The sequence below is a fragment of the Synechococcus sp. H55.7 genome (assembly GCF_047462395.1).
Taxonomy (GTDB): domain Bacteria; phylum Cyanobacteriota; class Cyanobacteriia; order Thermostichales; family Thermostichaceae; genus Thermostichus.
The window spans coordinates 1-55,735 of record NZ_JANSJD010000011.1 but is presented as its reverse complement, the minus strand read 5'-3'; the positions used below and the strand labels follow the sequence as shown (position 1 = coordinate 55,735).

55 protein-coding genes, 1 tRNA gene and 1 pseudogene are annotated in these 55,735 nt (G+C 58.3%); 24 read left to right on the top strand and 33 right to left on the bottom strand.

Annotated features, from left to right (window positions below; all coding sequences use genetic code 11):
* Positions 1-104 precede the first annotated feature (104 nt).
* Complete coding sequence (gene psb35 / locus NW851_RS07155) at positions 105-413, top strand: photosystem II assembly protein Psb35 (protein WP_414332621.1); 309 nt, start codon at positions 105-107, stop codon at positions 411-413.
* Positions 414-494: 81 nt separating this feature from the next.
* Here the strand turns inward: psb35 and NW851_RS07150 are convergent, their stop codons facing one another.
* Positions 495-1,169, bottom strand: coding sequence for a response regulator transcription factor (locus tag NW851_RS07150; RefSeq protein WP_414332619.1), 675 nt, complete (start codon positions 1,167-1,169; stop codon positions 495-497).
* Between the two features lie 193 nt (positions 1,170-1,362).
* On the opposite strand from NW851_RS07150, the gene NW851_RS07145 reads away from it, so the two are divergent.
* Together NW851_RS07145 and NW851_RS07140 are read left to right on the top strand one after the other, a co-directional pair.
* Positions 1,363-2,109 (top strand): rhomboid family intramembrane serine protease, encoded by a 747-nt coding sequence (locus NW851_RS07145; protein WP_414332617.1) that lies wholly within the window; start codon positions 1,363-1,365, stop codon positions 2,107-2,109.
* A 61-nt stretch (positions 2,110-2,170) separates the two neighbouring features.
* A complete protein-coding gene (locus tag NW851_RS07140) occupies positions 2,171-2,779 on the top strand; it encodes a Uma2 family endonuclease (protein WP_414332615.1) in 609 nt (202 codons plus the stop codon).
* 20 nt (positions 2,780-2,799) lie between these two features.
* On the opposite strand, the gene NW851_RS07135 is transcribed toward NW851_RS07140, so the two are convergent.
* Positions 2,800-4,413 carry an NAD(P)H-quinone oxidoreductase subunit 4 gene (locus NW851_RS07135; protein ID WP_414337490.1) on the bottom strand — a complete coding sequence of 538 codons (1,614 nt, stop codon included), beginning with the start codon at positions 4,411-4,413 and terminating at the stop codon, positions 2,800-2,802.
* A 229-nt stretch (positions 4,414-4,642) separates the two neighbouring features.
* Here NW851_RS07135 and NW851_RS07130 point away from each other — a divergent pair, with 229 nt between their 5' ends.
* From NW851_RS07130 to NW851_RS07120, 3 genes are all read left to right on the top strand, one after another.
* Positions 4,643-5,521: an isoaspartyl peptidase/L-asparaginase gene (locus NW851_RS07130; protein WP_414332613.1), complete on the top strand. Its 879-nt coding sequence runs from the start codon at positions 4,643-4,645 to the stop codon at positions 5,519-5,521.
* A gap of 122 nt (positions 5,522-5,643) precedes the next feature.
* A complete protein-coding gene (locus tag NW851_RS07125; RefSeq protein WP_414332611.1) occupies positions 5,644-6,678 on the top strand; it encodes an adenosine deaminase in 1,035 nt (344 codons plus the stop codon).
* Between the two features lie 276 nt (positions 6,679-6,954).
* Complete coding sequence (locus NW851_RS07120; protein ID WP_414332609.1) at positions 6,955-7,758, top strand: M55 family metallopeptidase; 804 nt, start codon at positions 6,955-6,957, stop codon at positions 7,756-7,758.
* Here the strand turns inward: NW851_RS07120 and mnmH are convergent.
* From mnmH to urtA, 6 genes are all read right to left on the bottom strand, one after another.
* Positions 7,755-8,804 carry a tRNA 2-selenouridine(34) synthase MnmH gene (gene mnmH, locus NW851_RS07115; protein WP_414332607.1) on the bottom strand — a complete coding sequence of 350 codons (1,050 nt, stop codon included), beginning with the start codon at positions 8,802-8,804 and terminating at the stop codon, positions 7,755-7,757. The two genes, NW851_RS07120 and mnmH, sit on opposite strands and share 4 nt — an antisense overlap.
* Before the next feature lie 129 nt (positions 8,805-8,933).
* Positions 8,934-9,686: an urea ABC transporter ATP-binding subunit UrtE gene (gene urtE / locus NW851_RS07110; protein WP_414337487.1), complete on the bottom strand. Its 753-nt coding sequence runs from the start codon at positions 9,684-9,686 to the stop codon at positions 8,934-8,936.
* 66 nt (positions 9,687-9,752) lie between these two features.
* On the bottom strand, positions 9,753-10,520 hold the full coding sequence (urtD, locus tag NW851_RS07105) for an urea ABC transporter ATP-binding protein UrtD (RefSeq protein ID WP_414337420.1): 768 nt from the start codon (positions 10,518-10,520) through the stop codon (positions 9,753-9,755).
* 148 nt (positions 10,521-10,668) lie between these two features.
* The gene (gene urtC, locus NW851_RS07100; protein ID WP_414332601.1) at positions 10,669-11,814 is read right to left on the bottom strand and encodes an urea ABC transporter permease subunit UrtC; all 1,146 of its coding nucleotides are present in this window, start codon (positions 11,812-11,814) and stop codon (positions 10,669-10,671) included.
* A gap of 56 nt (positions 11,815-11,870) precedes the next feature.
* Positions 11,871-13,028 carry an urea ABC transporter permease subunit UrtB gene (gene urtB, locus NW851_RS07095; RefSeq protein ID WP_414332599.1) on the bottom strand — a complete coding sequence of 386 codons (1,158 nt, stop codon included), beginning with the start codon at positions 13,026-13,028 and terminating at the stop codon, positions 11,871-11,873.
* 108 nt (positions 13,029-13,136) lie between these two features.
* Positions 13,137-14,411, bottom strand: coding sequence for an urea ABC transporter substrate-binding protein (urtA, locus tag NW851_RS07090; RefSeq protein ID WP_414332597.1), 1,275 nt, complete (start codon positions 14,409-14,411; stop codon positions 13,137-13,139).
* 359 nt (positions 14,412-14,770) lie between these two features.
* On the opposite strand from urtA, the gene NW851_RS07085 reads away from it, so the two are divergent.
* Entirely contained in the window at positions 14,771-16,696 is a 1,926-nt protein-coding gene (locus NW851_RS07085; protein WP_414337418.1) for a S9 family peptidase, read from the top strand.
* A gap of 25 nt (positions 16,697-16,721) precedes the next feature.
* On the opposite strand, the gene NW851_RS07080 is transcribed toward NW851_RS07085, so the two are convergent.
* Both NW851_RS07080 and NW851_RS07075 read right to left on the bottom strand, forming a co-directional pair.
* Positions 16,722-17,198, bottom strand: coding sequence for an urease accessory protein UreE (locus tag NW851_RS07080; protein ID WP_414337417.1), 477 nt, complete (start codon positions 17,196-17,198; stop codon positions 16,722-16,724).
* Complete coding sequence (locus tag NW851_RS07075) at positions 17,195-17,533, bottom strand: hypothetical protein (protein ID WP_414332591.1); 339 nt, start codon at positions 17,531-17,533, stop codon at positions 17,195-17,197. The genes NW851_RS07080 and NW851_RS07075 overlap by 4 nt, the downstream gene beginning before the upstream one ends.
* Before the next feature lie 41 nt (positions 17,534-17,574).
* On the opposite strand from NW851_RS07075, the gene NW851_RS07070 reads away from it, so the two are divergent.
* The 3 genes from NW851_RS07070 (at position 17,575) to NW851_RS07060 (ending at position 19,665) form a co-directional block, all read left to right on the top strand.
* On the top strand, positions 17,575-17,901 hold the full coding sequence (locus NW851_RS07070) for a phasin family protein (protein WP_414332589.1): 327 nt from the start codon (positions 17,575-17,577) through the stop codon (positions 17,899-17,901).
* A gap of 94 nt (positions 17,902-17,995) precedes the next feature.
* Positions 17,996-18,598, top strand: a complete 603-nt coding sequence (gene leuD, locus NW851_RS07065) for a 3-isopropylmalate dehydratase small subunit (protein WP_414332587.1) — start codon at positions 17,996-17,998, stop codon at positions 18,596-18,598.
* Positions 18,595-19,665: an SAM-dependent methyltransferase gene (locus NW851_RS07060; RefSeq protein WP_414337415.1), complete on the top strand. Its 1,071-nt coding sequence runs from the start codon at positions 18,595-18,597 to the stop codon at positions 19,663-19,665. The genes leuD and NW851_RS07060 overlap by 4 nt, the downstream gene beginning before the upstream one ends.
* On the opposite strand, the gene NW851_RS07055 is transcribed toward NW851_RS07060, so the two are convergent.
* Positions 19,641-19,835 carry a hypothetical protein gene (locus NW851_RS07055; RefSeq protein WP_414332583.1) on the bottom strand — a complete coding sequence of 65 codons (195 nt, stop codon included), beginning with the start codon at positions 19,833-19,835 and terminating at the stop codon, positions 19,641-19,643. The two genes, NW851_RS07060 and NW851_RS07055, sit on opposite strands and share 25 nt — an antisense overlap.
* A 139-nt stretch (positions 19,836-19,974) precedes the next feature.
* Between NW851_RS07055 and NW851_RS07050 the strand changes: the two genes are divergently transcribed.
* From NW851_RS07050 to argS, 4 genes are all read left to right on the top strand, one after another.
* Complete coding sequence (locus NW851_RS07050; RefSeq protein WP_414332581.1) at positions 19,975-20,214, top strand: hypothetical protein; 240 nt, start codon at positions 19,975-19,977, stop codon at positions 20,212-20,214.
* 89 nt (positions 20,215-20,303) lie between these two features.
* Positions 20,304-20,729, top strand: coding sequence for an NfeD family protein (locus tag NW851_RS07045; RefSeq protein WP_414337413.1), 426 nt, complete (start codon positions 20,304-20,306; stop codon positions 20,727-20,729).
* A gap of 96 nt (positions 20,730-20,825) precedes the next feature.
* Positions 20,826-20,899 (top strand) — tRNA-Pro (locus tag NW851_RS07040).
* A 197-nt stretch (positions 20,900-21,096) separates the two neighbouring features.
* The gene (gene argS, locus NW851_RS07035) at positions 21,097-22,887 is read left to right on the top strand and encodes an arginine--tRNA ligase (RefSeq protein WP_414337412.1); all 1,791 of its coding nucleotides are present in this window, start codon (positions 21,097-21,099) and stop codon (positions 22,885-22,887) included.
* 57 nt (positions 22,888-22,944) lie between these two features.
* Here argS and NW851_RS07030 read toward each other — a convergent pair whose 3' ends face one another.
* The 7 genes from NW851_RS07030 to NW851_RS07000 all read right to left on the bottom strand — a co-directional run bounded on the left by NW851_RS07030 (position 22,945) and on the right by NW851_RS07000 (position 29,323).
* Positions 22,945-23,310, bottom strand: a complete 366-nt coding sequence (locus tag NW851_RS07030; RefSeq protein ID WP_414337410.1) for a hypothetical protein — start codon at positions 23,308-23,310, stop codon at positions 22,945-22,947.
* A 38-nt stretch (positions 23,311-23,348) separates the two neighbouring features.
* Positions 23,349-25,028 (bottom strand): hypothetical protein, encoded by a 1,680-nt coding sequence (locus tag NW851_RS07025; RefSeq protein WP_414337408.1) that lies wholly within the window; start codon positions 25,026-25,028, stop codon positions 23,349-23,351.
* A gap of 148 nt (positions 25,029-25,176) precedes the next feature.
* Positions 25,177-26,067, bottom strand: a complete 891-nt coding sequence (locus tag NW851_RS07020) for a shikimate dehydrogenase (protein WP_414333666.1) — start codon at positions 26,065-26,067, stop codon at positions 25,177-25,179.
* A 36-nt stretch (positions 26,068-26,103) separates the two neighbouring features.
* Complete coding sequence (locus NW851_RS07015) at positions 26,104-26,598, bottom strand: hypothetical protein (protein WP_414333668.1); 495 nt, start codon at positions 26,596-26,598, stop codon at positions 26,104-26,106.
* Positions 26,599-26,669: 71 nt separating this feature from the next.
* On the bottom strand, positions 26,670-27,986 hold the full coding sequence (locus NW851_RS07010) for a response regulator (RefSeq protein WP_414337406.1): 1,317 nt from the start codon (positions 27,984-27,986) through the stop codon (positions 26,670-26,672).
* Positions 27,987-28,234: 248 nt separating this feature from the next.
* Positions 28,235-28,876: an SIMPL domain-containing protein gene (locus tag NW851_RS07005; RefSeq protein WP_414337404.1), complete on the bottom strand. Its 642-nt coding sequence runs from the start codon at positions 28,874-28,876 to the stop codon at positions 28,235-28,237.
* A gap of 135 nt (positions 28,877-29,011) precedes the next feature.
* The gene (locus NW851_RS07000; protein ID WP_414333673.1) at positions 29,012-29,323 is read right to left on the bottom strand and encodes a hypothetical protein; all 312 of its coding nucleotides are present in this window, start codon (positions 29,321-29,323) and stop codon (positions 29,012-29,014) included.
* Between the two features lie 187 nt (positions 29,324-29,510).
* Here NW851_RS07000 and NW851_RS06995 point away from each other — a divergent pair, with 187 nt between their 5' ends.
* The 3 genes from NW851_RS06995 to NW851_RS06985 all read left to right on the top strand — a co-directional run bounded on the left by NW851_RS06995 (position 29,511) and on the right by NW851_RS06985 (position 31,468).
* Positions 29,511-29,786: a DUF4404 family protein gene (locus NW851_RS06995; protein ID WP_414333675.1), complete on the top strand. Its 276-nt coding sequence runs from the start codon at positions 29,511-29,513 to the stop codon at positions 29,784-29,786.
* A 71-nt stretch (positions 29,787-29,857) separates the two neighbouring features.
* Positions 29,858-31,168, top strand: coding sequence for a glutamate-1-semialdehyde 2,1-aminomutase (gene hemL / locus NW851_RS06990; RefSeq protein ID WP_414333676.1), 1,311 nt, complete (start codon positions 29,858-29,860; stop codon positions 31,166-31,168).
* A gap of 63 nt (positions 31,169-31,231) precedes the next feature.
* The gene (locus NW851_RS06985; protein WP_414333678.1) at positions 31,232-31,468 is read left to right on the top strand and encodes a hypothetical protein; all 237 of its coding nucleotides are present in this window, start codon (positions 31,232-31,234) and stop codon (positions 31,466-31,468) included.
* Here the strand turns inward: NW851_RS06985 and NW851_RS06980 are convergent.
* From NW851_RS06980 to murQ, 5 genes are all read right to left on the bottom strand, one after another.
* Positions 31,465-32,865, bottom strand: a complete 1,401-nt coding sequence (locus NW851_RS06980) for a ferredoxin:protochlorophyllide reductase (ATP-dependent) subunit N (RefSeq protein WP_414333679.1) — start codon at positions 32,863-32,865, stop codon at positions 31,465-31,467. The two genes, NW851_RS06985 and NW851_RS06980, sit on opposite strands and share 4 nt — an antisense overlap.
* Positions 32,866-32,894: 29 nt before the next feature.
* Positions 32,895-33,866 carry a protochlorophyllide reductase gene (locus NW851_RS06975; RefSeq protein WP_414337484.1) on the bottom strand — a complete coding sequence of 324 codons (972 nt, stop codon included), beginning with the start codon at positions 33,864-33,866 and terminating at the stop codon, positions 32,895-32,897.
* A gap of 158 nt (positions 33,867-34,024) precedes the next feature.
* On the bottom strand, positions 34,025-34,861 hold the full coding sequence (gene bchL, locus NW851_RS06970; RefSeq protein WP_414333681.1) for a ferredoxin:protochlorophyllide reductase (ATP-dependent) iron-sulfur ATP-binding protein: 837 nt from the start codon (positions 34,859-34,861) through the stop codon (positions 34,025-34,027).
* Between the two features lie 367 nt (positions 34,862-35,228).
* On the bottom strand, positions 35,229-36,515 hold the full coding sequence (locus NW851_RS06965) for a recombinase family protein (RefSeq protein ID WP_414333683.1): 1,287 nt from the start codon (positions 36,513-36,515) through the stop codon (positions 35,229-35,231).
* 21 nt (positions 36,516-36,536) lie between these two features.
* Complete coding sequence (murQ, locus tag NW851_RS06960) at positions 36,537-37,466, bottom strand: N-acetylmuramic acid 6-phosphate etherase (RefSeq protein WP_414333685.1); 930 nt, start codon at positions 37,464-37,466, stop codon at positions 36,537-36,539.
* Positions 37,467-37,621: 155 nt separating this feature from the next.
* On the opposite strand from murQ, the gene NW851_RS06955 reads away from it, so the two are divergent.
* From NW851_RS06955 to NW851_RS06940, 4 genes are all read left to right on the top strand, one after another.
* Positions 37,622-38,257: a hypothetical protein gene (locus NW851_RS06955; protein WP_414333687.1), complete on the top strand. Its 636-nt coding sequence runs from the start codon at positions 37,622-37,624 to the stop codon at positions 38,255-38,257.
* Between the two features lie 52 nt (positions 38,258-38,309).
* Complete coding sequence (gene uvrB, locus NW851_RS06950) at positions 38,310-40,397, top strand: excinuclease ABC subunit UvrB (RefSeq protein WP_414333689.1); 2,088 nt, start codon at positions 38,310-38,312, stop codon at positions 40,395-40,397.
* 82 nt (positions 40,398-40,479) lie between these two features.
* Complete coding sequence (locus NW851_RS06945; RefSeq protein WP_414337400.1) at positions 40,480-42,336, top strand: mechanosensitive ion channel family protein; 1,857 nt, start codon at positions 40,480-40,482, stop codon at positions 42,334-42,336.
* Positions 42,337-42,354: 18 nt separating this feature from the next.
* A complete protein-coding gene (locus NW851_RS06940; protein WP_414337398.1) occupies positions 42,355-42,945 on the top strand; it encodes a DUF721 domain-containing protein in 591 nt (196 codons plus the stop codon).
* 230 nt (positions 42,946-43,175) lie between these two features.
* On the opposite strand, the gene pxcA is transcribed toward NW851_RS06940, so the two are convergent.
* The 9 genes from pxcA to NW851_RS06895 form a co-directional block, all read right to left on the bottom strand.
* Positions 43,176-44,561 carry a proton extrusion protein PcxA gene (gene pxcA / locus NW851_RS06935; RefSeq protein WP_414333693.1) on the bottom strand — a complete coding sequence of 462 codons (1,386 nt, stop codon included), beginning with the start codon at positions 44,559-44,561 and terminating at the stop codon, positions 43,176-43,178.
* 128 nt (positions 44,562-44,689) lie between these two features.
* Entirely contained in the window at positions 44,690-46,093 is a 1,404-nt protein-coding gene (locus NW851_RS06930; protein WP_414333694.1) for a glycosyltransferase, read from the bottom strand.
* Positions 46,094-46,175: 82 nt separating this feature from the next.
* Positions 46,176-46,292, bottom strand: a complete 117-nt coding sequence (locus tag NW851_RS06925; protein ID WP_414337396.1) for a photosystem II reaction center X protein — start codon at positions 46,290-46,292, stop codon at positions 46,176-46,178.
* 96 nt (positions 46,293-46,388) lie between these two features.
* On the bottom strand, positions 46,389-46,742 hold the full coding sequence (locus NW851_RS06920; protein WP_414333696.1) for a ferredoxin-thioredoxin reductase catalytic domain-containing protein: 354 nt from the start codon (positions 46,740-46,742) through the stop codon (positions 46,389-46,391).
* A gap of 283 nt (positions 46,743-47,025) precedes the next feature.
* Entirely contained in the window at positions 47,026-47,430 is a 405-nt protein-coding gene (locus tag NW851_RS06915; RefSeq protein WP_414333698.1) for a universal stress protein, read from the bottom strand.
* Positions 47,431-47,633: 203 nt separating this feature from the next.
* Positions 47,634-48,377 carry an alpha/beta fold hydrolase gene (locus NW851_RS06910; RefSeq protein ID WP_414337394.1) on the bottom strand — a complete coding sequence of 248 codons (744 nt, stop codon included), beginning with the start codon at positions 48,375-48,377 and terminating at the stop codon, positions 47,634-47,636.
* A 167-nt stretch (positions 48,378-48,544) separates the two neighbouring features.
* Complete coding sequence (locus NW851_RS06905) at positions 48,545-50,125, bottom strand: chlorophyll a/b binding light-harvesting protein (protein WP_414333701.1); 1,581 nt, start codon at positions 50,123-50,125, stop codon at positions 48,545-48,547.
* Between the two features lie 48 nt (positions 50,126-50,173).
* Positions 50,174-50,683: a flavodoxin FldA gene (gene fldA / locus NW851_RS06900; RefSeq protein ID WP_414333703.1), complete on the bottom strand. Its 510-nt coding sequence runs from the start codon at positions 50,681-50,683 to the stop codon at positions 50,174-50,176.
* 56 nt (positions 50,684-50,739) lie between these two features.
* A complete protein-coding gene (locus NW851_RS06895) occupies positions 50,740-51,774 on the bottom strand; it encodes a chlorophyll a/b binding light-harvesting protein (protein ID WP_414333705.1) in 1,035 nt (344 codons plus the stop codon).
* A gap of 385 nt (positions 51,775-52,159) precedes the next feature.
* Between NW851_RS06895 and NW851_RS06890 the strand changes: the two genes are divergently transcribed.
* Entirely contained in the window at positions 52,160-53,380 is a 1,221-nt protein-coding gene (locus tag NW851_RS06890) for an imelysin family protein (protein ID WP_414337392.1), read from the top strand.
* A gap of 42 nt (positions 53,381-53,422) precedes the next feature.
* Complete coding sequence (locus NW851_RS06885; protein ID WP_414337391.1) at positions 53,423-54,796, top strand: di-heme oxidoredictase family protein; 1,374 nt, start codon at positions 53,423-53,425, stop codon at positions 54,794-54,796.
* Here NW851_RS06885 and NW851_RS06880 read toward each other — a convergent pair.
* Entirely contained in the window at positions 54,793-55,467 is a 675-nt protein-coding gene (locus NW851_RS06880) for a Fe2+-dependent dioxygenase (RefSeq protein WP_414337390.1), read from the bottom strand. The genes NW851_RS06885 and NW851_RS06880 overlap by 4 nt on opposite strands.
* 155 nt (positions 55,468-55,622) lie before the next feature.
* Between NW851_RS06880 and NW851_RS06875 the strand changes: the two are divergent.
* Positions 55,623-55,735 (top strand): annotated as a pseudogene (locus NW851_RS06875) (IS630 family transposase); the annotation flags it as partial.

Genomic DNA, 55,735 nt, shown 5'->3' with positions numbered 1-55,735 from the left:
AGCCCCATCGGGCATCTCACAGACTTTACCCCTTAGCCTTGAGATGCTGCGGCTCTACCTTGGCTTGAGCTTTTTTACCCTTCGACTCCTATCTTGACAGGCTGATGATGCTTGAGAATCCCTTTTTCCCCTACATTGCCGTAATGGTGGCTGGGTTGGTAGCTGCTGTTGCGATGGGCTCGATGGCTTTCTTCAACTCCAAGCGCCCTGCCGGCTGGGAAGGCGCCGGTCGCCCGCGGTATGTGCCGCAGTATGGTCAAGACGGCGACACCCCGCCGGAGTGGGAAATTGGCTGGACTGAGAAGGCCGAGCGATGGAACGGACGGCTGGCCATGCTGGGGTTTGCCCTGAGTGTTGTGGTAGAGGCCATTGTGGGCCACAGCGTCTTCGCCTCTGTGTTGGGGATCCGCTGAGCCCGGTGGAAAACTGTCTCGGATAAAAGTTCCTACAGAGCAACAGCTATCCTCTGGCCTCTACCATTTAGTTACCTTTATTTACCATTGAATAATCTTCTTCTGAACGGCTGTCATACACATGGCAACGCGGGCGTTGATCTCATCCTCAGATCCGAAAATATCCAGCTTTTCTTTGAGCCGTTGGATGCAGTTTTGTACAGTCTTCTTGCTGGTGTGAATGCGATCGGCAATGGCCTGATCGGTGAGGGCCTCTTTGCAGAGTAAGTTCAAGACCTCAATTTCCCGTTCTGTCAGCTTCGTGAGACCACGCAACTCCCGCGGCATGCGCAATTCTCCATTCAGGGCGCTTTTGGCTCCCTCCAAAAACACAGTCCGCCGTTCCATTTTATTAACCGCGGCAAACCCGCCCTGGTGTTTGCTGATCAAGCCCACCAATGGAGTCAGCAGTAGCGGCTCACTAGAATAGGCCATCACGTTCAGGGTGGGGTAGTTCTCAAAGATGTGGCGCAGGAACTCTAGGCCAGGCTCGGCAGACTGTTCGCCGCTGGTTTGACCGTAGAGCAAGTCCGCCACGACCAAATCCGGCTGTTCCCGCTGCAGGCGCAGGATGGCGTCCATGGGATTGCTGACCGTGATGCACTGAGCATCGGCTGCAATCCGCTGCAGCCACTCGCAGTTGTTTTGGGCCACCTCGGGATGATCTTCGACGATCAAAAACTTGAGGGGGGTAGTTGGGCTTTCAACCTCGGACATCAGTCCACTCCTCTAAGTTCACCATCGGCCGTATGGGAACAGCCGGAACATTTCTACAGACAGGGGATCCCAACTGTAAGCATGGCTCCCAGCAGACCACTCCAGTGTAGCCTCAAGTGGGGTTTTAGAGGTGAGTCTGAGGGGTAGGAAGAGACAGGTTAAGCTAGAGGGTGATGTCAACTGGATCTCAACTGTGGTACCTCTGCAAGACCGCAACCCAACCACCCGCACGGCCTACGTCACCTATGCCCTGGTGCTCATCAACATCTTGGTTTTTGTGTATGAGCTTACCTTATCGCCGCGAGAGTTGGTGGCTTTTTTCCGAGAGTGGGCAGTGGTACCGGTAGAGTTGACGGCGAGTTTTCGAGGGGAGGTCACTTCTTCGCTGCGCCCCGAATGGATGACCCTATTCACCTCGCAATTTTTGCATGGGGGCTTTCTCCATATTGGTGGGAACATGCTCTTTTTGTGGGTTTTCGGCAACAATGTTGAGGATCGCTTGGGGCATGTGCGCTACCTCATTTTTTACCTGACTTGTGGAGCTTTGGCCGCCCTAACCCAGTGGTTTTTCGATATGGAATCCACCATTCCTTCGCTGGGGGCAAGTGGGGCCATTGCCGGGGTGTTGGGAGCCTATATCTTGCGTTTTCCACAAGCTGAGATCTTGACCCTGGTGCCTCTGGGCATTTTCATTACAACCATCTATGTTCCCGCCTGGGTGTTCCTGGGTTTTTGGTTTGTGCAACAGGCGTTTTACGGCATCGCCAGCCTGCAGACGCCCATCAACATCGGCATGCAGGGGGGAGGGATTGCCTACTGGGCCCACGCGGGCGGCTTTGTGTTTGGGGCCATCTTGGGGCCGTTGATGGGGTTATTTTCTGGCAAAAGCCCTTATGACCGCCAAATGACTTGGCAACAACGGGACAGGGATCTGTTTTGATCGGCTTTGATACTTTACTGAGCCTATTGTTAATCAAATAGCAGCGTGATAGGAGCAAGCTATGGTCAGTCTATCTGCCAAGCCTCTAACTCTGGAAGACTTTCTACAACAGCCGGAAACTCAGCCTGCCAGCGAGTTTATTGAAGGAGAAATTATCCAGAAGCCTATGCCACAGGGAAAGCATAGCCGTCTCCAACTAAAACTGGGCAGCTTCATTAACGAGATGTTGGAGCCTTCTCAACTGGGAATGGCATTTCCAGAGCTGCGCTGCACTTTTGCCGGATATGCGATTGTGCCCGATATTTCTGTGATCGCCTGGGAGCGGATCCCTGTGGATGAAGATGGCACCATTCAAAATTTCATCCCCTTTTGCCCAGATTGGATCATCGAGATTCTCTCTCCCGATCAAGATCAAATGAAGCTGGTCAAAAAGATCTTGATTGGCTTGGCCCACGGCTGCCAGATGGGGTGGATCGTGGCCCCCGAAGAAAGGGTCGTTTTCGCCTATCCTGCCGGACAGCAGCCAACAGTGCATGAGGATCCGCAAGAGGTTATCCCCGTTCCCGCTTTTGCTCAAGGGATCCAACTGACGATCGGGACATTGTTTGGCTGGATGCGAGTTCAAGGCGGCGAGAGCCGCAAGCCCATTGGAGAAAAAAGCCAAGGCTAGCTACACCGGCTTCCCTCTCCTCAATTTGGCTCAGTGTTGTAAAGGGCAGGGGCTTGGGCAACCGTCGCTCCGAGGGAGGAGAGTTCCTGGCGCAGCAAGGCCACCAGGGCATTGGTGGACTGGTCGTAGAGGCTAGTGACCAGCTTGGGATAAAACCCGATGCCGATGATGGGGATCAGCAGGCAGGCGATGATGAACACCTCGCGCGGCTCGGCATCCACCAATTCTTCATGTTCGGTCAGCTCTTTGTTTTCCGGGCCAAAGAAGATCTGCCGCAACATCGACAGCAGGTAGATAGGAGTCAAGATCACCCCAACCGCCGCCAGAAAGACCACCACCAGCCGGAAGGGGAGAGAGTAGGCATCGGTGGTGGCCATGCCGATGAACACCATCAGCTCGGCCACAAAGCCGCTCATCCCCGGCAGAGCCAGAGAGGCCAGCGAGCAAGTGGTGAACATCGAGAAAATCTTGGGCATCTTCAGGCCGACGCCGCCCATTTCCTCCAGCTCCAGCGTGTGGGTGCGGTCGTAGGTGGCCCCCACCAAGAAGAACAGGCTGGCCCCGATCAGCCCGTGGGAGATCATCTGCAACATGGCGCCGCTCATGCCGATTTCGGTCAGGGATCCGATGCCGATGAGGACAAAGCCCATGTGGCTGATGGAGGAGTAGGCGATCTTCCGCTTCAGGTTACGCTGGGCAAAGGAGGTGAGGGCAGCAAAGATGATGTTCACCACCCCCAGCACGATCAGCACCGGCGCAAGGTAGAGGTGGGCATCCGGCAGCATGCCCACATTCATGCGCATCAGGGCATAGCCCCCCATCTTGAGCAGGATCCCGGCCAGCAACATGTGAACCGGCGCCGTGGCTTCGCCGTGGGCATCGGGCAGCCAGGTGTGCAGGGGGAAGACGGGCAGCTTCACCCCATAAGCAATCAGGAAAGCCCCATACATCAGCAACTGGAAGCTCAGCGGATAGGCCTTGTGGGCCAGATCCGTCATGTCAAAGCTGATGGGATCCCCGTAGAAGGCCATAGCCAAGCCCGCCACCAGGATAAACAGCGAGCTGAGGGCGGTGTAGAGGATGAACTTGGTGGCCGCATAGAGGCGGTTGTATCCCCCCCAAATGGAGAGGAGCAAATAGACCGGGATCAGCTCCAGCTCCCACATCAGGAAAAACAGCAGCATATCCTGCACGGCAAACACCCCGATCTGGCCGCCGTACATGGCCAACATGAGAAAGTAAAACAGGCGCGGCTTGAGGGTGACCGGCCAGGCGGCCAAGATGGCAAGCGTGGTAATAAAAGCCGTGAGCAGAATGAGCGGCATGGAGAGGCCATCGGCCCCCACCGACCAGCTTAGCCCCACCTGCGGCACCCAGGTGTAGCGCTCCAGCAGTTGCAAGCCCGTCTGGGCGGGATCGTAGCCGACATAAAAGCCGGCCAGCAGAATCAGCAGATCGGTGACTGCGATGAACAAAGCAAACCAGCGGATCCGCTCGGCCAACTTTTGCGCGTAGGCGCGGGTACTGGGATCCCCAGCCGGCGCCGGGATCAACGGGATAAAGAGAGCGGCCAACACAGGGTACACAATGACCGTGGTCAGCCAGGGGAACTCGTTCAAGCTGGGCAGCGCCATCGATAGAACCTCGTTCATGCCATACGATCCAAGAGAACCACTGCCGGCCACAACCCGACAGCCCTCTTCCAGGATTGCCGTTGAGTATCTATGCTTAGCAAATCCACAGAATTATCTTAAGACTCTTCCTCCCTTTCCGCCGGCGTTCCTGGAAAGTGGTATCTGTGAAGGGTGAACCCAAAAAGCAAAGACCATCCCCCAGTAGCCTCACAAGGTATCCGAACCCATCATGCCTCAGCCCAAACTCATTATCCACGGCGGAGCCGGCAGTGCCCTAGAAGGAGAAGACAGCCTGGAAAAGGTGAGGAGATCCCTGCGGCAGGTGGTGGAAAGTACCTATGCGCTGCTGTTGGCAGGGCAAGCGGCAGAGGCGGCTGTCTTACATGCCTGCCAACTGCTGGAAGATGATCCCCTCTACAACGCCGGCACAGGATCGGTCTTGCAGTCGGATGGGCAGATCCGCATGAGCGCCGCCCTCATGAACGGGGCCACCCAGTCTTTTAGTGGGGTGATCAACGTCAGCCGGGTTCAGCATCCCATCCTCCTGGCCCAGGCTTTGCAATCCAGCCCGGATCGGGTGGTGGCCGAACAGGGGGCAGCAGAGCTGGCGCGGGAACTGAAGTTGCCGGTCTATGACCCGACCACTCTCAAGCGGCTGCAGGAGTGGGTGCAGTTGCGCCAGACCCATCCCCCGTCAAGGGTGCTCACCGCCCTGGCCATGGGCACGGTTGGAGCGGTGGCGCTGGATCAACAGGGGCGCATTTGTGTTGGCACCTCCACCGGCGGGCGGGGGTTTGAGCGGGTGGGGCGGGTGAGCGATTCGGCCACGCCCGCAGGAACCTACGCCAGTGCGGCAGCGGGAGTCAGTTGCACCGGTGTTGGGGAAGATATTTTGGATGAGAGCTTGGCGGCACGGATTGTCATTCGAGTGGAAGATGGCCTCAGCCTAAAAGCGGCCATGGCCAAGTCTTTTCAAGAGGCCCGCCAACGCCGCCGCTCCTTGGGGGCCATTGCTCTATCGCGCTTGGGCGAGATTGCCTGGGATACCACCACCGACCTGCTGTTGGCCGCCTACCACGATGGGCAGGGGATCGGTTTGACGATCTAAACTTCCAACCGAGCTTGCGCAATTCCGCCTGGACAAGCTCGAGGCAGTTGGATAAGAGTAAAGATAGTACTTAAACAAACCAAGTCTGCTCCTGCGCGGGCAGCGATGGGGAGCCCCGACCTATGGCACTTCATGCGGAGTTGCACCGCCACCTGGGCGGTTCTGTCGTCCCTCGGATTCTGTGGCGCTACTTGCATCGCCAGGGATCCCCTCTGGCGGAGCGCTTTCCCACCTATGCCGAGTTTGAAGAGTTCTACACCCGCCCGCGCAACACCCTTGAAGATTACTTGGAGCTGCACACGCTGGTGGAACAGGTGCAAACCCTGGAAAGCTTACCCTATTTCATCTACCGTCTGCTGCGGGGAGCCTATGTATTTGAGGATCTGGCCTACCTAGAAATTCGTTACACCCCCTACCTGCGCACGGATCCCAGCCTGGACGAGGCAGATCGCCTCAAGCAAATGCGCCAGGTAATCGAGACGGTGGGACAGGCCAGCCAGCAGCGGGAATACCCCATTGTTACCACTCAGATTGTGTGTTTGCACTCCCGCCTCCCCAGCCACATCAACCGGGCTATGGTTGAAGCTGCTGCCGAGTCGGAATATGTGAGTGCCATCGACCTGGCTGGGGGAGACAAGCCTTACGGCGAACGCATGGACGAGTGGATCGAGCTATTCAAGTATGCCTTGGCCCGCGGCCTCAAGACCACTGCCCACCTCTACGAGACGTTGGATGGCTGCTACCCAGAGCTGCTGCCCTATGTCTCGCGGATTGGCCACGGCATTCAAATTCCCCTTCACTATCCAGAGTTGCTGCCGGAGCTGGCGCGGCGAGGACAATGCCTGGAAGTTTGTCCCACCACCTATCTAAAAACGGGCACCTTGTCCAGTTTGGATCCCCTCAAGATTGTGTTTGATCGCTGCTTTGAGGCAGGGGTAGATATCGCCATCTGCACCGACAACGCCGGCTTGCACAATGTGCGCCTGCCGTTTGAGTACGAGAACCTGCTCACCCACGACATTATCGATTTCGAGCAGCTCAAACACTGTCAGGAAGCAGCTTTTCGCCACGCTTTTGCCTGGCCTTATAAGGGGCGCCCGGCCTCTCTGTTGTCGGAGTTACAGCAGGGGGTATCTGCTTCTTTGGTAGCCCTCTGATCGCGTCAGCGGGACGGAGTCCTTGTCCTTTATTCCGACTTCTCAAAAACGAGGGTAGAGATCCGCACCAAAGCCATGGAAATCTTGGGCTCCCACAAAACATATCCTCAGTTCCTTGAGCCAATCCCTAACTCCCCTCTCCCAAAGGGAGAGGGGCCGGGGGTGAGGGCTGGGAGTGTTGGGTGCCGCCAAAGGCGAACGCGCCGGCGGCGTGGAGCGCTTGGGGCTGTCTCAATCTAGTCTGACAATCTAGTCTGAAATGACTATCAGTCGAGCATGAAGGTCTATATCAGTGCTGATATCGAAGGGATCTCCGGCATCAGCCATTGGGATGAAGCCACCCTCGGCCAGCCGGGTTATGAGCCATTCCGCGAGCAGATGACCCAAGCGGTGATCGCCGCTTGTGAGGGATCCCTGGCTGCCGGAGCCACCCGGATCACTGTCAAAGACGCCCATGATTCCGGGCGCAACCTTCTCCCCGAGCGATTGCCGGCGCCGGTGCAACTCATCCGCGGCTGGAGCGGCCACCCCTACTGTATGGTGCAAGAGCTGGATCGCAGTTACAATGCCCTGATCTTAATCGGCTACCATGCCCGCGCCGGATCTGCTGCCAACCCCCTTGCCCACACCTACACCACCGAAGTTAGCCAAATCCGGCTGAACGGCCAGGCCATCGCCGAGTTTCACCTGGTCAGCCTCACCGCTGCCTATGAAGGGGTGCCGGTTGTATTTCTGGCCGGAGACGCAGAGGTGTGTGCGGAAGCGAAAGCCTATGACGCCCAGATCGAGACGGTGGTCACCCACAAAGGGATGGGCCACTCGGTCGTTGCTCCCCATCCGCAGCAGGTTCTGCAGGCCATCCGCCAAGGTGTAGAGGGATCCCTGAAACGGCTGTCGGCCTACCGGCCCCGCCCACTGCCGGATTGCTTTCACTTGGAGGTGGACTACAAGGATCCTGCCCGCGCCTACCGCAAGTCTTTTTACCCCGGCTGCCGGTGGGTTGCCGATGCAACCGTTCGGCTGGAGGTTTCCAATTGGTTTGAGGTGCTGCGGGCTCTGCAATTTATTGTGCTCACCTAGTCTGGACGGGTGCGCAGGCGAGCGGCAGCTTCTCTGAGGCTGGTCTCGGAAAGGTCGGGCAGCTCTATCCGGGCGTGGATGCGGTTGAAGTTCTGCTGCAACCCATGCCGATAGGTGGGATCGTAGTGCTGCTCCAGCAACTCCTGCACAAACTGCGGCCAGTCTTGGGCGTCGATGAGCTCAAACCAGCGCTGCAGGCGCGCCTGGCCATGGCGGGCTTTTAGGGGCAGCAATTTCTCCTTGAGTGCCTGGGGATGGGCTATCCAGTGGGGATAATGGGCAATCAGCCCCTTCACCCGCTCTTCCAAAGGCAATCGCACTTCCACGCAATCGGCTTGGGTGAGGGCCTGCCAAAGGGCAGGGGGCAGGTGGAGCTGGCCCACCTTGGCACTCTCGGCTTCCACCCAGACCGGCTTGGCTGGATCCCACTGGAGAAAAACCTGCACCAGTTGACTTTCAAAGCTCTTCTGGGTGGGCTGCGGCATCCCCCACTCCGCTCCCAGCACGGAGCCGCGGTGGCGGGCCAGCTTTTCCAGATCGAGGACTTGGGATCCCTGGCGCTGCAGGTGGTGGAGCAACTGGGTTTTGCCGCTCCCCGTCGGCCCGCAGAGGACGCGGTAGGTAAACTCCTGGGGCAAGCTCTGCAGTTGCCGGCGTACCCAGGCGCGGTAGGTTTTGTACCCCCCTTGCAACACTGTGACCTGCCAGCCCACCTGGGACAACACCAACGCCAAGCTGGCCGAGCGCTGCCCTCCCCGCCAGCAGTAGATGAGGGGGTGGTAGTCCCGATCCTTGTCGGCAAAGTGGGTCTGCAGATGGCGGGCGATGTTCTGGGCCACCAGGCTGGCTCCCCGCTTGCGGGCCGTAAAGGGATCCACCTGCTTGTAGAGGGTGCCCACCTCTGCCCGTTCTGCATCGTCAAGCACAGGCAAGTTGATGGCCCCCGGCCAATGATCCTCAGCAAACTCTGCCGGCGAGCGCACGTCAATGATCTCGCTGTAGGTGTGCAGCCAAGGTTCGGCAGTGACGTGAATGGGGGCAGCCACAGACGCAGCGAGGAGGGAGTGGACTGAGTTCTCTCTTGCTCGATCCTGGCAGATTTCTAGGGTTGTTGCCTGAGGGGATCCCTGGGCCTGACAAGAGTTGCACCGCTCGGCTCCTCCTCCAGGCTAACCTCAGAGGGAGAGATAGGATCGCACTTTTTCCTCATCCATTTGGTCAGTCGGCCCTTCCATAACGAGGGATCCATTTTCCATGAGGTAAAAGTAATCGGCCAAGCTTTGAGCAAACTCAAAGTACTGTTCTACCAGCAACACCGCAACGCCCCGCTCTTTTTGGATGCGGGCAATGGCTTCTTCGATCTCAATGATGATAGAGGGTTGGATCCCTTCTGTAGGTTCATCCAGGAGTAAAAGTTTAGGCTCTGCCACCAAAGCTCTGGCAATGGCCAATTGCTGCTGCTGACCACCGCTCAAATCTCCACCGGGACGCTTTAGAAAAGAACGCAAAATCGGGAATAAGTCATAGATAAACTCAGGTATAGCCCGTTCTTTGTCCGGTGCTGCTTCTAACCCCACCAGTAGATTTTCCTCAACCGTTAGGCGAGGAAAGATCTCTCGGCCTTGGGGCACATAGCCAATGCCAGCGCGAGCCCGCCAGTTGGGTGAGTAATGATTGATGGGTCGGCCCTCAAAGAGAACTTTACCTGTACAGTCTTTGAGAAGCCCCATTAGGGCTTTAAGCGTGGTAGTTTTGCCCATGCCGTTGCGACCCAGAAGGCAAACTGCTTGGCCGGGAAGGATCTTGAAAGAAAGATCTCTCACAATTAAACTTTGCCCATAATAAGCTCTCAGGTTACAGACTTCCAGCAAAGGCTGAGATCCACTTTGAGATAGATTTTGCGCTTTGGTGGCGTTTTCCGTATTCATAGGCTTGGATATAGAGTTGGTTAACTGGACGGTCAACACAGATCTCCCCTTCTCCCCTGTTTTCGTTTAGCCTCTGGCTTTGTGGGATCCAAGATAGACCTCGATAACTCGCGGGTCGTTCTTCACTTCCTCAAAGCTACCCTCGCACAACACCGCTCCTTGGTGTAAAACGGTAACTCTGCGGGCAATTTGCCGGACAAATACCATGTCATGCTCGATCACCAAAATGGTGTGATTTCGAGCTAAGGATTGAATTAACTCTCCCGTAGCCTCTGTTTCTTTATCCGTCATCCCGGCCACGCATTCATCAAGCAGCAGCAGATCCGGATCCTGGGCAATCACCATGCCGATCTCCAACCATTGCTTTTCTCCATGGGAGAGCAGCCCTGCCGGGATCCGATCCTTACGGCTCAGGCCGATGGTTTCCAGGAGAGCATCAGTCTTTTCTCGCAAGCGCTTTTTGCCAAATAAGGTGGAGAAAACACCCTTGTGAGGGTTGAGAGAGAGCTCTAAATTTTCTCGCACGCTCAGGTTTTGGTAGACCCGCGGCGTTTGGAACTTGCGACCAATACCCAAGGCAGCGATTTCGTGCTCCTTGAGCTTAGCCAGATCTTTTCCTTTAAACAGCACTCGCCCTCGAGTAGGCTTGACCTTGCCTGTCAACACATCGAGGAAGGTAGTTTTGCCCGCTCCATTGGGGCCGATCACCACCCTTAACTCCCCTTCTTCCAAAGAGAAGTTCAGCCCGTCCAAAGCCTTAAAGCCATCAAAGCTGACGGTGAGATCCTGAGTTTGTAAAATTTGCCGGGTAGTGGTGGGAGCTGCTGTAAGCATAGGGATCACGTCCAAGAACGGAAAGGCCAGAGGACGAGTAGGATTCTCAGCCCATCGAACAAGAGAGGACACTTGGCATCGTTATCTCACCCATTGGGATCCTCTTACTCTGAAGTTGCACCTTGCATAGGGGGATACTGGCACGGATTTAGGCTGGAGAAATATTGGCCAAACGCCGGCGCCAAAGCTGGAAGGTAACCCAAAGCTGCCTGCCCCGGGTGCGCACCCAGCCCACCAAACCATCCGGCAACACCAGTACCACCAGCAGGAACAATCCCCCCTGGAAAAACAGCCAAATTTCTGGGAAATTTTCACTCAGCAAACTCTTGGCAAAGTTTACCAACAAAGCCCCGACCACTGCCCCCACTAAACTGGCCCGACCACCCACCGCTGCCCAGATCACCATTTCAATGGAGAAGGGAACGGCCATGGCATTGGGAGAAATGATGCCAGTTTGTAAGGTAAACAAAGCCCCGGCGATCCCTGCCAGCGCAGCCGAGATGGCAAATACTAGCACCTTAAATCCGGTGGGATCGTAGCCAGAGAAACGAACCCGCGGCTCATCGTCTCGAATGGCTACCAGGATTCGACCAAACAAGCCACTGGTAAGCCAACGACAGAGAAGGTAAGCCAAAACAACGGTTAAAACCGTGGCCACATAGACAGCAAAGCGCATCTGGGAAGAGTTGACATCCAGGCCAAATAACGTCTGGAAATTGGTCAGGCCGTTGGTGCCGTTGATTAAGCGCTGTTGCCCGTTGAAGAAGTTGAAGAAAATGATTGTGGTGGCCTGAGTCAGAATAGAAAAATAAACTCCTCGGATGCGATTTCTCACCACCAAATACCCCAGAGCTGCTGCCACCACAGCCGGGATCAAGACAATAGCAATAGCCGTAAACGGAAACGAATAAAAAGGGTACCAAAACCAGGGCAATTCCGTTACCCCATAGAGGCTGAAAAACTCCGGTATCTGTCCCTCTGGCAGTTGCAACTTGAGGTGCATCCCCAAAGCATAGCCCCCCAAGGCAAAGAACACCCCATGCCCCAGACTCAGCATGCCGGTATAGCCCCAGATAAGGTCGATCCCCAGGGCAACAATGCTCAATGCCAGAAATCGCCCCAACAAGTTCAGCCGAAAACCCGACAACACAGTTGGGGCCACCAAGATCAAAGCCAGCGCCAGGCCAATGAGGATCCCAACTTCCCAGAGGAGCTTGCGGGCAGGACTGGGATCCCGACCGGTGGCAAGAATGGCCTCTTCACGATCAGCGGGGGGGAGATGAGCCAGTTTCATGGGCGGTGTGGGGGGATGGGGGATACGGCTAGAAAGATTCGCTCAAGAGGGCTGTCCTAGGCATCCACCATGCGACCTTTTTCGGGGAAAAGGCCGCGGGGGCGCACCTGCAAAAAGGCCACAATTAAGGCAAAGACCATCACCTTAGCCATGCTGGTGGTGGCAAAAAAGTTGAGGGTATCGGTCAGGATCGGCACGTTGGGAAAGATCAAAGCCAGCGTCCCGGAACCGATGACAAAGTTGGCAATTCCGATCCCCAGTGCCGCCACAATGCTGCCCAGGAGCTTGCCCACACCCCCCACGACAACCACCATGAAGGTATCCACGATGTAGTTCTGGCCGGTATTGGGCCCCACGGATCCCAGCAGGCTGACGGCCACGCCGGCTACTCCTGCCAGACCCGAACCCATGGCAAAGGTGAGAGCATCCACCGTTTGCGTAGGGATCCCGACACAAGCGCTCATGGCCCGATTTTGGGTGACGGCGCGGATGCGCAACCCCCAGCGGGTGCGTTGCAAGAAAAAGTACAGCCCCAGGATACAGACAACGGTGAGGGCGATGATGAACAGGCGAGTATTGGGCAAAAACAGGTTGCCCACCGGGATCCCACCCCGCAGCCAGCGAGGAGCGGTCACGTCTCTATTTTGGGCCCCAAACCAGGGCTGGGTGACGGCCAGGGCATAGGTTTGGGCCAGAACCCGCCCGCCTACTGCCACAATGGCCGTAGAAAGCACCAACAACAACGTCAGCACCCAGCCTTTGAGGCGCGGCCAATCGGCCCGTTTTGCCAAGAGCCACCAGCCGCCAAAAAAGAGCACCGCAAAGGCCCCCAAGCGGAAAGCCAACACCCAATTGACGCTGCGCACGAACTGCTGCAGGATCAGGCTCACGCCCCAGGTGGCCAAAAGGGTTTCCAGCGGCCGCCCATACAAAAAGCGAATCACCCCCCGCTCCAGAGCCAGACCCGCCAGGGCCGTGACGACAAAAGCGGCAACCAAGGCTGGAAAGATATACAGATCCCGCCAGGGATCCCCCAATTGTCGGAAGGCATTTTGCACCACAAAGGTGGTGTAGGCCCCCAACATCATCAGCTCCCCATGGGCCATATTGATCACCCCCATGAGGCCGAAGACAATCGCCAGGCCCAGAGCGGCTATCAGCAAAACGGTGCCAATACTGATGCCATTAAACAAGCTATCCAAAAGCAAGGTCATCGGCAGGGGATCCTCCTTCTTTACCAGTTGACGGGGGACGCGCTTCCAACTCCAGGACGGGATCCCCAACTCACCCGCAAGGGATCTCGCACCCAGCGCTCAACAGGGCTAGCTGACTTTGAAGCGACCGCCTTTGGCCGGATCCGACCAGTCGCAGGCAAAGCCCTTGGTTTCCGCCACAAACTGGTTCCAGGGCTGTGGCTCCACAGCGTCTGTAGAAAAGATGACATCAAACAGCCCATCAGAGCGCACCTGGCCGATCCGCACGTACTTGGTCAGGTGGTGGTTGGTGTTCATCGTCACCAGACCCTCTGGGGCATCAAAGGTTTGGCCGTAGGCTGCTTGGCGCACCGCGTCGATCTCCACGGTTCCCGCTTTTTCCACCGCCTGCTTCCAGATGTAAACCATGATATAGGCCGCTTCCATCGGGTCGTTGGTGACGCGGTTTTGGCCGTATTCTGCCTTGAAGGCTTCCACAAACTTCTTGTTGGCAGGCGTATCCACCGTCATGAAGTAGTTCCAGGCAGCGTAGTGGCCTTCTAGGAACTCGGAGCCAATCGCCTGCACCTCTTCTTCGGCAATGCTGACGGACATAGAGGGATAGCGATCCGGCTCCAGACCGGCTGCTTTCAGTTGCTTAAAGAAGGCCACATTGCTGTCGCCATTCAGGCTGTTGTAGATCACGCCGCCGTTGGGAAGAGCGGCACGGATTTTGCTGATAATAGGAGTCACTTCGGTGTTGCCCAGAGGCAGGTAATCTTCTCCCACAACCTTGCCGCCCAGGGCCTCTAACTGGGCCTTGATGATGGTGTTGGCCGTGCGGGGGAAGACATAGTCGGATCCCACCAGGAAAAACTCTTTGCCCTTGTTCTTGAGCAGCCATTCCACAGAAGGCTCGATCTGCTGGTTGGGGGCAGCGCCGGTGTAGAAGATGTTTTTGGAGCACTCTTGTCCTTCGTACTGTACGGGATACCAGAGCAGGTGTTGCTTGGATTCAAATACCGGCAAAACTGCCTTGCGGCTGGCCGAGGTCCAACAGCCGAATACTGTTGCCACCTTGTCCACATCGATCAATTTGGTGGCTTTCTCGGCAAAGGTTGGCCAATCGGAGGCGCCATCCTCGATGATGGGCTCGATCTGCTTGCCCAAAACCCCACCGGCGGCATTGATCTCTTTAATGGCTAGCTTTTCCGCATCCACCACACTGGTTTCCGAAATGGCCATCGTGCCGCTGAGGGAGTGCAAAATGCCAACGCGAATAGTCTCTCCCTGAGCATAGGCAGGCACAGACCGCTTCACCCAGATCTGCGGCCCTAAGGCAGCCCCGGCTCCGGCCAGCGCGCCCATTTTCAGCACTTGACGACGATTAAAAGATTGAGCCATCGGTAAACTCCGAAACGAGGTGAGTGCAAAGGATGTAGCGAAGTGTGGTTACAGCAGCCTGGCTAACAGGGGGAAGGACTCAGCTCATCACCTTGCCCATGGATCAGCTTGCCCAACTGCGCTCGGCTGAGGTTTTCACCAATGCCTTCCCAACATCAACAGGGGGAAAAGCCAGCTTTGCAGTCGAGAGAGCGTCGTGCGCCCCTGTTGCCTGGACGTGTTCTATCAAACCCATTCAGCCAGGAAGAAATTGTGTTGCGAGATACTTTTTTCCAGAATCTGAGCCTGTTCTCGCCAAGCTCCCAGGGATCCCTTGCTCTCGGCATAATGGAGATTTCGAGGTTGAAAATTGATGGCTTATGGTGCAACAGGCTGGCTATGGATCTTGGCGATCCCCAATTACCGCTGACCTGGTGGTGGCCGGATCCCTACGCCTAGGGCAACCGGCTTGGGACAAGGGGGATCTCTACTGGACGGAGGGCCGCCCGCAGGAGAAGGGGCGCAACGTGCTGATGCGGCGAGCTGCCGACGGGACGGTGCAGGAACTGACGCCAGCACCCTTCAACGTGCGCACGCGGGTGCATGAGTACGGCGGCGGCGCCTACTGGGTCTCCGAGGGGGTGGTGTATTTCTGCAACTTTGCCGATCAACGGCTCTACCGCCTGCTGCCGGCTTCGGATCCCCAGCCCCTCACCGAAGCTGGCCCCTACCGCTATGCCGACGGGGTGGTGGACAGGAGGCGCCGGCGCATCCTCTGCGTGCGCGAGGATCACAGCCGCCAGGGAGAGCCGGAAAATACCCTGGTTGCCATCGATCTAGAAAGCGGATCCCAGCAGGTTTTGGCCAGGGGCCACGATTTCTACGCCAGCCCGCAACTGAGCCCAGACGGTCAGATCCTGGTGTGGCTGGCCTGGGATCACCCCCAGATGCCCTGGGACGGCACGGAGCTGTGGCGGGCGGAAGTGGCTCCTGACGGCAGCTTGGGAGAACCCCAGAAACTCGTTGGTGGCCCGGCTGAGTCCATTTTCCAGCCCCAGTGGTCGCCGCAGGGGGAGCTTTACTTTGTTTCCGACCGCAGCGGCTGGTGGAACCTCTACTGCTGGGATCCCTCAGGGCCGATTCCTCTGTGCCCTATGGAAGCGGAGTTTGGCGAGCCCCAGTGGGTGTTTGGCCTGAGCACCTACGGCTTTTGTGGGGACGGGCGGATCCTGGCCATCTATCGGCAAGAAGGGCTGGGCCACCTGACGCTTTTGGATCCGCGTTCAGGACAGCGGCAGGAGATCCCCATACCCTACACCGAGCTCCACAACCTTCAAGTTAGCGGCGAAAAAGCTGCCTTCCTGGCCGGATCCCCCAGCGAAGCCATGGCCTTGGTCTGTCTGGACTTACCTTCTGGCCAATTGGAGGTGGTGGCCCGTTCTAGCAGCGTGGCAATAGATCTGGAGTATTTGTCAATCCCTGAGCCCATCACCTTTCCCACCTCGGGCGGAGCAGTGGCCTACGGCTTCTTCTATCCTCCCAAGAACCGCGACTTTGTGGCCCCTGCCGGCGAAAAGCCGCCCCTGCTGGTGAAAAGTCACGGCGGGCCCACGGGAGCAACAGCAGCCGTGCTCGACCTGGGGATCCAGTACTGGACCAGCCGCGGGATTGCCGTTTTGGATGTCAACTACCGCGGCAGCAGCGGCTATGGACGGGCCTACCGGGAGGCCCTCAAGGGCCAATGGGGCCTTGTGGACGTGGAAGATTGCATTGCTGGAGCCCGATTCTTGGCCCAACAGGGCCGGGTTGATGGCGAGCGATTGCTCATTCGCGGCGGCAGCGCCGGCGGCTACACCACGCTGGCGGCTTTGACCTTTCACACCGTCTTCAAGGCCGGTGCCAGCTACTACGGGGTGAGCGACCTGGAGGCCCTGGCACAGGACACCCACAAGTTCGAGTCCCGCTACTTGGACAGCTTAATTGGCCCCTACCCGCAACGACGAGATCTCTACCGGGAGCGCTCTCCCATCCACCACCTGGATGGCTTCAATTGTCCGGTTATTTTCTTTCAGGGCTTGGAAGACGCCATCGTGCCCCCCAATCAGGCAGAGAGGATGGTAGCCGCCCTGCGGGCCAAAGGGATCCCGGTGGCCTATGTGCCCTTCGAGGGAGAACAACACGGCTTTCGCCAGGCGGCCAACATCAAACGGGCCTTAGAGGCGGAGCTTTATTTTTATGCTCAGGTGCTGGGGTTTCCGCCGGCAGAAGCTCTTGAGCCCGTTCGGATCGAGAACTTAGACACCTGAGGATGACTGCTCAGCTAGACCCAGGCTAATGGCTGTGGGCCAACAGGTTGGGCTCGAAGACAGCCATCTCCAACTGAAACGGGATCCCCAGGTGGGCCAGCCAGTCCTGCAACGGCTCATCGGCCAGCGCCCGGATCTGCCCTTGGGGGGAAATGTGGGCCGGGCGGTGCCAATTGCCCAGTTGATGCATCACTTGGCCCATCTGGATCGGGTTTTCCGGTTGAATCAAGAGTACCGGTTCGGCTTGGGCTTTGACCCGGATGTGTCGCTGCGCATCCGCGTAGAGTAGATCCCCATCCTGAAGATGAGTGCCGCGAGGCAGCATCAACTGGATTACCGTGCCCTGATCGCTCACCAGCCGCTGCCGGGATCGCTGGCGGTCATGCCAAGTGAGGCAAACCACTTCCAAGTGGCCGGGGATCCCCTCTGGCGGCTCTTCCAGCAGTTGCATCACCGTAATAGCCACGGGATCCTCTGACGCAGTGTGCCGCCCTTCGCTCATGGCAGGGACTCCAGATACTGGCTGAGGTCTTCTCGCAGGCGAGAGAACTCCACTTCAGTGGAAAGGCGCAGCACCTTGGTTTTCAAAGTTACCAGCACCTTGGCTGCATGGGGGCCAGTCCAGATATTGGGGTTGCAGAACATCTCCAAGCTGAAATCCTCAGCAGGGTAACGAAATTCAACGGGATCCTGAGGCTGCTGGCGGGAGCTGCGCTTGAGTCGCTCCCAAAGAATCTGCAGAACCTCGTGCCATTGTTGTGCTGCCTCAGGGGGAAGGGAGAAGCTGGCCGAACCGGTTGCGAAGTTGAAGGCAAACTGAGGAAAATGGATGGTCATAGAAGCCCGTACCTTCGGCACGCGTTCTCTGGAGGGCAGCATTGGATAACAACAGTATCTTACGTCAGCTTTTGCTGATGGGCGTCGGCACCACCACCTTGCTGGCAGAGCAGTTGAAGAAGGCTGCCGACGATCTGGTGCAGAAGGGCCAGCTCAACCCAGAAGAGGCATCCAATCTCATCAACAACCTGCTCAACCAGGTAAAATCCGAGCAGAGCAACTTTGAATCCTACGTGCAGCGGCAGGTGCGCAACGTTCTACAGGATTTGGGCGTGCCCCGCCAATCGGAAATGGACGAGCTGCGCGGGCGGCTGGATCGGCTGGAACGGCAGGTGCGCAATCTGGAAAATCAGGTTTACCGCCGGTAGCCGAGGCCCAGTTGGCCGTCGAGCAGGGCATTGCCAAACGTCGCTACCCCGCAGCCAACCCCCAGATCCAGTCCCAAAGTTCATTCCAGTTTCCATGCCGAGCGAAGTTTTGACCGTTACAGGCCGAGGCATCCCCCTGCTGGGCAACGACATCGACACCGATCGGATCATCCCGGCCCGCTTTTTGAAGTGCGTCACCTTTGAGGGCTTGGGCCGGCACGTGTTTGCCGACGACCGCGCCCAAGCTTCCGGCCAGCATCCCTTTGACCTGCCCCAGTACCAGGGAGCCGAAATCCTCGTGGTCAACGCCAATTTTGGCTGTGGCTCCAGCCGCGAGCATGCGCCGCAAGCGCTGGCCAAGTGGGGGATCCGCGCCCTCATCGGCGAAAGCTTTGCCGAGATCTTCTTCGGCAACTGTTTGGCCCTGGGGATCCCTTGTGCGACGGCGCCGGCGAGCCTGATCCAAACCCTGCAAAAGGCGGTGGCCGAGGATCCACAGCTTCGGTTGACCCTGGATCTGCCCAACAAACAGGTGCGCTGGCAGAACCATGCCGCTGCTGTGGAGATCCCTCAGGGGGCCTGGCAAATGCTGGTGCAGGGCACCTGGGATGCCACAGGGCAATTGCTGGCGGCCACAGCCCAGATTCAACAAGTAGCCGCCTGTTTACCCTACCTGCGTTGGCAGCGAGCCCGTTGAGCAGTTCTCTTCCCCCCGATACCCATACCTGGCTGGGCAGCGCCGACCCGGATTTTTTGGATCTGGCCATCCGGGAGATAAAAGCTGCGGATCCGGAGGCCGCCGTACAGCGGCTGCGGGAGGCGCCCGGCTTGGTGTGGGTGTGCAGCCAACGCTCGTTTGTTGACCTGGTGGAGGCTTGGCAGGCTGACCCGCCCATTTTTTTGCGCCACATCTGCCCCATTCACCGAGAACAGCGGCTAGACGAGGGATCCCTGAGCAAATTGCACCTTGATGAGGAAATGTTGGCGGCCATCGACCCCATGCGCAGCTTTTCGGTGCAGACGCGCCTGTTTGGAGGGCCGAATCTCAAGCCCTTTCAGGTCAACGAAGCCCTGGCCGAACAGGTGATCGCGGCGGTGGGAGCCCCCCTGCAGGTCAAAGATCCCCAGCAGGTGATCTCGGTGGTGATCCTGGCCGAGATAGGAGGGATCCGGGCCTGGCTGGGCCTATCCCTGGCTGCACAGAACCTCTCCAACTGGGCTGGCGGGATCCACCGCTTCCGGCGGGATCCAAACCAGATCAGCCGCTCCGAGTTTAAGCTGCTGGAGGCCATCCAGGTGTTTCAGGTTCCTTGGGTAGCGGGCGGACAGGCTTTGGATCTGGGGGCAGCGCCGGGGGGATGGTCGCGCATTTTGCGCCTGTATGGCCAGCAGGTGACAGCAGTGGATCCGGCAGACTTGGACGAGCGCCTCAGCCAAGATCCGGGGATCTGCCACCATCGCCTCAGCGCCCAAGCCTACTTGGCCCGTAGCCCAGGCCGGTTTCACCTCATCCTCAACGACATGCGCATGGATGGCCCGGCCTCTGCCAACTTGATGGCGGCTTTCGCCCCCCATCTGGAGCCACAGGGAGCGGCCCTGATGACCCTGAAGTTGCCCCACCGGCAGCGCCTGCGGGTGCTGCGGCAAAGTCTGGAGATCTTGGGTCGTGCCTTCTCTGTGGTGAGGGCCCGTCACCTGTTCCACAACCGCAGCGAAGTCACCCTCTACTTGAGGGTCCCTCAATCTGCCGTTTCCACCACCTGAATTTCCCGGCGGAGCACCATCTGGCGAATGGACTCCAGCAAGTCCATCTCTTCGGGGGAGATTTTGCCGTCGGCCCGGATGGCGCCGACGATTTGGTCAACCTCGGTGCGGGTGAGCTTTTTGTCTTCTAAGGCTCGATTCACCAGCGCTTGCAATTGTGAAAACTCCATAAGGCTCCTCTTCGCTTGAACAGGTCTTGTCGCCTCATTTCCTCGTCTAGGCTATCCGCCCTCTCCAAAATCTCCTGCAAGCGCAAGATTCTCTTCAGGTATCCTAAAGAAAATATGAAACCCAAGAGAGGAAGACATCATGGCTGGCCCGGATCCCAAAAGCACCGCACACGATTGCGCTACCCTCTGTCGAGATGGCTGTGTCTTGGGAGAGGCCTGCCCCCACCGAGAGGCGGCTCGTCAAGCGGTGGCCTTTGTCATGAACACCGACTGGGAGACGCTGATGCAGATTGCCGAATCCAAAAACCTGCCCAAGAACCTGCCTCAAGGCGAGTTGGATCCCCTCCAGTTTTTGGAGAATTACCGCCTGGGTGGATAAGCCCCAACCCCATCTCTCCAAAGACAAGGGATCCCCCTGAACAATCACAGGTTTTAAGCCATACTGAATTTGTGGGATCCCTGGATTCTATGGTTTGGCCTTGGATTGTCTTTGGCTTGGTTCTCATCGCCTCTGAGCTGTTTTTGCCGGAGTTGGTAGCCGGCCCGGTAGGTGTAGCGGCCCTGGGGGCCGCCCTTTTGGCCTACTGGGGTTGGCCCATTTGGGCACAATTTTCGGCTTGGATCCTGCTCTCCATTGGATTGATCGTCCTCAGCCGACGCCTAGTCCCTTCCGGTTCGACTCAACTAGAAGATCTTCTCAAAGAATCGCGAGAGGCACGGGCAGTTACAGCGATCCCGCCTGGTCAGCGCGGTCGGGTCTCTTATCTCGGTTCCACCTGGAATGCCAAGTGCAGCATCCCCAACCTCGAAATCCAAGCCGGGCAGGAGCTCTACGTGGTGGAGCGGCAGGGAAACACCCTCATTGTCATGCCGGCCAAGATGCTGAAGTCCTGATCTGAGACGGATCTCTTTTGGTCCTGAGGGGGCTGCCGCAGCCTTGTTCAAGTGTGCATTAGCGGCGGGGATCTGTCATAATCGCAAAAGTTAAGCCGGGATGTAGCGCAGCTTGGTAGCGCATCTGCTTTGGGAGCAGAGGGCCGCAGGTTCAAATCCTGTCATCCCGATCCTGCTTGTACAACGAGTTGAGCTGTTCGCCTGCTTGTCGAGGGTCGGGGGCAACCATCAGCTCTTCGATGCTGGGAAATTCGCAGCTCAGGTGTGGGCAGCCTTTGGTCATAGCCAGTCTGTTGCCAGTATGATAGTGCTCCTGCTGCAGCAGGGATCCCTGTCAACCTCGCTCTCCACTCAGCTCCCTTTAGCCATGGCAACCCAATCCCCTTCCACCTCGCTGATTCGGTTCCTCGCCGCCGCCGTATCCGAGAGCATTCAACGGGCGGCAGGCCAACTGGGATCCCTAACACCTGAGCAGGCGGCAGGGGTTACTCCCGTGATCCAGATCCCCAGCGATCCCCGCTACGGCGACTACGCCTGTCCTACCCCCTTGGGGATGGCCAAGCTCTGCCGCATGGCGCCGGCCCAAATTGCCCAAACCCTGCAAAAACACCTGGATCTGGCGGACATAGAAACCGAGGTGGCAGGCGGTGGGTACCTCAACTTCCGGCTGGGGGATCCCTTTTTGGCCGAGCGATTGCAAGAGCTGTTGCGGTTAGGGGAAGATTTCGGCAAAACCGCTGCCCCCCATCCCGAGCGCATCCTGCTGGAGTATGTTTCCGCTAACCCAACGGGGCCGCTGCACGTGGGACATGGGCGCTGGGCTGCCGTCGGCTCGACCCTGGCCAACCTGCTGCGCTGGACGGGGCACCAGGTGGAGCGGGAGTTCTACATCAACGATGCTGGCAACCAGATGCGGCTCTTGGGCCAGTCGCTAGAAGTGCGGGTGCGACAACTGCAAGGCGAAGAGGTGGCTCTGCCGGAAGATGCCTACCACGGCAGCTATTTGGTCGATATCGCCCGGCGGCTGTTGGATCAGGTCAAGGCCGGGATCCGCCCTCTGCCCACCACCCCGGAAGAGTACACCGATTTTGCTTACCAGGAAATGCTGGCCTGGCAACAGCAGACCCTGCAACAACTGCGCACCGAGTTCGATCACTGGTTTAGCGAACGCCGCCTGCACACCCCCGATCCCCAGACAGGGCTGAGCGCCATCCAACAGGCTTTGCAGGAGCTGCAGGAGCGCGGCTTCCTCTACAGGGCTAAGGCGCCGCGGGGTGAGGATCCCAAGCCGGGGGCGGAAGAGGCCGTCTATTTTAAAACCCAAGAGTTTGGCGACGACAAGGATCGGGTGGTGCAAAAGGCCGATGGCTCCTTTACCTACCTGGCCGCCGATATTGCCTACCACCGCGACAAAGTGCGGCGGGGCTATCAGCGACTCATCAACATCCTCGGCTCGGATCACCACGGCTATATCGGTCGTTTAAGGGCGGCGGTGGGCGCCTTCAGCCCAGAGGTCAAGCTGGAGATCCTGATTGGACAATTTGTCAAATTGTTCAAAACCGACCCGGAAACCGGCGAGAAGACCGAAGTGCGCATGTCGAAGCGCACCGGCAATTTTGTCTCCTTAAACGATCTTATTGAGGATCCCGAAATTGGCGTGGGGGTCGATGCAGCCCGCTGGTTTTTGCTCAGCAGCAGCATGGACAGCCCCATCAACTTTGATTTGGATTTGGCCGTCAAGCAAACTTTCGACAACCCGGTGGTCTATGTCCACTACAGCCATGCCCGCTGCTGTACCCTGCTGCGGCGGTTACAGGAAGAGGAACAGGTGCAGCTAACCGCCACAGTTGCTTTGACGGAGCAGCAAAAACTGCCCTACAAAGAACCTGAAGAGCGATCCCTGCTGCTGCGCCTCTTGGCCCTGCCCGATGAGCTGATTGCCGCTGCCGAAGAGCGCGCCCCTCACAAGATCATTCGCTATGCCGAGGCGATTGCTGCCGATTTCAACAAGTTTTACGACAACTGCCGCATTTTGCCCCTCTTAAAAGAGGATCCTCTTTTGGCCCAAGCCCGCATCCAATTGGTGCAGGCCACGCGACAGGTTTTATTTAACGTGCTCACCGGCATTCTCGGCCTGAGCGCGCCAGAGTCGATGTAGATGTTAAGTAACACCGATCCCCATCCCAAGACGAGAGGGAACTTGGGGATCAACTGCCTAAGTTTCGACTCTGTGGGCGCGCAAGAGCACGTTGGTTCCCAATCCCTCTTGGGCCATCCAAAAAGCGCAAATCCACCATGAAACCTCGTCTTGGCGATAAATGCCACGGGTGAGGGGATAGGATTGCAAAAGGTCAGCCATCTGCGATAAAGCTGGCACCTCAGCCGCATAATTGGCCCACACTTCGGGATCCAGATCCTCGTAAACGTAATCGGACGGGAAATATAGGTGGCTTGCTTCTAGGCCGGGCCGATCGGTCAGGAGTAGCTGAGCGGGGTCAGAAGACTCACATCCCAAGCGATCCCCGATTTGAAACGTGAGTTGAAACAAGCGGTTAATCAGATCGAATTGTTCGGGGTTCATAATTTCAGAATTCCCAACTTGCGGGTGTGGGGTGAGCATCAGAATTGACAGGTGCGACGGCTGCGCTCCAGCTCCGGCTCGATCCAAGAGAGGGCAAAGTGGCTCACACAAGGCAACTGCGGAAAGCGGCGGGCCAGGGATCCCATCTGGATTTCCAAGCTGGGGCGTTTTCGATGCGCTTGTCCCCATAGGCCGGCGATGGCCGGGCAGACAAAGGTTTGGGGAGAGGCCACAGCCAGGATTTGCCCCACCTGCTGCACCACACAGGAGCCATCCTCGCACTTGGCATAGGCCATCGGGTGCCACTCCATGTTTGGATCAAAACGATCCCAAGGCTGGAGACGGGCGTCGAACCCTTCTCCCACCGCCTGGTTGCCCTCGGGGAAAAAGACGGCCCCGGTCGGGATCCCAAGGCTTTGGGCCGGTTGGGCAGCTTGCCGCAGGTAATCGAGGATCCCATAGCGGGCAAACTCAACGCTGAGCTGCCAGAGCTGCTCTTGCCAGTGCTCCTGTCGGAGAGCGGCGCTAGGGGTAGGGGTGGGATCCGGCGGCGCTGCTTTTGGACGGGGAGCCGCCAAATTCTCTAAATCCCTATTCCCTGAATCACCTTCTGAATCGGCATGGGTGGAATGCCAATTCTCGCCTGCTTTGCTTTGGGCCATCCCGTCCCCTAGTTCTGGAGAAAGCGGCCGCTCCCTGCTTGCGCTGGGCTTGGGATCCCCTGGCTGGCGCCAGCGGGGCTCTTCGGCATAGGTGGCATCCAGATGGAGAACATCTGCCACAGTAATATAGCCCTGGCTGAGGTAACGCTCCAGCAAGGCTCGGCCCGCCGGGTTTTCTGCCAAATCCAGGTAGGCTTGCCGGGCTGCCTCCCCGTGGATCCACAGATCCTGGACGGTGGCTGCCAGGCTGGATCCCCCAGAGCCGCGGGGATAGCGAATGTAGTCGAAGAGGATCCCATCCGGCTGCCGCTGCAGGATGCGGCGGATCAGCTCGGCAAAATCCCGTCGCGCCACGGGATGAAAGGGATCCACAAACACCTCATCCGGGCTGCCCAAATCTTCTGCAAGGGCTGTCGCTGGATCCAAGACGGTGGTGAGGCCACGGCCGTTGCGGGCCAAGACTGCCTGGCGATCTGGGAGAAGCCCGTAGCTGTAGCCGAAATTGAGGGAAAACACCCAGGCATAGGCCGATAACCCCCGCCGTCGCGCCGCCTTGAGAGCCAGATCCAACAAATCGGCATTGGGCTGCAGGCTGGGCCAGATCCCGCCCGCCCCATCGGGCAGAATGGAGCGGCCATCGTAAAACGTCTCGATAAAAACGCGGTTATAGCCCAGGTTCACCACCTGGTCAAACACCTGATCCAGTACGCCTGGATTGGCATCACAGGGATGCAAGCGCACCCAAATGGCCTGAATCTGCGGCCAACGGCGGCTGCGGCAGGCAATCAAGGCAGCGCGATGTTCGGCTAAAACTTGGGTGTATTCGGCCCAAGCGGCCTCTGATTGGGTGGCCCGCTGGCGCAGTTGAGCCTTGCGCGCCACTTCCTCAGGGGGTTGCCGGCAGAAGGCATCGAGCTGAAGAGCAGACAGGGATCCTGTCTGTTCCCCGCTGCCCTGAAACCTGGGATCGGAGTCAGGAAAAAGGGAATGGCCAAACCTCGGGAATTGGGCCTGGGCGGCAATTCCGGATCCCAGCCACATCAGTGCGCCGAGCACACCTGCAAGCCATTTCCGCTGCTGCCTTGGCAACCTCAACACCCTTAACCCCACCGAGGATTGCTGTAGCCCTATCTCCCCCTAGAGACCGGCAGGCCCGAGGCAATTGTTCCCGCCCCCAGCCAATTGCATTCAACTGAGAGGAGAGCTAGAGCTTGGGATCCCTTGCCCTATCCGCCTCAATCTGGGCCAACTGCTGCCGGGCCGCCTGCCGCATCACCTCCACCGGCACAGGCTTGCCCCCCAGCCAGAGGGAGAGGGCCTTGGCCCCCTGGTGGATCAGCATCTCCAGGCCACTGATGGGGGTGTGGCCTAACGCTGCGGCCATACGCAGCAGGGGAGTGGGATCCGGTACATAGATGAGATCGTAGACAACGGCGCCGGCGGGCAGAAGGCGCAGTTGCTCCCGGCTGAGGGGAGACAGCTCAGCAGGGGATCCCGGCTTGTACATGCCCACGGGGGTGGTGTTGACCACAAGGGAAGTCTTGGGCAAGTGGCGCTCCAGCTCGGCCCAGCTCAGCGTTTCCACCTGCGGCCAGGTCTGTTGCAAAGCCTGTAACTTCTCAGGGGATCGCCCGGCCACCCGTACTGGCCCCAACTCCAACTCCAAACAGCCCTGGATGGCCGCCCGCGCCGCCCCGCCACAGCCCAGGATTAGGGTGGGGATCCCTTTTTCCAAGCCCAGCAAAGGCTGAACAAAGCCGTCGATATCGGTGTTGGTGCCGCCCCAGCCTCCCTCCGGCAAGGCGTAGACCGTGTTTACTGCTCCCACCTTTGCCGCCCGCGCTTCCACCTGGCTGAGCAAAGGCAGAATCGCCTGCTTGTGGGGAATGGTGACGTTAAACCCCCGCACCCCGATGGCCGCCAGCCCGGCCACCGCCACTGCCAGGCGCTCTGCGGCCACCGGAAAGGGCACGTAGCAGTAGTCTTCTCCCATGGCCGCCAAGGCAGCGTTGTGCATCGCCGGGGATAGGCTGTGGGCCACCGGATCCCCGATCAGGCCCAGCAATTGCGTACTTCCCGAAATCCGCCTGTCCACCCCAGCTCCTAAGGGATCCCTGCCCTGTAGCTCCGACTAGTTAGACTCCGACTCCACCCGATCTAAAGTTTGCCGGTAGCGCTGCCGCCAACTGGCCAGGGATTCTTCCGAAATGTGGTCGATTAAATTGCTCATCTCGCCCAGGATCTGGTAGACGCGGTCAAAGCTTTGGCGGGTGCGCTCTTCTTGATCTGGCTGGCGCACCTGCACCAGGTACAGGCTCATCTTGATGGTTTGCAACCGGTTTTTGCCCAGATCCTCCAGCATTTCCCGAATTTGCCCGATCGCCTCCTGCCGCACCCGGCGTTGCCGCCGCCGCAACAGCCAGAACAGGATGCCGTGGATAACTCCCACCACGGTGGCGCTGATCGCCGTTGCCGTCGCCACGGAAAGAGCGCTGCGGCTGGCCACCCAGCCGCTGAGTAGGATTACGCCTATCCCCACCGCCGTCAGGATCAGCTCGATGTTGTTGAGAAACCACCTTCTTGCTGGCTTCCAGATGGCGGATTGGCTCCGACTAGAATTGAACATGGCTGTTCTTCCCACCTCCCACCTGCCTATTCTGCTGCGGCCAACCCACCGCCGGATTCTGGGGATCGGACTTACCGGCGCAGTCGCCATCCTCCGCAGCCCAGTTGACGCTTCAGACGCCGCCGCGGTTTCCGCCGGCGGATCCCCAAGGGCTGCTGAGAGCGGGATCCAGCTTCAAACCGCTCAGCCCTAGGCTCCCGCACCCCTTGGCTGAGATCCTGGTTGTGTTGCCGCAACTCCTCGAGCTGCCTGAGGCGAGTTTCCAGCTCTTGGCGTAGCTCGGCATTCTCTTTTTCTAGATGTTGCAAACGCTTCAGCAGCTCTGAGGACGCCGTCCCGCTACTGCAATCGGAAACCGGGATGGGATGGGGTGCAGTCACCACCGAAGTGTGGACATTTTTGCTGTCTCGCAGGGCTTGGGCAGCCCGTCGCACCAGGGCCACCCCCTTGGGATCGTCCTTATCTGTGAGGGTGGCCGCCCCAAATTGAAGCTGCACCGGCAGCGCTCGCCCATTCACCACAAAGGGATCCTGGATCAACCGCTGGCAGCAGCGCTCGGCGGCAATCTGGGCAGCAGCCAGAGTGCTCCCCGGCAGCACCACAATAAACTGCCCCTCGTCGTAGCAAAAGAGGTCATCCCCCTCTCGCAAGTTGTGGGCCAAGCGATCCGTAAACAGCTTGAGAAGAGCAGCCCGACCGCCGGCCTCTAGGCCTTGCCCCAGAGCACTGAGGTTGGCCAAGCGCAGCACAAACAAACTGAGGGGATCTGATTGGGCACGGGCTTGGGCCACCCGCAACGGCAAGCGAGTAACCAAATCCTGCCGATTGCCCAAAGCAACCGAGCCAGAAGGAGATGAGACTTGTTTTTGTCCAGTCTGGAGCAGATATTGCTGGCGGCGGCTCTCCACAATGCGCAGCCCTGCCCGCACCCGCGTCAGCAGCTCTGCCGCCTGAAAGGGCTTGGAGAGGAACTCATCGGCTCCGGCTTCTAACGCCCGCTCCATGCTGTCGTTGCCCTCGCGGGCGGTCATGAGGATGTAGTACACCCAAGCATATTCGGGCGATTGCCGTAGCTGCCGGCATAGATCCAGGCCATTTAGATTGGGCATGACCCAGTCGGCGATGATGAGATCTGGGATCCGGCGGCGGATTTGCTCCAGGGCAGACAAGCCATCCAAAGCATAAGAAATACTACAGCCCTGCTTACCCAAAAAGTTGGACAACATCTCTGCCACCATGTAACTGTCATCCACGATCAGCACATGGGCCCGCAAGCTGCTGGCTCCGCCTTTGCTAGCGCCCAAGCCCGCCTGAGGGCCTTCAGACGTACCAGTGGCAGCAGCGTTCTCCAAATTGGGATCCACGGGTAAGCCAAAGCCAGATGACAAGGAAATCCGGGAAAGCAAACTTTCCCGTGTTTTCCATCGTTATTCTAGACGTAGGGATTGGCAGCCACTACCTAACTTTGCCGGGTTATTTTTTTGAGATTTTTGAAGTTTCGCAGTCATTCTAAACGCGAGGAAGATGCTTCTGGGCGTTCCCCGCTACTGCTCCTCACGCCCCCAGGGGGAATCCTCCTCTGCCCCAGGGAGAGGGAAGGCAGGGTTCGCCGTGACTTCATGGCCACCCCAGGAACCTAGAAACGAATCTCGAGCGTGACTTGGGCGCGCACGGCTTGTTGTCCTCCTTCCACCGGTGTGGAAGCTGCTTCTAGGCGGGCATAGTCTGCTTGAGCAGCCAAAGGAACTGGCGGCGCTATGGAGCCCTCGCTGTGAATTTGGATGCCCTCCACAGAATGAATGCTCAGGTTCAAGGCCCTCAACACATCGCTGGCTTGACGTTGGGCATCTTCCACGGCCTGGGTCAGGGCACGGCTGCGCGCCTGCAGCAAGGTGGCCTCATCCGCTCGGAAGCTGACCGATTCCACCTGGGTAGCTCCGGCGGCCACGGCTTCATCCAGCACCTGTCCGGCTCGGGCTATGGGTACTTCAAATTGCAGGCTGTTTTGCCCCTGTACCCCGGTCAGGCGGGGTGGGCTCTGCTGGTAGTCGTATTGCGGATAGAGAGAAATGCCGGTGGTCTGCAGGGCGCTCACCTGCAGCTCTTTGAGGCGGTTCACCAGCCGCTCCGAGCGCTCGGCCACCTGCTGCTGGACCGCTTGGGCCGTCTCCCCTTGGAGCACCACCCCCAGCCGGATTACGGCAATGGAGGTTTCCACCGCAACAGACCCCTGGCCGGTTACCGTCAAAGTTCGGGATCCCTCACCGGGACTGGCCATTGCCCCGCCTCCAGCGATTGCGTTCCAACCCAACAGTGCCAGCGCCAGTACCACGCCCAGCCAGGCCACCCCCTTCAGCCTTTTCCACCCCTTGAGCCTGTCCATTGCTTCCCCCTTTCAGTCGTTAACCCCAGCCTACTCCCACCGTTCCTCTAGTTGATCTGACAAAAGCCCCAGCCACCAGTTCCCTAACCTCACCCAGCCGCTGCGTTCTTGCCCCCCCGGATTGCGTATCCGCACATAAAACACGCGTTGATACTTGGAAGTGCTGCCGGAAAAAGGCCCCAGCCGCCAATACCGCGCCTCCTGGCTCAGAATGGAGTAGCCATGCTTTGCCGCCCACCGCTGCAGCAGCTCCTGGCTGCGTCTTTGTTCCCAGACAAAAATTCCCAGGAACAGGGCAACGGCAACCACTGCCCCCAGCAGGGCCAATGCCAGCTCAGACATAGGGATAGACAGCAAGGCTATTGCCCATCGTATGGGAGTTGCTCCAAGGCTGGGATCCCCGGCTGCAAAAGTTAACCTTTGCCGCCTCAGCCGCTTCCAAAAGAGCGATCTCCGCTCCTGTATGATCGAGTCAGCGTGGTCAAAACTCGATTTGTTGATTGAGTAAATTGATAAGGTCTTTTTGAGAATGGCTGCATCGAAACTGCGACAACTGCTGCACGACCTGGATGTTGAGCTGCAAAAAACCCCTGGCTTGGATGAAAAGCAGCGACAGCACATCGCCACCATTCGCCAAGAGGTGGAAGCGGTGCTGGCCGAGCTGGGATCCCCGAGTGAGAGCAAGCAAAATCAAGGGCGTAGAGATCGCATTGGGGAGGCGCTGGGCCTGTTCGAGACCTCGCATCCCAACCTCACCCTGATCCTGGAGCAAGTGATCGACACGCTGGCAGGGATGGGTTTGTAGTTTATGAGGAGGGCTCACCAGCAAGCTCCTCTGCCTGCTAGCCTTGGTAATGCGTTGAATAGCTCCTGTTTATGACCGGCACTCTCCATCCCACCTCGTTTAACATCACCCGCTCCCAACAGATTTTTGCCCGAGCAAAAGGGCTCATGCCCGGCGGGGTCAGTTCCCCGGTGCGCGCCTTCAAGTCAGTGGGCGGGGATCCCGTCGTGTTTGACCGCGTCTCAGGAGCCTACGCCTGGGATGTGGACGGCAACCAGTACATCGACTACATCGGCAGTTGGGGGCCGGCGATTGTCGGCCACGCCCATCCCGAGGTGATCGAGGCTCTGCACCGAGCTTTGGAGAAAGGCACCAGCTTTGGCGCCCCTTGCGTTTTGGAAAACGAGCTGGCCGAGCGGGTGATCGAGGCGGTGCCCAGCGTGGAGATGGTGCGCTTTGTTAACTCCGGCACCGAAGCTTGCATGGCGGCGCTGCGCCTGATGCGGGCCTACACGGGGCGGGAAAAGGTGATCAAGTTCGAGGGCTGCTACCACGGCCATGCGGACATGTTTTTGGTCAAGGCCGGCTCAGGGGTGGCCACGCTGGGCCTGCCGGATTCGCCAGGGGTACCTAAGGCCGCTACCAGTGCCACGCTGACCGCCCCCTACAACGATCTAGAGGCAGTCAAGGCTCTGTTTGAGCAGCATCCCGACTCCATTGCGGGCGTGATCCTAGAGCCGGTGGTGGGCAATGCCGGCTTCATTCCGCCGCAGCCGGGCTTTTTGGAGGGTTTGCGGGAGCTGACGCAGAAGTATGGCGCCCTGCTGGTGTTTGACGAGGTGATGACCGGCTTTCGCATCAGCTACGGCGGTGTGCAGGCCAAGTTTGGTGTCATCCCCGATTTAACCACCCTGGGCAAGGTAATCGGCGGCGGCCTGCCGGTGGGGGCCTACGGCGGTCGGCGGGAGATTATGGAAATGGTGGCGCCGGCGGGGCCGATGTACCAGGCGGGCACCCTCTCCGGCAACCCGCTGGCCATGACGGCCGGGATCCACACCCTCGATATTTTGCGTCGCCCCGGTACCTATGAGTATCTGGAGCGGATTACCGAGAAGCTGGCGACGGGGCTGCTGCAGATTGCGCAAGAGACCGGGCACGAGATGTGTGGGGGCCATTTGCCCGGCATGTTCGGCTTCTTCTTCACGGCTGGCCCAGTGCGCAACTACGAGGAGGCCAAGCGCTCGGACTTGCAAAAGTTTGCCCGCTTCCACCGCGGCATGCTGGAGCGGGGGGTGTATCTGGCGCCCTCGCAATTCGAGGCCGGCTTCACTTCCTTGGCCCACACCGAAGCCGATGTGGAGAGAACCCTCGAGGCGGCGCGAGAGGTGCTGCGCACGCTCTAGGGTTTCTTCTCCCCTCTCCCCTTGGGAGAGGGGTTGGGGGTGAGGGTGATCTGCACTGGGATCATGGCCGAGCACATCCACCGCAACTGGCGCATCACCACCCAAACCACCGACAAGGGGTTCATTTTTTGCTGTCAGCGGCTACGTCAGGATGGCTCGGTGGAGTTTGCCGCCCCAGCCTACGGCTACTTCCACAATGAGGCCGAGGCAATTTTGGCCGGCATGGTCTGGATCGACCGGCAGCAACTGCCGGATCACCTGGATGGCCTGCTCTTCGACAACGAGGAGCCAGAAAGTTAGCTCAGGGCTTTTTCCCCCACCAACTGTTCCCAGCCCAAGCCTTTGAGGGCGGCGTTGCGCCGCAGTGGGCGGGTGACCAGCTCCAGCAGCGCCTGGGTGTTGCCGAAGCCGTGGATCTGGGCAAAGGTAAACTCCACCGACCACTTGGTGGTGACGCCGCGGGCTTCGAGGGGGTTGGCGTGGGCCATGCCCGTGATTACCAGATCCGGCTGCAGGGCTTTGATGCGCTGCAGTTGGTTGTAGTTATCCGGCTTCTCGACAATGGTGGGCTTGGGCACCCCCATCTCCTCGCAGGTGCGCTCCAGGAGGGCCAGCTCGGCGGCCTGGTAGCGCTTGTCGAGGTAAGGGATCCCGATTTCCTGCACCGTCATACCGCAGCGCACCAGGAAGCGGGCCAGGGAGATCTCCAGCAGGTTATCCCCCATGAAGAAGACGCTCTTGCCCCGCAGCAGGCCCAGGTACTCCTGAACCTGGGGGTGACGCCACACTTCCCCTTCCCGCTCTGCCAGGCCTTGAGTCGGGATCCCCAGCTCGCCGGCGATGGCCTCGATCCAGGCGCGGGTGCCATCCGGCCCGATGGGAAAAGGAGCGGTGATGAGCTTGGCCTTTTTGCGGCGCACCAGCGTGGTGGCGGTGCGGCTGAGGAAAGGATTTACCCCCACCACATAGGTGCCCGGCTCGATGGCCGGCAGCTCCTCGTAGCGCTTGGCCGGCAGCCAGCCGGAGACGCGGATCCCGTACTTTTTCAGCTCCAGGGTGAGTTGGGTTACCACCGGATCCGGCACGGAGCCGAAGATCACCAAGGGGGGATGTTTGGGGAAGCCTTCTTCCTCTTTCTTTTTGCCGGGGCGCAGCCCGTAGAAAAGAGCCTGCAGGCCACCCCGCGTCTCCCGCTCTTCTTCCTGCACCTGCTCCGGGCAGCGCTGGGCCATAGAGGCCAAAACCGTGTCTTCCCCCTGGGTAAAGGCGTAGTCGAGGCCATTGGCCCGCGCCACCACAATCGGGATCCCGATCTCCCCTTCCAGCTTCTGGGCTAGGCCCTCCAGATCCATCTTGATGATCTCGGTGGTGCAGGTGCCGATCCAGACGATGACGCTGGGATTGCGATCCCGCTGGATTTGCAGGCACAGCCGCTTCAGCTCCTCGTAGTCGTTGAGCTTGGCGCTGATGTCCCCCTCTTCCAGCTCGGCCATGGCATAGCGCGGCTCGGCAAAGATCATCACCCCCATGGCATTTTGCAAAAAGTAGCCACAGGTTTTGGTGCCGATCACCAAAAAGAAGCTGTCTTCAATTTTGGGGTAGAGCCAAGCCACGCAACTAATCGGGCAGAAGGTGTGGTAGTTGCCGGTCTCGCATTGAAAGTGGAGGGTATTGGAAGCATCCACAGCAGCAGTCATCGTCGGCTCCTAGAAAAGGGTTTGTCAAGCTAGGGGGCGACCAATTGGGGCACGCCCACCAATTTCTCGCTCAGATCCCAGAGCAGCTTGGCCTTGGCCGCATCCCCCGCCTCGTCCGAGACTTCTTGGTTAAAGGGCTTGGCATTTTTCCGTTGCCGGTTGCCCCAGCTCCAGTAGAATCCCGACTGGCGAAACTCCGGATCCGCCACCACCTGGGCCACCCGCTCGCCGGCCAGCTCTTGGGAGACGTAGCCGCCGGTGATGTTTTTCTGAAACCAGGGGAACAGCTTTTGGAAGAGGGGATAGTGATGGCGGAAGAGGGCCGTTTCCGCCACACAGCCCGGGTAGAGGGAGAGAAACGTGATGCCGGTGCTCTCGTGGAAGCGGCGGTGCAGCTCCCGCATGGTGAGGATGTTGCAAACTTTGCTGTCTTTGTAGGCTTTGACGGGATCGAACTTGCCGCCATCGGCCATGCTGATCGGTTCCTTAAAGCCCTGGGCAAAGCCCCGCAGATCCCCCAGGTGAGGTTGGGGTGGGATCTTGCCCCCCAGCTCCTTGGGGTTGTGGGTAACCGTGCCCAGGATCACCAGCCGCCGATCCGGATAGGTGGAGCGCTTCAGATCCTCCAGCATCAGGTGGCAGAGCAGGAAGTGCCCCAGATGGTTGGTGGCCATGGTCAGCTCATAGCCCTCCGGGCTGCGCAAGGGCTGCTTAAGCAAGGGCATGTAGATGGCGGCATTGCACACCAGGGCATCCAGAGAGCGGCCCGACTGGCGAAATTGTTCGACAAATTGCCGCACACTGGCCAAGCTGGCCAGATCGATCGGCATCAGGGTGTAGCTGGGGATCCCCACCTGCTGAGCCATCCGCTGGCCTTTGTCCAGATCCCGACAGGCCATCACCACGTGCCAGCCCCGCTTGGCCAAAGCCAAAGCTGCGTACAGGCCAACGCCCGAAGAGGCTCCAGTAATCACCACGGTGGGTTGCACTTGTGCTTGCATATCCAACTCCTCTGCCATGTCCTCAAGATGGATCTCCTGCACAATCCATCTTGGGGCGGAAAGCGGGCCAGACAACGAATTGATAAGGTTTGCGACGGTTTTCCGAAACAATTGCTTCACTTTTAGACACACCGGCAAGCTGGCAGGTTTGGGATCCCTTACACCAGCGCCGGCTCCCGTGCCGGGGCGTTGTAAAAGTCCGACAGCAGGGCAAACAGCTCCCGATCCTCAGCAGGCCGGGGCACGATCCCTTCCGGGCGGGCCAGCAGCTCGTCGGCGATGTTCAGGTAGTACTGGCAGACGGGCTCCAGGCTGGGATCCGTCTCTGCCATCTCGAAGAGGGTTTTGCCCTTGACCCGCGAAATGCGAATGTCCTCGACCAGTGGCAGCACCTCGAGCACAGGCATGGGCACTGCCGAGACGTATTGGTCGATGAGATCCCGCTTGCTGGTGCGGTTGCCGATTAGGCCGGCCAGGCGCAGCTTGCGGGTTTTGGCTTTTTCTCGCACCGAGGCGGCGATGCGATTGGCGGCAAACAGGGCGTCAAAGCCGTTGTCAGTAACGATCACACAGTAGTCGGCGTAGTTGAGGGGGGCAGCAAAGCCGCCGCACACCACGTCCCCCAGCACGTCGAAGAGGATGACGTCGTACTCGTCAAAGGCGTTCAGCTCCTTCAGGAGTTTGACGGTTTCTCCCACCACATAGCCGCCACAGCCGGCCCCTGCCGGCGGCCCTCCCGCCTCGACGCAATCTACGCCGCCGTAGCCGCGGTAGATCACATCCTCGGGGTAGATGTCTTCGTAGTGGTAGCCCTTGGCTTCCAGGGTATCGATGATCGTGGGGATGAGAAAACCAGTCAGGGTGAAGGTGCTGTCGTGCTTGGGGTCACAGCCAATTTGCAACACCTTCTTGCCCCGCCGGGCCAAGGCCACCGAGAGGTTGCAACTGGTGGTGGACTTGCCGATCCCACCCTTCCCGTAAACTGCCAACTTCACAGCACGTTCCTCCACAAGCCTGACAAGGGCCATTATCGGCAGCTAACCCACTCCCTGAGAAGTGTTGAGAAGAATTAAGGCAAGCCTAAAACAAGTTAAAGCAATTTCTTAAATCGCCAGACGGACAAATCCTCGCCCAAAAGATTCTTCGAGCCGATTTTTGGCTTTTTTCCAGCTTTTGTTTTTTGTTTTTTCGTAAAAGCAGATCAAAAACAAATCATTCATCTCTCCCTGGCTTTGACAAGCGCTGCTCCCATCAACTCGCTGGAGACTGCCGGCGGGATCCCTTTTCCCGCTTTGAGGGAGAGTCTCAAGAATGGTCTCAATGGCCAGAGGAGACGCGGAATCCCCAACTTCAAAAGGGATCTCAGGGATCGAAGGCAAAGGCAATCTGCACGGCCCCTGTAGAATCCACCTCAACCCTGCGCAGGAATTCCCGCAGGTAGGCGCGGCGCTCGCTCTCGCTGAGGTCTTGCCAGAAGGGCAGGATGGAGAGAGTTTGGGCGATCTGGAGGAAGTTGGCAGGAGGGAGCTGTTCCAGCTTTTGGGCCAAACGGGCCGTTTCCGCCCGCAGTTGGTAGCAGCGCTGGGCCAGGGAGGGCTCATCCATCAGTCCAGATTGCTGCAGCTCCTCCAGTTGCCGCAGCCGCTCGCTGTTGGCCTGGATCTGGGCTTGGAGCTGTTGGCGGGTTTGGTCCAGGGCCTGCCGATCCAGGTTTTGGGCACGGTGGGGGAGCTGCTCGCAGACCTGGCGGATCACCTCCTGCAGGACTTGGGCGTAGTGGAGGCTGTAGCGACAGGTTTGGCAACGCAGGTAGAGGTAGGAGGAGCCGTTCCTCTTGGCCTTGCCGGGGGTGGTTTGCACGATGCGCAGAAGGCTGCCACAGGTACGGCAATGTACTAGGCCGGCCAGGGCGCGGGGGGCGCTGGCGCTGCGGCGTGGGATCCTTTGGTTGCGTTTGAGCCAGCGATCGATCTGGGCCGCTTCCGTGCGGCTGAGGAGGGCGGGGTGGGTATCGCGCAGAACGGTGCCGTCGGCATAGGCCAGATCCCCGCGATAGACCGGGTTGAGCAGCCAGTTGCGCCCCGTGGCCACCGAAATGCGCTTGTGGTGTTTTTCTTCCAAAAAGCGCACCGCTTGGCGCAGGGATCCGTAGAGAAGAAAGTGCTGGAAAAAATCCTGAACAACAGGGGCCTGGCGGCGCTCCAGCACATAGCGCTCCCCCTCGCGGCGATAGCCAAAGGGAGCCGGGCCGGGGGGAGGTTTGCCCGCCAGACGGTTGCGGGCTTGGCTGTGGCAGAGGCGGCGGCTTTGCAATTGATGGGGGATCTCGGCCAGCAGCGGGATCCAGTCGGCAGCCTCGCTGGGGGTGTGCAAGCCGGATTGGGTCGCCAGGCTCAGTTGGATCCCCGCCTGTTGGATCTGCAACAGCCGTTGGTGGACTTCCTCCGCCCGCTCCCCCAGATCCGCCAGGCGCAGCAGCAGCACCTGCTGCACCGATCCGGCGGCGATGTCCTGCAACAGCTCCTCCAGATAAGTTCGGGATCCCCAATCGTGCAGGATGGGATCGGCTCCTTGTGCCTTCAGCCAGGCCAACTCCTGCTCCGGCAAGGGGGCGTGGGCAGGTGTGTAGAGGTAGCCGTAAACGCTCATGGACAAGCAACCAAGCTGTGGTCACCGCTGCCGCGCCCGAGCGGAATCGAGCACCTGGCGAATGCTGCCCTGGGCCTGCTGCAATTGCCGACGGGCCTCCTGAACAGAGCACCCCATCAAGGTCACAAGGATCGCCGTTTTGACTTCTCCATCACAAGTCTGCAGCACTTGGGCAGCCGTGGTGGGATCCAGATCGCAAGCCAGGGCTACAATTCGCTCCGCCCGCTGTTTGAGCTTGGCGTTGCCGGCCTGCAGATCTACCATTAGGTTGCCATAGGTCTTGCCCAGGCGGATCATCACTCCGGTGGAGAGGGTGTTCAACACCAGCTTTTGGGCTGTGCCGGCTTTCATGCGGGTGGATCCGAGGATCACCTCCGGCCCCACCAAAGGGGCGATGGCAATCTCCACCTGCTCGGTCAGGGGGGAAGGACGGTTGCAGGCCAGGCCAATCGTGAGCGCCCCAATGCTTCTGGCGGCTTGGATCCCACCCAGCACATAGGGGGTACGACCGCTGGCGGCAATTCCCACAACACTATCTTGAGCTTGGAGATGGAGACTCTCCAGAGCGCGGGCAGCGGCTTCGGCGTCGTCCTCTGCGCCCTCTACCGCCTGGGTCAGAGCCCTTTCCCCCCCGGCGATCAAAGCCACCACCTGTGTGGGGGCAGTGCCGAAGGTGGGCGGGCATTCAGCCGCATCCAATACTCCCAGGCGCCCCGAAGTTCCCGCCCCAATATAGATCAGCCGCCCGCCACGCCCCATCCGCTCGGCAATGGCATCGATGGCTTGGGCGATCGGCTCTGCTTGGTCAGCCACCGCTGCCGGCACCCGCCGATCTTCGGCGTTGATCCGTCTCACCAGTTCCAAGGTGCTGAGGCGGTCAATCTCGGCTGTGGCCAGGTTGGGGCTTTCGGTCAGGGATCCCGGATCCCAGGAGAAATAGGAGGAGGGCATAGCAGCGGCTGTTCAGGTGAGAGGGATCTGTCTTCGCCGGTTCTGGGTTTTGTCCTCTTGGATTCTATCGGTGGCGAGGCGCGGGGTTGAGCCTCTTTCCCTCAGCTCAATGCTAGAGTGAACCCAGCCGAGAAACTGCACGTTCCCGGATCCCTATGCCAAAAGTGCCTGTGCTGAAGCCGGATCAGGCTTACACCTTCAGCAGCTATTTTGATCTTCCCTTTGAACCGGAAGATGTGTTGGCCGAGTTTGGCTATACCTTTACACGACGAAAGATTACCTGGCCAACTCTGGAACGACTGCCCAATGGCGCAGACTTGAGACTCAGCCTAGAGCAGCTTTTACCCTACATTAGCTTAAAAAGTGAAGCAGCTCGTCGAGAAATCCTGATTGCCCCACTTTTACTGAAGGTAGTACAGTATACCCAAGCGCAAATGCGGATCGAATATGCAATTCAAGTCAGCGAGAAGCTTAAAGGTACCCTGGACTACTATCTCTATACAGACCGCTCTTTGCTGGTTGTCGAGGCCAAAAAAGCCGACCTTACTCAAGGCTTAACCCAATTATCTGTAGAGATGATTGCCCTGGATCAGTGGCTCGGCGACGGCCAAGCTGTCCTTACGGGAGCCATCACCTCTGGGGAGCTGTGGCAATTCGCCCTGCTGGATAGACCAAACAAAGGTATCTACCTGGATCCCTATACTTACCCCTATCCCGACGAAGTAGACCGGATCTTATCGATCTGTATAGCTGCGCTGAAATCTGCGGATTTGGAGCGCAGTATTCCCTAGATTTAGATTCGACTTGGAACTTTCGGCTCAGGATCATCAGAAAATTAAACTTATGTCAGCGTTTCAACTGGTTTCTCCTTATCAACCCATGGGGGATCAACCCAAGGCGATTGCCGGCTTGGTGAAGTCAATTTCAGAGGGCCATCGCTTTCAAACCCTGCTGGGGGCCACCGGAACCGGTAAAACGTTTACCGTTGCCCACACCATCCAGCAGGTCGGCAGGCCCACCTTGGTGATGGCCCATAACAAAACGCTGGCGGCGCAACTGTGCAACGAGCTCAGGGAGCTTTTTCCTTACAACGCCGTCGAATATTTTATTAGCTATTATGACTATTATCAACCGGAAGCCTATGTGCCCAGCACCGATACTTACATCGCCAAATCTTCTTCCATCAACGATGAGATCGACATGTTGCGGCACTCCGCCACCCGCTCTTTATTTGAACGGCGAGATGTTATTGTCGTCGCTTCTGTAAGCTGCATCTACGGCTTGGGCATGCCGGAGGAATACCTGAAGGCCTCCATCCCTCTCAAAGTCGGCCAGGAGATCAACCAACGGGAGATCTTGCGGGAGCTGGCCGGCATCCAGTACGAGCGCAACGATTTGGAGCTGGCACGGGGACGATTTCGCGTCAAAGGCGATGTGCTGGAAATTGTGCCGGCGTATGAAGATCGGGTGATCCGCATTGAATTTTTTGGCGATGAGATCGAGGCCATTCGCCTGATTGATCCGGTTACAGGTGAGATTTTGACCAGCCTCAGCGCCCTCAGAGTTTACCCGGCTCGCCACTTTGTGACACCAGAAGAACAATTGGAGCGGGCAATCCTCGACATTGAGCAGGAGCTGGAGAAGCAACTGGCCCTTTTCCGCAAAGAGGGCAAGCTATTGGAAGCCCAACGGCTAGAACAGCGCACCCGCTACGACCTGGAGATGCTGCGGGAGGTGGGCTATTGCAACGGCATCGAAAACTACTCCCGGCACTTGACGGGGCGCAAAGAAGGGGAGCCGCCTGCCTGTTTGGTGGATTATTTCAAGGCCAACGATTGGCTCTTGGTGGTGGACGAATCCCACGTCACGGTGCCGCAGATCCGTGGCATGTACAACGGCGACCGTGCCCGCAAACAGGTGCTGGTGGATCACGGCTTTCGCCTGCCCAGTGCCCTCGACAATCGCCCCCTCAAAGCCGAGGAGTTTTGGGCCAAAGTCCACCAGTGCATCTTCGTTTCCGCCACGCCCGGCAACTGGGAACTGGAGCAGAGCGGAGCCCAATTTCAAACCCTGGTGGAAGATGGCAAGGCCATAAAGTTTTATCTGCCGGGCAGCGGTCGGGTTGTGGAGCAAGTCATCCGGCCCACGGGGGTGGTGGATCCTGAAGTGCATGTGCGCCCCACGGCTGGGCAAGTGGACGATTTGCTGGCAGAAATTTATCTGCGATTGGAGCGCTCCCAGCGGGGGCCTGCCGAACGGGTGATCGTGACCACTCTCACCAAACGCATGGCCGAAGATCTCACCGAATACCTTCAGGAACGCGGGATCCGGGTTCGCTATTTGCATTCCGAGATTAGCTCAATTGAGCGAATTGAAATTTTGCAAGATTTTCGCGAAGGAGCCTTTGACGTACTGGTGGGGGTTAATCTGTTGCGGGAAGGGTTAGACTTGCCGGAAGTCTCCCTGGTGGCCATTTTGGATGCGGATAAAGAGGGATTTTTGCGGGCGGAGCGATCCCTGATTCAGATGATCGGGCGAGCAGCGCGCAATGTCCGTGGCACGGTGGTGATGTACGCCGATACCCTGACCGGCAGCATGGCCCGGGCCATCGCCGAAACCCAGCGCCGCCGCGAAATTCAACTGCAATACAACCGCCAACACAACATCACCCCTAAGCCCATTGTCAAGAAAAACAGCAACGCCATCTTGTCTTTTTTGGCCATCTCCCGCAAACTCAGCGACCAAGATCTGGAAAAAGCCTTTCAAGCTACAGACGAGATCCCTCTGTCGGAGATCCCGGAGCTGATCGGCCAACTGGAACTGAAGATGAAAGCAGCCGCCAAAAACCTGGAATTTGAAGAAGCTGCGCAACTGCGAGACCAAATTAAAAAGCTGCGCCAACGCCTTTTGGGCCACCATCAGAGCACTTAAAGTCCTCACTTGGGTTGGCCAAAATCGGGATTTGCTTGTGCCACCATAGGCTTACAGCAGCATCCTAGGGATCCCCGAGACAATGGGCGTTCGTGTCCAACGAGCCATTCGAGACTCTGTCCTGCTGAAGGGAGCGGCCCTGGCGATGGGGCTGATAGCTGGGATCGGCCTCTGGCTCCTGCCTGCTCCGGTCTCCAAGGCTGCTGGGATCCCGGTGGCTCAGGCCCTTGAATTTCGGGATCCCGGCTTTTTCCAGACCGGCCCCACCCCTGCCGAAGTGCCAACTCCTGAGGGATCCCCCTCCCCGACCCCTAGCCCAACTGGGATCCCCTTTACCGGCCAAGAGGGCACAGAAGTCTTGGTGGGGAACATCCCGGTGTTTCGCCTGCAGACGGCAGAGTACCCCAGCGATGTGCGGGCCGACAACGTGCGGGCGATCATTGAGCGCTTTCTGGCGGAGGGCCAGTTGCCGCAGCCGGAGGTGCGGGTGGACCAGGATGCCAACGGGCAATACATCTTACGTCTGGGAGAAAGGGGCCGCTTTGAGGCCACCCAGCGGTATCTGTTTACCGTCACCTATGCCGATGCCGCCGCCGAGCGCAGGGTGCCGCTGGGCCAGGTGGGCCTCAACGACGTGCGTCTGGTGGCCAACACTTGGGCGCGACGGCTGGAACAAGCCATTGCCGAGTACCGGCAGGATCGGCTGGATCTGCAGCGGGCGCAGGATCCGCGCGTGCTGGCTCTCACCATCCTGGCCGGTCTGGCCACATTGGCGCTGGGGTTCTTTCTCTGGCGGCTGTTCGACCGCAGCCTAGTTCGCCTGCAGAGGTGGCTGGAGCTCCAGGCCGGCCCGGCCTGGGGAACCTGGATCGACATTGGGGGAGTGCTCCTGCGAGGCGTGGGGGCAATTCTCATTGCCGGCATCTCCCTGGATCGCGGCATCAGCTTCATACCCGCCCTGCGACCGTTTCAGCGCGCTTTTTACCTGGGCTTGGGGCGGGTGGTGGCCACGGCGTTGGGCGTCCTCACCCAACCGCTGCCCAATTCCAGCGTCTCCATTGCCAGCTTACTGGTCTTCTTTGTGCTGGCCGTTTTGGTCTTCACCGTTGCCCACTACGTCAGCGTTGGCTTTAAGCAGCGGTTTCTGAGCCGGCTGGGACTGGATCTGGGCACCCAGGAGTCTACAACGGCCATCTTCAAGTACATCCTCACCCTGTTCGGGATCCTCTTGGTCTTGCCCTTCAGCGGCCTGAATCTGGGATCCCTGGCGGTGATTGCCGGGGCGGTGGGTTTGGGGATCGGCTTTGGCCTGCAAAACCTCTCCAACAACTACATCAGCTACATCGCTATTTTGCTGGAGCGCCCCATCCAAATCGGGGATCTGGTGGAAGTGGACAACCTGCTCGGCACCGTGGAGCGCATCGGCCCGCGGGCCACCGTCCTGCGCACTTTGGATCGCATCTTTGTGATTGTGCCCAACTCCCGCTTCACCGAGTCAAAGGTGGTGAACTGGAGCTACCGGGATCCCCGCTGTCGCATTCACATTCCCGTCGGTGTGGCCTATGGCTCCGATACTGCCCTGGTTACCGAAGCTCTGCTCAGCGCCGCCAAAGAAAATGCTCGGGTGTTGAGCAGCCCCGCCCCCCAAGTCTGGCTCAAGTCTTTTGGCCCCTCTTCCCTCAACTTTGAGCTGCTGGTGTGGATCAACCGTCCCCAGGATCAATTTGTCTTGATCAGCGAGCTGAACTTCGCCATCGAGGCCGAGTTTCGGCGGCGTGGGATCCGCATTCCTTTCCCGCAGCAGGATATTCACATTCGCAGCCTGGAGGGACTTGTCAGCCTCAATGGCGGCTCCCGTTCCCTGCCCGATGCCGCTTCCATCCAGTCCGCCCTCAGCGAAGCGGCAAAATCGCTGGAAGACCAAAACGGCGTTTCCTGAGCTATCCCTATCGACACCATGCTGCGACGGTTAGATGAGGCACTGGGTAGCTTTGGCAGCCATCCGTGTTGGGCTGAACTGAAGCAAATGCAGCTCCTAAGGCAGCTTTGGCCGGAAGTGGTGGGAGAGGCGGTAGCAGCGCAAACCCATCCCCTCAACGTGCGCCGCCAGGTGCTGCAGGTAGCCACCTCTACCCCGTCCTGGGCGCAAAACTTAACCTTACAACGCCAACTCATTCTCAGAAAACTCAACAGCCGCCTGCATCCCCCCCTCAGCGACATTCGCTTTAGCCCCGGCGCTTGGCACGAGGGATCCAACCCGGTCGCTCCCCACCCTGATGCGGAGTTGACCAGCAAGTTTTATGGCCCCCCCCGCCTCGCTGCCCAAGATGGACAACGCCCTCGATCTTGCCGCAACGCTCCCCCCAAACAGCCCATCTCGGATCCGAAAGTGGCTTTCGAGCGCTGGGCGAGAGTGGTCAAACAACGGCAGACCCAGCAAAACCTACTCCCTTGCCCCACCTGTGGCTGCCCTACCCCTGCCGCCGAACTGGAGCGTTGGTTTGTCTGCGGGTTTTGCCATCGTCAGTCCTTGCGCCTGCGCAGCTAACTCAGAGAACTCAAATTAGGGCTGTTTCCAACGGCAACGAAACGACTCGTTAGGCCGATCCCCAGCTCCCCTCTCCCTCTGGGAGAGGGGCTGGGGGTGAGGGCAACTCCCTCTGGGAGAGGGGCCGGGGGTGGTCGCGTGAGCGGCGCGGAGCGCTTGGGCACCTCTGGGAGAGGGGCTGGGGGTGAGGGCAGCGGCCCAGATTCTCCAATGAAGGCAACTGCGAACCCTCAATCGTTCATGGCATGGTAGGTGGCCACCGCCGACGGCGATACGCGGTTCAAGTAACGGAAGATCCAGTACTTAAAGAGCGTATCCAGAAAAACGGGAAAAGTGGCAATAAAGCCGTAGATGAAATTGCGGTTTTCGGGCAGGCCCAGGTGGGCAGCTAAGCTACCCAGAAGCACCTCCCAACCGTGGGGTGAGTGATAACCCACAAAGACATCGGTAAAAAGAATAATAATGAAAGCCTTAGCACTGTCACTGAGGCCATAGATCAGGCGATCCAAAAAAGACTTAAGAACCTCAATTTCTTCGCGCCCGATAAAGATCAGCCAACCAAATACCGCCAGCGATAGCAAGTCGGCAAAGACGTTCTTCAGGCCTTCCAAATTCTTGCGACCGTATTTTTGCAGCAACTCCTCGGCCTTCCTGGACAGTTGGTCTTCTGATTCTAGGTTGGGCTCTGAAGATTGGTGGTGTAAAGCCTGCTCAAACTCTATTTTTTCCTTGAAAAACTCAAACTCGGAGAGAGCTTTCTCTTGAAATTCGTAGCTTAGGGCTACGAGGGTGGGTTCCTGCGGCTGCAGGCGATCCACCAACGGTCCGAACAGGAATTGTTTCGAGAAAATCTGGACAAGCAGCGGCAAAATGGCCAACAACAACAAAAACCGAACTGAGACCAGCGTGCGCGTGCGAGACTCACGGTACTCCTCGATCAGCTCCTCTTCTGCTTGCGAACTCAGCTCACGGCGGATCTGGTTGGCCGTGCGCAGAATAGAGCGGGGCAAGATGGCGGCTTTAGAGGCAGCCGGAGCAGCGCTGCTGTCGGCGTTGGTCTTAACAGGACTCGGCTTGGCAGGCTCTTCAGAAGCAGGGGGACGGGTTGAGATCAGTGGTTCAGGCTGGTGGGGAAGCTTGGGTGGGGCGGCAGGGCGCTTGTATCGCGAGGTCACCTGATCGATAAACTCCAGCTTTTCCAAAATCGAGGGATCCGGACTTTGCCGGCCATTTGCAGCATCTTGGTCCTTGTTCTCGGAAGAGCCGACCTCGGCAGCGGGATCTTTTTGAGCGCTTGGATCTTTGCCGGGATCTTTATCGGCAGAGAAGCGAGGGCCACTGCCATTTTGCGCGGGATCCGGCAGGCGAGAAAAGACGCTGCTGGCCCTGAACTCCGCTAAACTAAGATCGATCTGGCGCAATTCCTGGCGCAATTGGATCTGAAAGTAGCGGCTGGTGTTTTGGCCGTGGGTTCCGTTGTTGCCGATGGGCTCTCCCTGAAAGTAGCGGTCTTCGATGGCTTTAATGCGCAGGGCAGCATCATAAGCTCGATCAAGGGAACGTAGGGGAGTATTCGAGATCCAGTGCCCAATTCTGCTCAATATGGATTCCCCCATTGCTTCTTTCCTGCGGTGCTTCTTTGTGGGGCCGATCCACCCAGTTCATTGATAGCCAACTATTGTAACAATCTCCAGGGGGGCGGGGTGACCCACCTTCTGGGAACTTGAGGGCCATTGGCGTTGCCTCAGGATCCCTTGAAGCGCTTGAGGGCAAAAGCGCAGATCTGCAGCAGCCGCAGCCCATCCCGCACGTGTTGGATGTTGGAGCGGCCATAGGTTCTGGGAAAATAGCGCACGGGGATGTCCAGGATCTTGAGGGTGCGCTTGGCCGCCCCCAGCAACAGGTCGAAATCCCCAAACGGGTCAAAATCCCCCCACTCTTGCCGCAGCTTGACAATCTGCCAATAGTCCTCTCGCCACAGGGCCTTGGTGCCGCAGAGGGAATCTTTGATGCGGATGCCGAGAATGTGGGAGAGGAGAGCGGCAAAAAAACGATTGGCCCACTGGTTAAGGCGCGGCATTGCTTCTGGTTTCAGGGGATAGACCAGGCGGCAGCCGTTGGCAAAGTCGCACCGCCCAGAGGCCACCGCCCGGAAAAACTTGGGGAGGTCTTCCGCCTGGACGGTCAAGTCGGCGTCGAGAATGATCAGTACATCGCCACTGGCTGCGGCAAACCCCTTGCGCACTGCATCTCCCTTGCCCTTGCCCTCTTGCTGGAGAGCTTGGATAGTGCGGATCCCCTGGTATTCGGCCTGAACCCGCTGGATCTCGGCCCAAGTGTCGTCGCTGGAATGCCCCTCCACAAAAATGATCTCAGTTCGGGATCCCATCTCGGGCAACTGCTCCACACAGCGGCGGATGTTGCCCGCCTCGTTGCGGGCCGGGATCACCACTGTGCAAGAAGGTTGCTCCTCAGGGGGGGGATCCCAGGCGGGATCGGGCTGGAGGCGGGCAATCGTATATTCGGTCAGGCAGAGGGCGTTGATCCCAGGCAAGGGGGCAATGAAGTGGTTGATCAACGTCGAGAGCAATGGGATCCGCCGCGGCAGCAACAGCCGCTTGCCCTGCTGAATGACCTCGTACCCCGCCAGGTGCAGCAGATTGGCCACATCACCAGCCGAGAGCCAGTTGGCTGCCGGCAGAGGCATGCGCTGCTTGAGGACAGTCGCCAGGCCCAGCAGCGGCTCCCAGAGGGGGTTGTGGTGGGAGAGGATCAGCCGGGTACGCGGCGTACAAAAACGGCGCAACTGCTGGAGAACCTGCTGAATATCGGCCAGGTAGCCCAGGGTATTGACGAGCAAAATAACATCAAAAGGCCCCGCCAAGACCGGATCCCTTTCGTCTAGCCGGTGGGCATCCTGCACCCGGAAGTGGAGATGGGGAAACTGAAACTGAGCTTGGGCAACGATCTCCGCGTCCCAGTCGATCCCCACGCCAAAACCGGGCTGCAAAGCGTTGAGCAGGGATCCGGTGCCGGAGCCGATTTCGAGAATGCGCAATCCTGGAGGAACGAAGAAGCGGTGCAGCCGCTCTAGATCCTCGTGGTAGTAGCGGTTTTTTTGCCGCCAGTAGTGCAGAGGGTGGGTCAACGCTCCCAGGATGTCGCCAGATCAGCTTTTGATCATAAGGGGTTGTGAGCGATCCGCAGACAAGCCCTGGCGAGGGGGAGACTCAGCGACGACGCACCCTATCTCTTTGGCTGACGAAGATGATGGCGCCGAAGAGAGCCCCTAACACAACTGCGCCGTACACCAAGCTCCAGAGAAAGTTAGCAAGTGAGGGAGTCATAAAAAGAGTTTCCTCCTCCTGCGACTATCGACTACCCAACTATTTCCCGATTATACCGGTCTTTGTCGCTCAACCCAGAGACAGACCCATTGCCAACTATTTGGCCTGGTACTCTAGGGGCACCTCCTCTAGGGTTTGGCTGGTGCCGGCAAAGGGGTTGTCTGGGGTTAAAAAGAGCATACAGTGGCATTCTTTTCGCTCCCGCATGGGTACACAGGGGCAATTCCAATAGCCGGCTTTTGCTTCTGCCTCTTTGTCTTCATAAAAACGACAGGGACATAGCGGGGCGCCCAATTGCTCTTTGTGTAGAGCCAAGCCCTCGATCACCGCGGTCGTAATCGAAGGATCGGAGCAGAAAAAAGTGTCAGTGCGTTTGGCGTAGGTTTCTGCGAAGTGCCGCATCACCTCAAAGCTTTTCTGCGAGGACTTGTTATAACCACGACTTTCCATGACGATTCTCGGAAGGGAACTGACCGGCTGTTGCTAACAATGAGGCTCACAGCTTCTTCCGGCGACACTTTCTGAAGTCAATACAGATGTGCGCATACCGGGATCTGATCCTGCAGACCGCCCACAAAGTCGGACAAAGCTGCATCTCGCTCTTCGTTGTACTGCAAACTCTCAGATAAGCCAAAGAATAATAGCCTTGCTGTTACACAAGGCAACATTTAGACTGGGCAAGAGCCCCCCTTGAAGTACTCTCCAGGATAACACTTGCCGGGATCCTTGCCCCTCAGGGCACCACCAGCACCGGGCAAGGGGCGAGGTCGATCACCCGGTGGCTGACGGAGTTGTTCCGCCCCTCCGCAGACAAGCTGAGGCCACGGGATCCCATCACGATCAGGCTGATCTCCAGCTCGTCTGCCACATCGCAGATCACAAAGGGCACTTTTCCCTCGCGATACTCGCTCTTGACGCTGCTGATGCCAATTTGCTGTAGGCCCAGCTCCGTCTGTTTGAGCAGGTTCTGGATGTTCTGCCGGGCTTGTTCTGCCCGCTCCGCGTCCAGCTCCGCAGCATCCAGAACCGAGAGCAGGTACACCTGACTTTTGTAGCGCTGCGCTATGTCTGCCACTAAGGGCAAGGCGTGGCTGGTCTCACGCGAGTTGTCGATGGGAAAGAGCAGTTTGTCGAACATAGTCGCGGATCCCACAGTCAAGCCCATTCCCTATCCAAGTCGGGGGGCCGGCCTCATTCTATCAATTTTACCGGCAGCTCAATGGCCTCCTTCCACCCCTGCCCGTTTTTCTGTTGTGAGGGGCTCGACCTGGGCGGCAAACGGAGCTCCTCCAGTGTTTGAATGAGCGGCCATGTCCATCATCCCGCGAAGATCCAGCCGCCTTAGGCCATGCTGGGCTGAAGTTTGCGCAGTTCCTGCCAAAAATCCATGATTTTCAGATTGACCAAACTTGGAAAAGAATAGTGAAAAAAGTGTCGCCCTCCAGGGCAAAGCCACATTTGATCCCCCGGCTTTAAGTGGTTTTTCCACTTCTCGAGCGCAGCAGGATCCACAATGGGGTCATCCTTGCTGGCGCAAACCAACATCGGCACCGAAACTTTCCGAGCTGGAATCGCTATCACCTGAAATAGGGAGTGAGGTATGGGGGAAGTATCTAAGTCTTTAGCCAGAGCATGGGAGAGTGAGCGCGCTCGCCACTGTTCTGAAGTGGGCAGAAGGCTCTGGGCTATACGCACCAGGAGCTGTTCTCGGCTACAGAAAAACATTTTTCGTTGCAGGTAGAAATGGGCGTGCCAGGTAGCGGCAGGCTGATCGGACACTGCCAGCAGGGTCAGAGACCGTACCCGTTGGGGATAGTGGCACGCGAAAAGATAGGCGACCACCCCGCTCAAGCCATGGCCGATGAGGTGCACCGGTCGATCCCAAGCCTTCAGGTATTCGTATAGTAGCGTCACGACTGTCTCTAAACTACAGGGCTCATCCTGGGTTTGGTGATACTCCCAGTAGGCCACACGGAAACATTTTCCCAGGGATCCCAGCAAAGGTCGGTCGAAAAGCTTGAGACTGGGAGAAACACCCAAATAAAGTGCCTCAAAAGAGAGCGCGGAAGCGGAACCTAAACTCATTTTGGCCGTCCCATTTCGACTGTCGAAAGATTGAAGCCGGTGGCTGACAAAAGCTTCACAAACAAGAGTTCTAGAAATCGGCAGAACTATCCAAACCGGGCAGATCGGGACAGAGAGGAGGGGATGAGGATCTCCCCTCCCCTGCTTTGAGAAGCCTCAACCCTGCTTTACAGCCCCGGCAAAATCTGGGCTACCACATCGCCGCTGCTCAAGAGCATGTAGGCAAACAGGGCACCGCCAACACCGCCCACCAGAAACCCTCCGGCCAACTGGCTCCAACCGGCGCGGGTGCGCAAGTTTTCGGGCAAGTCCTCCGAGCTTGCCGGCAGGCGCACCGGCTGAGGGGATCCCTGCGATTCCGCCATCAGTTGCACCCCTGGCGTCGGATAGGCCACCTCGCCGTAGGGGGTATTGAGCACCGCTACCAGCCGCGAGCGCGGAAAGGACACCCGTCCGTAAACGGAGAGACAAACCGTCAGGATCAGCACCAGGCCGATGGTCGCCAGCGTCCCTGCTGTCAGGGCCTGCTCCGAATCCCGCAGCGGACTTAGCTTGTAAAACGGCCCCACCAGAAAGTACCCATGGGCCATGCCAATCTCCAAGCCACGCAGAAAGGGCGACAAGCCCTCCCGGTAGATGGGCAGGTTTTGCAGCAGCAGCAGGGTGAGATCCCCCTGGTTTACCGGCGTCTCCAAGTTGCCCACCTGCGGATCTGTGGCTCGCACCCAGCCCCCGCGCTGGAAGTCAAAGCCGTTGGCTGCCGCCCGCGCCCGGATGGCATGCCAGATGTGCCCTGCCAAAAACAGGATCCCCAAGACAAAGTGGGCTGTGGCCAACCAGGTGCGGCTGCTCACCACACCCATCTCGTCGGCAGCCAGCCCCAGCGGCCCGTAGAAAGCCACCGGATAGGCAATCTCGTTGACGCTGACAAAATAGGCCGCCAAGATGCCCATGTAGGCCAGGGCCCCCAGGCTGTAGGAGAGGTAGGCTTCGCCCGAGTAGATCAGGATCTGCTTGGCCCAGGCAAAGGGCCGTGTGGCTATGTGCCACCATCCCCCCAAGACGCAAAGCAGGCCAACGTAGATGTGCCCTCCCACCAGATCTTCTAGGTTATCCACAGCAGCCATGCCCTGCTGGCCCATCAGCGGCGTCAGGTAGGCAAAAATCCGCAGCGGATTGAGGGTGGGATCCGTTACCACCCGCACGCGGCCCAGGTGAGCATCGTACAGCCCTCCCCAGAAGAGCGCTTTGGCCACCAGCAACCACGCCCCCAGCCCCAACAGCAGCAGGTGGATCCCCAGGATGGTGGTCATCTTGTCGTCGTCTTCCCAGTCGTAGCCGAAAAACTGGGCCAAGGTTTCTCCTTTGGGCAGCACCTCCGGCCCCAAAAGGGCATGGAAGATCCCTCCTGCCCCCAGCACCGCCGAGGCAATCAGGTGCAGAACGCCCACCACAAAAAAGGGATAGGGATCCGTGGCCACCCCCTCTGCATTGACGCCGATACCCAACGTGGCCAAATGGGGCAGCAAGATCAGCCCTTGGCTGCCCATGGGCTGAGCCGGATCCCAGTGGGCCACTTCAAACAGGGTCATGCCGCCGGCCCACAGCATGATCAACCCCGCATGGGCCACGTGGGCCCCCAGCAGCTTTCCGGACAGATTCACCAAGCGAGCATTGCCTGCCAACCAACTGACCTGAGGGGATCCCTCGGCAGAGGTAGGTGATGAAGATAGAACTGCGCCAGTCATGACAAACTCCCACAGTATCCACAACAAGTTAAGAAGCCGGGTTTGAGATTACAGATTGAAGAGTGTTTTGAGTTTGGCCGTCCACTCTTTAATTCGTTTTTCCGTCAGCTCCGGCTGATTGTCTTCATCCAGGGCAAGGCCGACAAACTCGCCGTTAACCACTCCCTTGGACTCATTGAACTCGTAGCCCTCTGTGGGCCAGGAGCCGACATTTTTGCCGCCACGCTCGGCGATTTTTTGGGCCAGGATCCCCATGGCATCTTGAAAGTTGTCGGGATAGCCTAACTGATCCCCAACTCCAAAGTAGGCCACCGTCTTACCGGAAAAATCGATTTCATCCAAATTGGGAAAAAACCCATCCCAATCGGCCTGCAGCTCCCCAATGTTCCAGGTTGGACAGCCGATAATTAAGTAGTCGTACTTCTCAAAGTCCTCAATACTGGCTTCGGCAATGTCGATCAAATCCACCTTGTCTTCGCCCAGCTCTTTTTGAATCATCTCAGCAGCTCTTTCGGTATTTCCGGTTTGAGTGCCGAAAAATAGACCTATTTTTGCCATTGCTCCTACCTCGAAACTGCAAGTGCAAAGCCCAAAATTAGATGGCCAGATTGTCGTTAGACCTGCTGCGCAGCAAGCTCTACTCTGCCAGTACGGAAATTGAATCCTCGTGCTTTTAGGGCATGGAAAAGGTGACCCTGAAGGAAGAAAAAGGCCAGCCAAAAGTGGGCATTGGCCAGCCAAACCCTAGATGTGAGAGCCCCCCCTTGCTCAAAAAAGGGATAGCGATCCAAGCCCACCCGCAGCAGCGGCCCATAGAAAACTTCGGGATAGACGACGGGATTGACGGCAACCCAATAGGCGGCAATAAACCCCATCAAGGCCAAAGCTCCCAAGCTGTAGGAAAGATAAGCTTCCCCAGACCAGACAAAAATCCGTTCTGCCCAGGCAAAAGGCTTGGTCACGATATGCCAAATCCCACCTGCCACCAGGAGCAGGCCCAGCCAGAGGTGGCCGCCCACCACGTCTTCCAAAGTGTCCACCCCGGCTATCCAATGGCGACCTTCCGTGCCCAGCAGGTGGCCAAAGGGGTTCCAGTTGGGAGCCACTAGGCGCACTTCTCCCGCCACCGGGTCGAACAACCCGCCAAACACCATTGCCTTGAGCACCAAAAGCCAGGCTCCCAGGCCCAGCAGCACTAGGTGGATCCCTAGGATGGTGGTCATTTTGTCTTTGTCTTGCCAGTCGTAGCTAAACAGGGGAAAAGCTTTGGGATCCAGCACCGCCGGCCCGCGCAGGGCATGAAAAATGCCCCCAAACCCCAAAAAGGCAGAGCTGATGAGGTGGATCGCTCCCACCGCAAAGTAGATATCCGTATCCAAAACTTCCCCGCCGGATCCCACCCCCAGCCCCAAGCTGGCCAGGTGGGGCAAGAGAATGAGCCCCTGCTCATACATCGGTCGGCTGGGGTCAAACTTAGCCAACTCGATCAGGGTCATCGCCCCTGCCCAGAGAACGATCAGCCCGGCATGGGCCACATGCGCCCCCAGCAGCCGGCCAGAAAGAACGGTCAAACGGGCGTTGCCCGCCCACCAGGGGATCTGTTGTTGCGAGCTAGATCCCCCTTCTTGCTTCGGTATCGTCGCTGTCATCTTCGCTCCTCTTGCGTTTCTAAACAAGCTTGCTTGGGAAAAGGCCAGAGACTTTGCCCCAGGCCCGCCTCTGGCCGCACGGACACATCCTTTCGAGACACGCAACCAACTATTGAGAGTAAGTCTCAATAGCAAGCTGTGACTCACTCTAGGCTTCTTGAGAGAAGATATCAATATACCTGGGGTTAAATTTTGTTAAAATCCAGGTTAACTTCGCCTTCCACAGCTTTTGTGCGCGGCAGTTGTCCCTGAAGGGTTGGGCCTAAGCGAGGGATCCCGTGGCAACCGGTGGTAAAAATCTCTCTTTTCTTAAGATTGAGTCTCAATAGCTAGGTTACAATCAAGCCAAAGTTGGCCAAGCCGAGGGGTAAGGAGCCCAGAGGAGATGTCGAGATATCTGAAGCTGTGGACGGGGATAGGGCTTTATGTTCTGGTTAGCGGGGCTGCTTGCGGGGAAAGCCAAAAGGATCCACCGGCCCTGAGCCAGGCCTCGCCCCAGCAGGCGGCTCAAATGAACCCAGAGTGTCGGCCCATCCCGGTGGATGGCGGCGGCGAGGGTGGGGAAGGGGGAGAAGAAGGAGCGGGCTCTGGCCGGCCAGCCGTTGTGCTCTCTCCTGAGCAGCGGTTTCAGGATCGGCAGATTTTGATCGACTTTGCCGATCAGGTGGTGATCCCTGCCTATGAGCAGTTGGCCGCCGATACCCAGGCCCTGTCTCAAGCCATCCAGGCCTTCGTGCAAGATCCCAATTCCCAGACTTTGCAAGCGGCTCGCCAGGCTTTGTCTGTTGCCCGTCTAACGTGGGAGGAGAGCGAGGCTTTTGCCTTCGGGCCGGCGGCCTCCTTGGGGCTAGATGCGGATTTGGACGAATGGCCCCTGAACGAGGTGGAGGTGCTGGAAGTTCTCAACAGCGGCGATCCCCTCACTCCAGAGACCGTGGCCGAGTTGGAAAGCGGGCAAAAGGGATTTCATGCCGTGGCCTTCCTGCTCTTTGGCGTGGATAACAATAAGTCCTTGCAAGACTTTACCGAGCGGGATCGGGAGTACTTGGCTGCCCTTGGCCCGGTTTTGGCGGATACGGCGGAAAAGCTACTCAAGAGCTGGACAGAGGGCGTGCAAGGGCTGCCTGCTTTTCGCGAAGAATGGGTGAAAGCCGGGGAGGGCAGCAAGAGCTACCTGACGCTGCAAGCTGCTGCTGAAGAAATAGCCCAAGGTATTCTCAGCATGTTGGACGAGCTGGGCAAGGTCAAAATTGGCAAAGCCTTCGCCCAGCAAAATCCCTTTCTCTTGGAAAGCCGCTTTGCCCACCATTCGCTGCCGGAGTTTCAGGCCAACCTGCGCAGCGTCCAATATGCTTACTTGGGTGGATTTAGGGATAGAAAAGGTCGCGGCCTCAGCCAATTTGTCCGGGACATCAACCCCAATTTGGATAGTCAAATTCAGTCGGAGTTACAAGCAGCAGCGGCGGCTCTCCAGGGGATCCCTGACCCTATCGAAAAAAGCCTTTGCGATGCCAATGCCCGTGGATCTATTACCGCCGCTATGGAAAAAATTGAAGACGCTTTCGATAACTTTGCTCAGGAAGTTGTGCCGCTTCTGCAGCAGTAGGAAAGTCCGAAAAGAGTTGAGTTGCCGCTATTTTGATAGCCTATGCGTCGTCTTCTCCAGATGTTCATGCTGGGATTGGCCTCTCTTTGGGCAGCGAGCTTTCTGGCTTTTTCCGCCGGCCTAGATGGATCCCAGCCATTGCCCCCGCAAGCGGGTGGCGAAACAACCCTTTGGAACCGCACCTCAACAGCCTACGAGCAGCCGGCCCCCAATTTGGATCCCCGCTGGGCCAGGCTGCATGCCCTGGGGGACATTGCCTTTGAGGCCAACTTTGTAGCGGCTCCAGCGCCTGTTAACCCCGGCCTTGGACCTCTGTTCAACAACAACTCCTGCGCCGGTTGTCATGTCAAAGACGGCCGCGGTCTACCCGAGAAAGGACAGCGGGTGGTTAGGGTGAGCCAGGTTGGATCCCTGGATAGAAGTGGGGATCCCCGGCCTTTTGGATGGGAGGCCATGGCTCCTTATGGCAACACTCCCCCTGTGCCCGGCATCGGCACGCAGATTCAAGAAAAGGCCGTTCGAGGCTATCGGCCAGAGGCCAAGGTGGAGTTGCACTGGGTAGAGCAGACCGGGCAGTACGCCGACGGAACCGCCTACAGGCTTCGTTCTCCTGTTGTGAAGCTGTTGACTCTGAAGGGATCGCCGATTGAGCCTGTCCTCATCTCCCTGCGGATCCCCCAGCCGGTGTTTGGAGCGGGCCTACTGGAAGCAGTTCCCGAGTCTGCAATCCTAGAAGCAGCCGATCCCGACGACACTGATGGGGATGGCATCTCTGGCCGCCCCAACTCTGTTTGGGATCAAGAGCAGCAGCGTCTGGTGCTGGGACGGTTTGGTTGGAAAGCCAATACCCCCAACCTCAGGCAACAAACTGCGGCCGCCTACGCCAACGACATGGGTGTCACGAATCCTCTTTTTCCGGCCGCCGATGGCAGCCAAGATATCGACGAGGACACTCTCCAAGCGACAACCGTTTACGTGCAAACCCTGGCCGTGCCTGGCCGCGTCCTTTGGCAGGATCCCCAAGTTCAGCGAGGTGAAAAGCTCTTCGTCCAAGCCCAATGCGCCAAGTGTCACCGACCAGAGCTGCACACCAGCATTCATGAGATCGCTGCCCTGGCCAACCAAGTCATCCACCCCTACACCGATTTGCTGTTGCATGACATGGGCGAAGGACTGGCAGATGGCCGCCCTGACTTTGAGGCTACGGGCCGAGAATGGCGCACCCCCCCTTTGTGGGGCATCGGCTTGTCGCAGACAGTTCTGCCCTACTCCGGCTATTTGCACGATGGCCGCGCTCTCAGCCTCGAGGAGGCCATTCTCTGGCATGGGGGAGAAGCTGAACGCTCCCGCGAGATCTTTAAAAATATGGCTGCTGAAGACAGAGAAGCCCTGCTCTATTTTCTTCGATCCCTCTAGAGCTCCGCCCATTTCCGCAGCAGGTTCGCGTAAACTTTGGAGACCAAATCAAAGTGGCGTGTCTTGCCCGATTCCTGAAACATCTGCAGCCGCACAGTCTCTAAATCAAAGAGGATCTCGCGTTCTTGCGGATCCCTAATTAGGCTTTGAACCCAACTGACGACAGCATAGCGGATCCCGCGGGTTACAGGCTCAACTTGGTGCAAGGTCGAAGCAGGATAGAGAATCAAGGCGCCCGCCGGCAGCTTGTAGGCTCGTTCTCCTTCGCTACTCTCAATTTTTAGCGCACCACCCTCATAGTCTTCGGGGGCACTCAGAAATAGGGTAAAGGAAATATCTGTACGCATAAGCTGACGCTGATCAACCATAAGCGCATCGTCGGTATGAGTGCCGTAAGACATGCCCGCTTCGTAGCGGCTAATCAAAATAGAATGAATGAGCTTGGGCCGAGCAGCCATCTGAAACAGCAAATTGCGCTCTAGAGCTGCAAAGACAATCTCCTGAATCTTCTGGTGCTGGAGGAATCCCTTAGGAATCTGCCTATTATTTTTGACAAGCCTGGCATTCCAGCCAGCCGTCAGGGCACCATCTGCAAATTCAGCATCGGATGTAATGGCCAAGGTTTGTTGCAATTCTGCTAAACTGAGAACATCGCCAATACACAAGAGCATTGTCAACCTCTAAAGATCAAAACATGCAACACCTTCTACACTAGCAAAACAAAGCCTATAGAAATCATGCCTGTTTCAAACGCTCCTTGAAAACCTCAAGTACAGCCTGTTAATTTAAAATAGGGTACAGATTTTAAGAGGAAGGAGAGAAGGGAATGCCAACCCATTCTTTGGATCTACGGCAAAGAGTTGTGGCAGCTTATCTGGCAGGTAAGACCTCTATCCGCCAGGTAGCCGAACGGTTCATGGTGACCAAAAGAACAGTACA

Excerpts from the sequence above, each read along its gene's own strand:
- psb35 (WP_414332621.1), top strand. The coding sequence starts at position 105 with ATGATGCTTGAGAATCCCTTTTTCCCCTACATTGCCGTAATGGTGGCT.
- NW851_RS07150 (WP_414332619.1), bottom strand. The coding sequence starts at position 1,169 with ATGTCCGAGGTTGAAAGCCCAACTACCCCCCTCAAGTTTTTGATCGTC.
- NW851_RS07140 (WP_414332615.1), top strand. The coding sequence starts at position 2,171 with ATGGTCAGTCTATCTGCCAAGCCTCTAACTCTGGAAGACTTTCTACAA.
- NW851_RS07135 (WP_414337490.1), bottom strand. The coding sequence starts at position 4,413 with ATGGCGCTGCCCAGCTTGAACGAGTTCCCCTGGCTGACCACGGTCATT.
- NW851_RS07130 (WP_414332613.1), top strand. The coding sequence starts at position 4,643 with ATGCCTCAGCCCAAACTCATTATCCACGGCGGAGCCGGCAGTGCCCTA.
- NW851_RS07125 (WP_414332611.1), top strand. The coding sequence starts at position 5,644 with ATGGCACTTCATGCGGAGTTGCACCGCCACCTGGGCGGTTCTGTCGTC.
- NW851_RS07120 (WP_414332609.1), top strand. The coding sequence starts at position 6,955 with ATGAAGGTCTATATCAGTGCTGATATCGAAGGGATCTCCGGCATCAGC.
- urtE (WP_414337487.1), bottom strand. The coding sequence starts at position 9,686 with ATGAATACGGAAAACGCCACCAAAGCGCAAAATCTATCTCAAAGTGGA.
- urtD (WP_414337420.1), bottom strand. The coding sequence starts at position 10,520 with ATGCTTACAGCAGCTCCCACCACTACCCGGCAAATTTTACAAACTCAG.
- urtC (WP_414332601.1), bottom strand. The coding sequence starts at position 11,814 with ATGAAACTGGCTCATCTCCCCCCCGCTGATCGTGAAGAGGCCATTCTT.
- urtB (WP_414332599.1), bottom strand. The coding sequence starts at position 13,028 with ATGACCTTGCTTTTGGATAGCTTGTTTAATGGCATCAGTATTGGCACC.
- urtA (WP_414332597.1), bottom strand. The coding sequence starts at position 14,411 with ATGGCTCAATCTTTTAATCGTCGTCAAGTGCTGAAAATGGGCGCGCTG.
- NW851_RS07085 (WP_414337418.1), top strand. The coding sequence starts at position 14,771 with ATGGTGCAACAGGCTGGCTATGGATCTTGGCGATCCCCAATTACCGCT.
- NW851_RS07080 (WP_414337417.1), bottom strand. The coding sequence starts at position 17,198 with ATGAGCGAAGGGCGGCACACTGCGTCAGAGGATCCCGTGGCTATTACG.
- NW851_RS07075 (WP_414332591.1), bottom strand. The coding sequence starts at position 17,533 with ATGACCATCCATTTTCCTCAGTTTGCCTTCAACTTCGCAACCGGTTCG.
- leuD (WP_414332587.1), top strand. The coding sequence starts at position 17,996 with ATGCCGAGCGAAGTTTTGACCGTTACAGGCCGAGGCATCCCCCTGCTG.
- NW851_RS07055 (WP_414332583.1), bottom strand. The coding sequence starts at position 19,835 with ATGGAGTTTTCACAATTGCAAGCGCTGGTGAATCGAGCCTTAGAAGAC.
- NW851_RS07050 (WP_414332581.1), top strand. The coding sequence starts at position 19,975 with ATGGCTGGCCCGGATCCCAAAAGCACCGCACACGATTGCGCTACCCTC.
- NW851_RS07045 (WP_414337413.1), top strand. The coding sequence starts at position 20,304 with ATGGTTTGGCCTTGGATTGTCTTTGGCTTGGTTCTCATCGCCTCTGAG.
- argS (WP_414337412.1), top strand. The coding sequence starts at position 21,097 with ATGGCAACCCAATCCCCTTCCACCTCGCTGATTCGGTTCCTCGCCGCC.
- NW851_RS07030 (WP_414337410.1), bottom strand. The coding sequence starts at position 23,310 with ATGAACCCCGAACAATTCGATCTGATTAACCGCTTGTTTCAACTCACG.
- NW851_RS07015 (WP_414333668.1), bottom strand. The coding sequence starts at position 26,598 with ATGTTCAATTCTAGTCGGAGCCAATCCGCCATCTGGAAGCCAGCAAGA.
- NW851_RS07005 (WP_414337404.1), bottom strand. The coding sequence starts at position 28,876 with ATGGCCAGTCCCGGTGAGGGATCCCGAACTTTGACGGTAACCGGCCAG.
- NW851_RS07000 (WP_414333673.1), bottom strand. The coding sequence starts at position 29,323 with ATGTCTGAGCTGGCATTGGCCCTGCTGGGGGCAGTGGTTGCCGTTGCC.
- NW851_RS06995 (WP_414333675.1), top strand. The coding sequence starts at position 29,511 with ATGGCTGCATCGAAACTGCGACAACTGCTGCACGACCTGGATGTTGAG.
- hemL (WP_414333676.1), top strand. The coding sequence starts at position 29,858 with ATGACCGGCACTCTCCATCCCACCTCGTTTAACATCACCCGCTCCCAA.
- NW851_RS06985 (WP_414333678.1), top strand. The coding sequence starts at position 31,232 with ATGGCCGAGCACATCCACCGCAACTGGCGCATCACCACCCAAACCACC.
- NW851_RS06980 (WP_414333679.1), bottom strand. The coding sequence starts at position 32,865 with ATGACTGCTGCTGTGGATGCTTCCAATACCCTCCACTTTCAATGCGAG.
- NW851_RS06975 (WP_414337484.1), bottom strand. The coding sequence starts at position 33,866 with ATGCAAGCACAAGTGCAACCCACCGTGGTGATTACTGGAGCCTCTTCG.
- NW851_RS06965 (WP_414333683.1), bottom strand. The coding sequence starts at position 36,515 with ATGAGCGTTTACGGCTACCTCTACACACCTGCCCACGCCCCCTTGCCG.
- murQ (WP_414333685.1), bottom strand. The coding sequence starts at position 37,466 with ATGCCCTCCTCCTATTTCTCCTGGGATCCGGGATCCCTGACCGAAAGC.
- NW851_RS06955 (WP_414333687.1), top strand. The coding sequence starts at position 37,622 with ATGCCAAAAGTGCCTGTGCTGAAGCCGGATCAGGCTTACACCTTCAGC.
- uvrB (WP_414333689.1), top strand. The coding sequence starts at position 38,310 with ATGTCAGCGTTTCAACTGGTTTCTCCTTATCAACCCATGGGGGATCAA.
- NW851_RS06945 (WP_414337400.1), top strand. The coding sequence starts at position 40,480 with ATGGGCGTTCGTGTCCAACGAGCCATTCGAGACTCTGTCCTGCTGAAG.
- NW851_RS06940 (WP_414337398.1), top strand. The coding sequence starts at position 42,355 with ATGCTGCGACGGTTAGATGAGGCACTGGGTAGCTTTGGCAGCCATCCG.
- pxcA (WP_414333693.1), bottom strand. The coding sequence starts at position 44,561 with ATGGGGGAATCCATATTGAGCAGAATTGGGCACTGGATCTCGAATACT.
- NW851_RS06925 (WP_414337396.1), bottom strand. The coding sequence starts at position 46,292 with ATGACTCCCTCACTTGCTAACTTTCTCTGGAGCTTGGTGTACGGCGCA.
- NW851_RS06920 (WP_414333696.1), bottom strand. The coding sequence starts at position 46,742 with ATGGAAAGTCGTGGTTATAACAAGTCCTCGCAGAAAAGCTTTGAGGTG.
- NW851_RS06915 (WP_414333698.1), bottom strand. The coding sequence starts at position 47,430 with ATGTTCGACAAACTGCTCTTTCCCATCGACAACTCGCGTGAGACCAGC.
- NW851_RS06910 (WP_414337394.1), bottom strand. The coding sequence starts at position 48,377 with ATGAGTTTAGGTTCCGCTTCCGCGCTCTCTTTTGAGGCACTTTATTTG.
- NW851_RS06905 (WP_414333701.1), bottom strand. The coding sequence starts at position 50,125 with ATGACTGGCGCAGTTCTATCTTCATCACCTACCTCTGCCGAGGGATCC.
- fldA (WP_414333703.1), bottom strand. The coding sequence starts at position 50,683 with ATGGCAAAAATAGGTCTATTTTTCGGCACTCAAACCGGAAATACCGAA.
- NW851_RS06895 (WP_414333705.1), bottom strand. The coding sequence starts at position 51,774 with ATGACAGCGACGATACCGAAGCAAGAAGGGGGATCTAGCTCGCAACAA.
- NW851_RS06890 (WP_414337392.1), top strand. The coding sequence starts at position 52,160 with ATGTCGAGATATCTGAAGCTGTGGACGGGGATAGGGCTTTATGTTCTG.
- NW851_RS06885 (WP_414337391.1), top strand. The coding sequence starts at position 53,423 with ATGCGTCGTCTTCTCCAGATGTTCATGCTGGGATTGGCCTCTCTTTGG.
- NW851_RS06880 (WP_414337390.1), bottom strand. The coding sequence starts at position 55,467 with ATGCTCTTGTGTATTGGCGATGTTCTCAGTTTAGCAGAATTGCAACAA.